The organism is Vibrio sp. HENC-03 (assembly GCF_000305755.2).
GTDB classification, from domain to species: domain Bacteria; phylum Pseudomonadota; class Gammaproteobacteria; order Enterobacterales; family Vibrionaceae; genus Vibrio; species Vibrio owensii.
On sequence record NZ_JH976049.1, the window covers coordinates 147,875 to 205,545 of the forward strand.

The window sequence follows — 57,671 nt, forward strand, 5'->3', positions numbered from 1 at the left end:
CGTGCACATCGGGTAGGATGCGAACTAAATCTCCTCGCGCTAATTCTTCCTTCATCATAAAGCTTGGCATGATGGCAAACCCAAGATGATTCAAAACGAATTCTTTGACCGTGGCCGCGGTTCTTACTTGCACTTTAGGGCTATGAACCAAGCGCGTGACATGACCTTGGCTGTTGGTCATCGTGAGTTGCTTATCACCGTGAACGATATGGTGGCTAATCCAATCTAGCGAGAGAAGATCTTCCGGTGTCGATACCGTTTCTACCTTGCTGAGATAGATTGGCGTGGCGCAAATCATGTCGCGAAAATAGCCCAGTCTAACCGCATATAAACTCGAATCTTCTAAAGCGGAAGAGGCGCGCAATGCAATATCACAACGAGATTCAATCAGATTGCTGTAACTGTCGCTCTCAATAATGTCGAGTTTGATTTCCGGATAGAGGTGTAAGAACTCACTCAATATATCGACCAAAGCTGAGCTAGGCGTGGAGATACGAATCGTCCCACTTGGAATTTGATTGGCATCTTGTGTTTCTGCATTAGCTTCAGACGCAATATCACCAATCAGTTTGCACTTTTCGTAGTAGCGTAAACCTGCATCAGTCAACGAAAGGGAGCGTGTCGTGCGATGCAATAGACGAGTATTCAACGCTTGCTCTAGTTTAGAGACGATTTGTGAGACGCGTGCTTTGCCAATATCAAGATCGTCAGCTGCTTGAGTAAAGGATTGCTTCTCTGCCACTTTGGCAAAGACCATCATGTCATCGAGTGATATCATACCGATTACTTCCCAAAAGCTATTTAGTATTGTTTAGTCAGAATGAACAATTAGTTTAATCAAAGGCTAATTATCTATCAATCATCAAACGATATAGTGTCTCCATCGACAGCGGGAAGCCAAAACAGCTTGGTCATTTCCGCCTTGTTCAGAAAGAAATAATGTAAGAATTGAATGGAGAAACCATCATGTCAGATCGCAAAATCCTAGTAACAGGCGCATCAGGTAAACTCGGCTCACAAGTAGTAAAAGAATTGCTTGAAGACCTAAATGTACAACCAAGCCAATTGATTGTGACCACTCGTAATGCAGGCAAACTGCAAGCGCTAGCAAGCCAAGGTGTGGATGTTCGCGAGGCTGATTTTTCAAGCCCAGAGTCACTAGAGCAAGCCTTCCAAGGAGCAGACAGCATGCTGTTGATCAGCATCGACGCCTCTGGTCCTCGCACTCAAGCACACTTGAATGCAGTCGCGGCAGCAGAAAAAGTAGGGGTGAGCCACATTGCTTACACGTCAATGCCTTCGGCAGAAAGCTCGCCAGTGATGTTCGCTCATGAGCATGAAGCGACCGAGAATGCGATTAAACAAAGCAGTATCGCTAATGCGACCATCATGCGTAACAACTGGTACTTCGAGAACTTGGCAGAATACTTTGCGAGCATTCTACAATCGGGTCATTGGTTGACGTCGGCAGCAGAAGGGCGCTCTGCACAACTATCGCGCAAAGATCTCGCTTTTGCTGCGGCATCTGCTCTCGTAAAACCAGCGCAGGGCAAAGTGGTATTGCCAATGAACGGTGCGCAATCTCTAACACATGCAGAAATGGCGAAAGTGATAGATAAAGTTCTCGGTACGACTATCAACATGGTTAACCTGTCTGACGAAGATTACCAAGCACAGCTTGAGTCGTTTGAGTTGCCTGCTCCCATCGTAGAGTTGTGTGTGACGATGGATAAGCATAACCGCGGAAACTACTCAGATGGCACAAGTGAAGCTTTTGAACAACTGACAGGCAAGCAGCCTCAGAGCTTCGAAGCTTGGTTAGAAGAGAACAAAGCAGAGCTGCAAAAACTAACGAATGCTTAAGCTTATTTGAAACCACCAAGGGACTCGTTTGAGTCCCTTTATTTTTTACATACATTGTCACTGGAATCAGGCTATTTGACTGCCTGCATATTGCGAAGCACACTTCCAGTTTTGTTCAGAGGTAAATCGCTTATTCGTATGAATGCGTAGGAAAGGCAAAGAGTCTGGGAGCAAGGTAACGGAGTCTTTAATCCATCTTGATCTTTCGAAATTGTTATAATATAACGCTTATAACTTCTTCAGACGCACAAAAGATAGCAATGACTATAAGATCTAATTCATTACATCGCACGATTAGCTCTTTCATGCTGCTTGTTATTACTATTTGTATGACGTCTTCTGCTGTTGGTGAGTTTCGCTCACACACCCTCCCAACTAATTATTCTTCAGACTCACATTCACATGATCATCATCATGAGTTTCATGCTGTTGATAGTGAGCATCAGTTTCAACATGATATGAGTAGCCATCACCATAGCTATGATGCAGCCACATTACGTGCCGTGCAGCCAATGGTTTCACTCAATTGGCTAGTGTTGATTGCTGCTAACCTACTAGACGGTAAACCACTCTACCGTCCCTTTAAGCTCGAACGTCCTCCAAGAAGTTTGTTTGTTGAATAAAACTCGCCGCTAACTGCGGTTACTAGACAATAAACAAAACAACGGAAATTACATGAATTTATTCTTTTCATGCGAGAAGTCGTGTCTAACCCTCCCGACACAACTTTGTAAGAGGTCGCTTTACCTCATCTTTATCTTTGTCTCTTTGATCAGCACAGAGGCACTTGCTCACGCTGTCGCTCAGGGTGATAAGGGATATATCCAAGAAATCTCAGGTACAAATATAATCTCGTTTATGTACTTAGGTGCGAAACATATGGTGACAGGGTATGACCATATTCTCTTCTTGCTCGGCGTGATCTTTTTTCTCTATAAGATGAAAGATATCGCTTTGTATGTCAGTTTGTTCGCACTTGGCCATTCGTCAACAATGTTGCTTGGTGTGTACTTTAATATTGGTATTAACAGCTACATTATTGATGCGATCATCGGCTTATCGGTGGTCTACAAGGCAATGGATAACATTGGTGCGTTTAAGCGTTGGTTCGGCGTTCAGCCTAACACTAAAGTCGCGACACTTTTGTTTGGGTTCTGTCATGGCTTTGGCTTGTCGTCAAAAATTATTGAATACGATATCTCTCCTGACGGGTTAATTCCTAACTTGTTGGCGTTCAACATAGGCGTGGAAATTGGGCAACTTATCGCCCTAGGCTGCATATTGATTGTTATGGGATTTTGGAGGAGGCACACAAGCTTCGTCCGTCAAGCATACTCAGTCAATATCGTCATGATGAGCTTGGGTTTCATGCTCATTGGTTATCAATTAACCGGCTACGTTGTTGCTCAATAAAATTAAAAGGAAATAATTATGTATAACTCTGATATGCCAACACGCGCGGAACTGCCAACAACCAAACAGCTTATTCGTTCGACACTGATTGCGCTTTCTACGGCAATGGTACTGCTCGTTACCGTTATTTTACCTGCGGAATATGCTATTGACCCAACCGGGGTTGGCAAAGTACTTGGTTTGACGGAAATGGGAGAGATCAAGGCTCAATTAGAGCAGGAAGCCGCAGAAGATGAAGCCAGAACTCGAGTTTTGGTTGCGACAAAAGTGGAAATTGAAGCACCGAAAACGGCGACCAAAGCGAATGAACTTGTTGAAGAAAATATGGGCTCTGTCGCCGAGAGTAACAAAACAGAGGAGCCAGTTTGGCGCGATCGCAAGATAATTTCTCTCGAACCAGGTCAAGGGGCAGAAGTGAAGCTTGTCATGAATAAAGGGCAGGTTGCTCAGTATGAGTGGAGATCGAAAGGTGGACCTGTGAATCACGATACTCACGGTGATGGGAACGGTCAGTCGATTAGCTACGAGAGAGGTCGTGGAGTTCCAAGCGGTGAGGGGGAGCTTGTCGCTGCTTTTGATGGGAGCCATGGTTGGTTCTTTAGAAACAGAAATAAGGGCAAAGTAATGGTCATATTGAAAACAAATGGTGATTACGCCCAAATCAAACGAGTACTATAAAAGTGATCAAAAGCCCTCTAAGTGAGGGCTTTTTAATTCCGGTATTAATCGACTTTGGTACGTAGGTGATTCACCTTTTCAATCACGACACTAGTGATGAGGTCTGATAGCCATGAAATACGGGGATGGGCACTATCAGCGCGTAAAGCAACGAGTTCTACGTCAAAGTCCGGAATATCAATAGGTGGCTCACAAAGAGTTAACGAGTCGTCAATCAGGTCTGTTCGACTCACCATTTCTGCCATTACGGCTAAGATTTTCCGACCCGTTAGCATTCTTCTGATTGTTAAAAATCGCGTGGTACCCAAAACGACGTTTCTTTTTACGCCAAGCTCACTCAGCGTTTTATCCACTCGAGTAGATAACGTTTGATTTGCGGTGACGATCATTTGGGGAGTGTCTAAGTAAGTTTGCAACGAAATCGGTAAATCACAATCTAGAACCTGATTGTCAAACGTACATAAATGCTTCTCTCGATACAGGAACGTACTCTTTAATTTGGCCGGCAGCTCAGAGAATACACCAATACACAGATCAACATTTCTCGATTCCAGTTCTTCTACGCAGTTGCTGCTGTCTACCGGTTTAAAAATCACTTTTGCATTGGGTGCTAACTTTTGTAATTGATCAAAGAGTTGGGGAGCGAAGATTTGTTCAGCATAATCACTGAATCCAACTTTGAAAGTACCGCAAAAATCCTCAGGCTGAAACCCTTCCAGATTCATTATGTCGTGACTAAAAATAGTCATGATCTGCCTTACTTTAGGCTCGATTTCATACGCTCTTGTTGTTGGGCGCATTGTATTGCCATCCCTTTCAAACAGAGGATCGGACAATAACTCACGTAACCTTTTTAAGTTATAACTAGTTGCGGGTTGGCCTAAGTGCAAAGACTCTGCGGCTTTGGAGACACTGCGATAGCGAAACAACGCATCAAAGGTAAGCAATAAGTTCAGGTCAACTCTTTGCCAATTTACTTCGGCCATAAGTATCTCTCTTTAATGATTTGGTTATTAGTCTATTCGATGCGGATTATAAAATCATTCGATTTCATTAATGAAGATTGGCTTCTTATACTCGGCTGAGCTTTGAGTTAAGGAGTTTCAGATGCCAAACCATGTAATTTCAGAACAATTAAAAATATTGGATTCGTTAGAAGTTAGTGCTTTTAGAACCAGAAGTGATGAAGTTCAATTAAATGATGTATTTGTTTGTCGGCAAGGTCTTAGCCTTGATGGGCATGACTTTGCTCAGCATGCTGTCGAGCGGGGAGCGAGTGCTGTTGTTTGTAATCAGCCGCTGAACCTTACTGTTCCTACCATAGTGACCGAAAGTTACTATCAATCTCTTGCTTTGATCAAGGCGTACTATAGACACCCACATCAGTCTATTCGTCACATCGGTATCACTGGCACCAATGGCAAAACAACGGTTTCTTACTGCTTAAATCAAATCCTCAATCAAAACCATCGAAGTGCTTACATAGGAACGCTTGGAGCAAAACTCAATGAAGACATGCTTCCTTTAAACAATACAACGCCAGATGGTGTCGCTCTATTGAACATGTTTAAGACGATGCAAAGCGATCAAACTGAGTTCAACGTGATGGAACTGAGTAGTCATGCCCTCAATCAAGACCGAGCGGGATTTGTTTCGCTTGAAGTTGGTGTGATTACGAATATTGGCGCTGACCACTTAGACTTTCATCGCACTAAAGATAACTATGTTCAGTCGAAGCTTCAAATTGTCGATCGTATACAACCAAACGGTACCTTGGTGGTTAATCTCTCCGATCCACATGCTACCTCTGCACTAGATAGAGCTTCAAAAAGAGTCAAAGTCATTACTTTTTCAATGAGCGACCTTGCCGCTGATATAACGGCGACAAATTTAAAGCCAAGCTTAAGAGGAATGCGCTTTCTATTGACGATTGGCAAAGATAGTCATGAGGTAAGCTCTCCAATGCCCTTTGAATACAATGTTGAGAATGCTCTCGCAATTGCATCCATATTGGCGTCGATGGGCTGGAATATAAAAAGAATTTCAGAAGCAATTGAAAATATAAGCATGCCTCCTGGGCGCGCGCAGTTTATTGAATTATCAAACGGCGCTTTGGGACTGGTTGATTATGCGCACAACAGTGATGGATTAAATGCACTCTTAAAAGCAGTACGGGAAGAGGCACAGCAAAGGTTGATTGTTGTCGCGGGGGTAACTGGAGACCGTATTCAGCAAGCTGGCAATATTGGAGAGGTCTGTGCCCAATACGCTGACCTTGTTATTTTTACCTCAGATGACCCAATGGGCGCATTGCAAAGTGAACTCTTTAGAATACTCAGTTCTCGGGTCGGTGATACTCCAACTTTTGAAGTAAATGATCGTACTGAAGCGATCGCGCTAGCTAAGCAATTGAGCAATAGAGGGGATCTCGTTGTTGTATGTGGAAAAGGAAACGAAAAATTCCAATATGTGAGTGATGGGAAATCTTGTAAACGCCAATACATCGGAGATCTCGATGCGCTACAACAAGAGGCGACGATATGAGTCTTATGGGCAATAAATCTTTATGGGGCAATAGAGATTACGTCAGGTTATTCGTTGCTCAGGTTATCTCTTTGTTAGGCTCTGGATTGAGTTCTGTTTGCCTTGCGTTACTTGCCTATGAGTTGGCAGATAGCGATGCAAGTGTGGTGTTAAGTATCGCTTTTGCTCTTAAGATGATCGCTTACATAGTCTTAGCGCCAATTTTTGCGGTATTAAGCCAACGATGGTCGAAAAAGAAAGCGTTGATCATTTTAGATTTGATCAGAGCAATGCTATTTGTCGCATTGCCATTCGCGAATCAGGTTTGGCATGTCTATGTGCTTATGTTTGCCATCAACGCTTGTTCTGCTGCTTTTACGCCGCTATATCAGGCAACGCTACCAAGTGTGTTACCCGTGCGAGAGCACTATACAAAGGCTTTATCTTTCAGTCGAATTGCTTATGACTTGGAGCAAATAGTGAGCCCTGTATTAAGTGCGATATTGTTAACGATATTGAGTTTTCGTCAATTGTTTTGGATTGATGCTATGACATTCGTACTGTCAGCAATACTGATTCTTGTTTCTTTTATACCGTCCGTTGAGAAGGAAATTAGTAAGACTGAAACTCTCAAGTTCCGCTCTTTGTACAATGGTCTTTCCGCTTATTTGGCTCACCCATCTCTACGCCTACTCTGGTGTGCTTACCTTGCCGTAGCATCAGCAAGTGCGATGGTTATCGTTAATACCGTTGTGTATGTTCATGATGTTTTACTAGGCGGAGATAGTGAAACAGCGCTTGCACTGTTTACTGTTGGTTTGGGTTCAATGGTTGTTGCTCTCGTGCTACCCAAGTTAGTACGAATCAACAAACCACAACGTTATCATCTTCATGGGCTTTTATTGATAAGTGCAGCATTTTATCTCGGGACTTGGTTGCCTGGTTGGATTGGTTTTGTTGTCCTTTGTATTTCTTTGGGGGTGGGAATGTCATGCATCCAGACGACATCAGGGTTAATTATTAATGATGTTTGTGAAGGGGAAGAGGCAAGCCAGTATTTCGCTGCTCATTTCTCTCTAACACACTTTTGGTGGTTGCTTACCTATCTAACTGCGGGTTTATCTGCAAGTCGGTTTGGCTTGGAAGGCGCTTATTGGGTGATGCTTACCATTTCTACAATAAGCGGGTTTATGTATTTATATCTGCTACGGAGAGGTGAAAAGAGTTGTTTATCATATTAATCTTCGGTCCTTTAACAGATATGTGACAGTTCTTTGTGATTCGCAAATTCAGCAAGCGTTAGCTTTGCACTTTAGAGAGTATTGGATATTCATCTCCTACTAAGCATACAAGCGCACCCCAAAAAGCTTTGTCGTAACGTACTTTTCCTTTTGGATCTGAGCTTTCTGTACTCACATCACCGTCCACAATTTGGTTGATTTCTTGTGCAACTTTGATTGGAACCAACCAGATGCAAGCGGCGAGGGAGCAAGCTGATGATGACGATTGGCACCCTGTTTCTGAGCTTCCTCGCGCCCACTGACTGTTTGTTTCTTTTAGCAACAATTGTGTTGCCAGATAGTCTGGATGGCCGATGTACTGGTCACCACCAATCCATGTATCGCTGTAAGGTAGGTATGGTCCTTGCCATGTAGATAAACCTGGGTTTTCTATTAAGTTATTGATGTTCAGGTAACCAAATTTGGGGTCTGTATCAGAGGTGATTGGTGGCAGGGTGCCATTTTCATGAGCATATCGTTTCGCAGAATCAAGGACAGCTTTTAGTTGTCCAATTAAAAACTTTGCCTCTTCAGAGTGTGAAACATTGGTGCTCGATTGACTATAAACCAAAGTACCTCCGACCAGCATCAGTAGGGCGAATGCAGCTCGTTTCCATTTTTTGTGCTTTTGAATAGACGTCAACATTTAGCCTTCTTTCCTCTGAGGTTTTTCTTATAAGGTCACGGTTGTGACAAAGGTTATATCAGCTTTACTCGAAGTAGAAGTCAGCACTTTAAAGTTGTGCCCAATTCATCATTTATTTACCTATCTATACTCCTACTATGGAAGCAAACAGTCTCGTTTTAGTTGCTTTTAAATAATGCCAAGTATTAATTAGTTGTTGTTTAATTATTTAAGAATAAATTAGGTAATACTTATTTAATCAAGTTTCTAATTAATTTCTTCTTCATGGTAAATTAGAGTAAATATACAACAATTAATATCTAATGATATTTACCGTACTCACAACTATTATATAGAAGAGAAAATAATGTGATTTTCCCCTTCATAATGAGCTTTTAATTAGTAATAATATCTTATTGAGCGGTTACTTCATCACCACTATTTATTCTAAGTGTCAAATTTATCATATTGTAACAAATTCTTACATTTGATAATTAGGGCCAACTTAATGCGATATCAATCTTCTCCAAGTGACCACACAGAACAAGTACAACAATCTGTTCAAGAACGCGCCACCCAACAACGTTTAGCTCGTAAGGAAGAGCTAAAAGTGACACAAGCAGACAATAAACGCTGGGCAGCAAATCGAGAAAGAGTCATTGCTGAACGCAACAACGAAAACACAGACGTAGCGCTAACACCATTAAAAGAAAATAAGAAAAAGAGTGGACTGAGTTCTTTGTTGTGCGCGAAACCGAGTTTTTCCAAACTCCCAACCAAGGCCGTTGCATATTGTTGGGTGAATACAAAAGCGGAAAGTGGTGAAGACAATATTATTCCAAGTGTTGAAAAGGAACATGGCCTACTGAACGTCATTAGTAATGCCAAAATTACCCCAAAGGTAAAACACATTATCTATGTTGATAGACGTACTAAAGGGCGAACTTGTTACGACTCACGCGTTGAGCTTCCTGACAATGTTAAGTTCGTTTCAGTGGATGAATTGCTGAAGAAGAAAAACATGGAGTCGCCAGCCATTGCCGAGAAGATGACAGAATTGTATGAGGCAAGCATCAATCACGGTAGCCCGGCTTTTGTAAAGAACATGGTCTCTTTACTGGCTTTAAATGCCGGAGATTACTTCTTCGATATCGGTGTTAGCATCACGCCCGATGGTAATTTAGCTAAGCACCTTAATGGCCAGAGCAAGTTTTCCGGCGGTGCGGTAGGTAACGGAAGTTATCTGATGGGGGGACACAATAAAGAGGATATTGAGACGGTTGTCGAGTACCTCTACGAAATGTATACCTGTGAAAGACCACCAACGGTACATCCTAAAAAAGCAGTAGAGGTCTTAGAAAGTCTCGATAAATCGTTGTCACCCGCGGATGTAATCAGCGCAGTAACAAGCAACTCGAAATTAGACGAAAAAATCACGCCAGCGGACTTCGTTACTTACTCTCGTAAGATGGAGCAGGGATTTGCTGAGCGAGGCGTTAAGACTACAGAATGCGAATATGCTCGTCACACGGACGTTGTCTTTGGTAACAACATTGCAGTACTCACTACTAAAGTGAAAACGGGCTTTAGGAGCGGAACAGACTTCGTTAATACCCATAAGATGAGCCACATTCACAAAACCAAAGTGGAAGCGCATCACGTGCCGGTTTTGTAGGGTGGGCAGCTCTTAAACACAGAAGGGACTCATTTGAGTCCCTTTATATTGAAATTAGATTGCGGGCTTTGGGCTAGAGGTTAAAGCTATTTTTGCTTCGTATCTCAGTAGAACTTCATTGTCCAATACAACGTTTGTTGACCAAATGAAACTTGCCCAAGCCCCACTGAATTGCTCGATGAAGTTCATATAAGATTTTTGGTTGTTGTAAGACCTTGGGTAATGCTAGTTGAACCTCTGTAATCATCGAGGCTTCAAAGGTGTCTAGGAGGCAAACTCATACGCAATTCAATCTTTCATTTTTGAATGAATAAGAATCAAACCTGTCTATTTTTGAACTCTATTGTGTTTCGTAGAATAGCGCCATCAACTTGCTAACACATAATGAAGGTTTCCTATGAGCACATCACAACTAATTCTTGAGCTATCTCTTATCGGCACAATGCTACTCGTTACGGGTGTCTTTTTGGTTTGTAGCTATGACAAAACCGATAGCGTAGGGACGAAAGTTCAAAAGATCTTAACGGGTCTTCTTGGTGCCTTTATGGTGATGGCGGGAACAGTAAAATTCTTCGACCCGTTTACGACCATGTTTGCAAAACAAATCGCACTGAGTGAACTGCCTTTCCCGACGCTGTCTCGATGGATGGGTCAATTAGGTGAGATTTTTGCAGGCTTACTGCTACTGGCGGTGATGATTGGTAATAAGGCACTCGCGGCACCGATTAAAGATAAAGCGATGCAATTATCAACGCTATTAACGACCGCAATTATGATTGTCGCGGTGTATGTTCACCTATTGCCGAGTGTGCCGGCAGAAGTGCTACCGCTTCAGTCTAAACCACCTGTAATGACACTGATTATTCTTGGATTAGCTTGGTTAAATGCGTTCCTATATTTTCGTAAAAAGTAATCGCTAAAGTCACAAAATAAACGCCAGATTAGTTCGTCTAGTCTGGCGCATTTCATTTATAAATAGGCATTTCATAAATACAATAACTACGAATTTCGCTCTGAGTGAATCGAAGCCAGAAACTCCGCCGATTGCCCAAACCGCTCAAAAATCATATCTCTAAAGGCAACCACTCTGGTCGCTATCAGCTTTCTGTCTGCCCACACCAAGAATGCTTTACCCGTTGGGTATTCAACGTCTGGCAATATCTCTACTAACTCTTTTCTTGCTGCATGCTTTTCAAAGGCTGCTCTAGGCATCATACAGATCCCAGCTCCTTCTATTGTCGCATCAATATTTAAACGCAGACTGCTGATTGAGTAACGAGGCTGATAGGGAATGCGGATCGCCTTGCCATCTTCTTTTAGCTCCCAATATGGCAAGTTATTCCCTGAGAGTAGCTGATGGTTCATCAACTCTTCTGCTCGTTCTGGCAGACCATGTTTTTCAATATAGCTAGGTGATGCCGCTAGCATTAATGGTGATTCAAACAACTGACGCTGTATTAAATGATTGGCGTGAGGTGGGGTCGTCACAATGGCAAGGTCAATCTGCTCATCAAAGAAACGTTCTGTGCCTGCGCTAAATTGAATGGTGACGGATACCTCTGGGTGAAGCTGCATAAACTCAATCGCCATCTTTTGCAGGAAATTATCAGCAAACGGCTCAGGGCAAGAGACTCGGATTTCACCCGTTAATACGGGCTGACTATTCGAGAGCTGTGTCCATTCATCATTCAGCTGCATAAATAGGGCAGCGAAGCGCTGGTAATATTCGTCGCCAGCTGTCGTGAGTTGGAACTGTTTTGCATTCCGGTGTACCAGTTTTTCCCCAAGTTTATCCTCAAGACTTGCCACCGCCCTTGATAACGTTGGGGCTGAAACGTGTGTTTTAAGGCTCGCTGCTGCAAAGCCACCGCACTCGACAGATTGGCAAAACAGATAGAGATTGGAGATGTCTTTTGCTTTCATAATTGATCGCTCTTGAGGATTGCACTCTGAGTTAATCATTCAAATATGAAAGATTCAAGTTCAATGTTGTCTATTTTTGATTGTGATGAGCGGGGCTAATATAACCCCATCAGTTAGCCAATCGAAGTCAGGCATAAGAGAGTCAATCATGAAAAAGTTTTCACGTAAGTTCCAATACCCACTAATGGTTTCTATGGTTTTACCTACTATGCTTCTTAGCATGCCAGCCATCATGGTAGCTAAAACACAGCCAGAGAGCGGCGCATTCTTTGATGCATGGTTAAACGCGGTTTCACAAATGGTGCCATCTGCACTGTTAATTTTAGCTCTTGTAGCACCAGCGGTTCGTCTGTTCGTAACCAAAGTGCTGCTAGAGCCAGAGATAAAATAAGTAAACGTTAATAAGTCAGTAAAGTTAATAAGTTAGAGAATAGGAAAGAGATAATGAGCGATTTTAAACTACACACTGTTGAGTCAGCACCAGAAAAAAGTAAAGCAATCCTTGAAGGTGCACAAAAGCAAATGGGGATGATTCCTGGTCTTTACGCAGTAATGGCTGAGTCTCCTCAAATCCTAACAGCGTATACGCAACTGCATCAGCAATTCACGAACACATCATTCGACGCTGAAGAGCTAACAGTTGTGTGGCAAACCATCAATGTTGAACACGAGTGTCACTACTGCGTCCCTGCACACACTGGGATCGCGCACTCAATGAAGGTTGATCCTGCATTGACTGAAGCACTGCGTAACGATGAAGCAATGCCAACTGAAAAGCTTCAAGCACTAAAAGACTTCACTCTTGCTGTGGTTCGTGAGCGTGGCAATGTATCAGAAGCAGACCTAGCGGCATTCTTCGAGGCAGGTTACGGTCAGCAACAGGTTCTAGAAGTGATCCTTGGCTTATCGCAAAAAGTGATCAGCAACTACGTAAACCACGTAGCTCACACGCCAGTAGACAAAGTATTTGAAAAGTTTGCTTGGTCTAAAAATTAATCTAACAATCTAAAGAATATTGAGCGGGCTATAAGCTCGCTCTTTTTTTGCCAAATCGTCCGTTTTCATAGTGTTTGTCACGCAAGTACTGGCATCTATTTATATAGACTTTTTTTGAGTCAACAGACTCAAATGCATCCCATAATAACGACAATAGCCGATAATATTGCTGCCAATAAACAACAATTCCATCAGTACAGCGGTAGGAGAGCCTGCGAGGTAGTTGTGTATTAGCCAGAGCAAAGTTCCTACAATCATTAATTGACGTAAGCGTTGATCACTTTTGCAAAATGCAGCTGTGGTCTGAAATAGCGTTCCGCCAAAACTAAGCAAATTGATTAGGTCAACAAAGGTCACCACAGTGATCATTAAGGCAGAGGCTAAATAAAGAAACATCCACCTTTTCGATGTAGTAAAGATACTAGTGAAGTAGCGGATGCTCGCAAGTAACATTAAGCTTGCGGCGGTCCATTGCTCTAGTAGAACAAAGTGGGTGCTAATCAAGATGCCGGATGCACATAAGCAACAAACAATTTTTTGTCTTTTTTTAAATTGAAATGATATCAGATCGAATACGATGGCGATTGCTATCAATACTTGGGACCAAAGAAATGCCGACATGCTTCCCTCCTACAAAATTTAGAATAAATATGGAGGTGGGATTATGCGTAGATGTTCCGAAGTAGGAATTAACTAAAGTTAATTTCTACCTTTTATATTTCGCTTTTTATTCTGGCTTTCAATCTCGATAGGCTGACAGGGCTAATACCGATATAGCTGGCTATCTGAATGTTATTAAGTTTGGCTAACCAATGTGGCCAATACTGCAGTAAGTGCTGATACCTTTGCTCAGGCGTGTGGAGTAACAGCAGGGCTTCTTTCTGCTCCTTAAAAATTAACTGTTGTTGTAACAGTGTGACTTTGGCTTGTGGGAACGAAGGCAATGCCAGTAAATTCAGGGGTATCCTTATTACTTCTACAGCTGTAATAGCTTCAATTTGATATTGGGCAGGCATTCCCTGCAACCAACTTGAATAGAGGAAGCATAGCTCATCTTTAAAATAAAACTCTTTGCATCGCTCAAGACCGTTCTCACCGTAATGACAAGCTCTAAGTATTCCGGACATGATAAAAAAACCATAGTCCTGCTGGGAGCTCTGTGCGAGCAAGATATCTGATGGGTTTAGTGAGAGCAATTTAAACTGAGTTGACAGGGGTTCAACCGTTTGAGGTGGAACACCCATATCAGAGAAATAGTCAATCACCTTAGTGAACTTACCCAACATAAAAACAGGTTCCATATTTGCTTTATTTCACCAAGACTAACACATTTAATCACTAGAAATATCCCAGATATTATTGATTATCGGTGTATTTCAGTGGTGAAGCGAAGATGACCACTTGCTACGATGTTTTCAATACAAAGCCTTATCTAGACAGATACAAACTGAACTAGCTTTCTAAATCGCTTTGCCCTAAAACAGCCAGAATGAAGAGAAGCTAAGCGTTTATCTTTCTAATCCAAAATTCGTTATTACTTCACTGCTTCCACTTCCAACATCGACGCTTGAGTCGCAGACAAGTTTTGTTTTACATAGCTCGTTAACTGTAACCATGCAAACAAGCCCGCTAGAACGTTAGCAATTGTCGCCGCGATGACGATTGTAAAAATGTCACCCTGTAACGAACCAATAGCAATCGCTGGGATGTACAGAACCACCAATCTTACAAAGCAAACGAATAGGGCAGTCTTTGGTTTACCTAATGCGTTGAAGATAGAAGTAACAACCATACACAAACCTAAAGGGCCGTAGCTAAACGGAATCACCCAAAGCGCTAGCTTTAACCAGTCTTGCATTGTGTTATCCGCCGATAGTAGAGGAACAACGATTGGTAAACTCACCACCAACAAAGTTGCGATGGCCAAGTGGAACAAAATCACAAAGCGAGAAGCCGATTGAACGAGCGCTTGGATTGAATCAAAACGTTCGGCACCGAGTTCACGGCCGATCATCGGTGGCAAAGACATGGTGAGTGCCAGCGTGAAGATCAGCAAGAAGCTTTCCACCCGGTTTAATAAGCTCCAAAATGCGATTTCATTAGTACCAAGATGAGCGATGAACATAACCGTCACGAAAGCACTAACGGACGGTAATATCTGATTCATCATGGTTGGAATCGTGGTTTTGATCAGCAGAGCGACATCGTCTTTGCTAGCTAAAGCCGAAGAGAAAGGCGCGAACCATTGTCGACCTTTGGCTTTGTGCATCATGTAACCCGCGCTGATGGCAAAGCCAAGCATCGAGGCTAATGCAGCACCTGCAATCCCCATGTTTAGAACGAACATAAAGATCGGGTCGAGCACGAGGTTGATAAGGCTTGCGATAACAAAGACCGAACCAGTGACTTTAGTATCGCCGTTCGCACGGTAAACACAGGTCATCAAATACAGCACGGCACTTGATAGTGCGCTTAACAACCATAAGCCCCAGAACTGACTAAATAACGCTGCGAGCTGTTGATATTGTGCACCGCTGTCTTTCACAGAGACAAACGCAGAAAACACACTTTGCTCCACCAACCATAACGCAAATCCAATCAGTGCGATAAAAGCGCTGCCGACCAGTAACGCAAGTGAAGCGGTATTTGTCGCTCGTTGCGTATTATTTGCACCAAAAGCATGTGAAATGATCGACGTTGCTGCGACCCCAATGCCGACTTGAATGCCAATAAAGCCAGCTTGGAACGGCATTGTGATACCTTGCACAGTAAGCTCGTTCACGCCAAGCATACCTATAAACACCGCATCGATAAGTTGTACTGACATGATCGCAAAAAGGCCGACAGTCAGCGGCAGTGTTTTTTCGAGAACGGATTTTAAGGTCGAGGAAATCGCTATCATCACAAGGCTCTTGATTCGAAAGTTCGGGAACCGTGCCAGTATAGAGCTGCGATTATTAATGATAAGAGGGCTAATCCCTAAATCAGTTTTTAGATTTGGTTAATAATCCAAATCAGTCGGTGTGTTTGTGTTGTGTGTTCGACTGGTTATACTCAACGTATCTTTCTGAAAATAAGCGTATTCGTTAGCTAATCTGATATGAAAAATAGCCTCAGTATTCGAGCTTATACCAAGCAATTACAGAGCCATTCACACGGGGATTATCATCAATTGGTGTTGCCAATCCACGGCAATATTGCGATTGAGATGACAAACTTTGTCGGTAAAGTCACCGTTGGTGAGTGTGTCGTGATTCCTGCTGGCACTGAGCATGGATTTAAAGCTGATGAAGTGGCGCGTTTTATTGTCGCGGACTTGGACGTTTTGCCAGAGCACTTTCTTACGGAACAATTGGCTGTGTTTTCTGTTACTCCGCCACTGTTAAGCTATCTTCATTTTGTAGAGAAACAATTACAGCACCGAGTTGATAGTGGGCTAGAGAGCTCGATTTTGAATGTGTTCTCGATGCTTTTAGAGCAGCAGACTCACGTAAAGCCTGTTGACCCAAGGATTCGAGCAGTACAAAGCCATATTGCTGAAAACATAGATACGGCTTTGTCTATCCATGAGCTGGCTAAGATCGCTTTTTTGAGTCCGACTCAATTTAAGAAGCGATTTAAAGAAAGTCTTGGCGTCAGCACGTTGCAGTACATTACTGAGTTACGAATGGAAAAAGCCAAAGCTTTGCTAACACATACCGACTTGCCAGTCCAACTGATTGCCGAGCGAGTCGGGTACACCGATTTATCTGCGTTCAGTCGTCGCTTTTCAATCCACTTTGGTTTATCGCCACGCGAGTTAGCCCGTCAATAACGTCTCATTAAACGATTGTTGCGTCCTTTCTGCAAAGTTATGCCTTGTTAATCAACGTATCCTTTTCTCTATTGAAAATCAGTATAGAGAAATAAAGCATGTCATCTGTGGCGATTCAATCGACGAGCCAATATCAAGCGGGCGCACTGGCGATCTTGTTCGCTTCTTTGCTGTGGGGAACGACAGGCACAGCCGCGAGTTTTGCTCATCAAGTCAGTCCGTTAGCCATTGGCGCTTTTGCTATGGGTGTTGGTGGCGTGATTCAAGCAATGTTATCTTGGCGTAGCATCCGTCATCAATTCCATCAGATTTTACTGTTTAAGTTGGCGTTAGCAATAAGCAGCGTTGCATTAGCTGTATATCCTTTAGCGTTTTACACGTCGATGAAGCTTTCTGGTGTTGCCGTTGGTACCGTTATCTCGATTGCCAGCGCGCCTTTCTTTACTGTTTTAATAGAGTGTCTTTTTAGCAAAGGTAAGCACGTTTCTGTTCAATGGTGGGTGAGCTTCGCATTTGGTCTGGTGGGCATCATGATGTTAGTCATGGCGAAATCGGGTGGGGCGGTTGAATCAGACCAAGCCTCTTATCTTTTGGGCATCGTTTTGGGGCTCATCGCGGGGTTAAGTTACGCCATTTATTCGTGGGTCGCTAAGCGAATGATTGATAGCGGAATCAAATCGCAAGCGGCGTTAGGTAGTATCTTTGCTGGTGGTGCTCTGTTGTTATTACCTAGCTTAGTGTTTACCGGAGAGAACCTATTCACCGGTATCACGAACGCTTCTGTTTCAGTCTATATGGCGATCGTTCCAATGTGTTTGGGTTATCTCGCGTATGGTTATGGATTAAGGTACGTTGATGTTAGCAGTGCCAACCTTCTCACGTTGTTTGAACCGGTTGTTGCGGCGGTGCTGGCGGTTTGGGTTGTTGGGGAGAAGATTGCTATCTCTGGTTGGATTGGCGTTGGATTGATTGGTGTATGCCTGATTCTTCAAACCTTAGATAAAGATGCGAACAAACCAAAACAGGTGACATGATTTCCTAGCGAATAAGGTTTCCTTACTAACGAACATAGCCTCCTAGCAGACATCGATGAAAAGCGTTAACTCGCATGCATATCGGTTTTTCGTTTTCTATGAAATAGAACTGCCATTGCTACGGTCTGTCTTAATCAACGTATTACCAGTTCGCTATTTACTAAAGTATGAACACATTCGGGGAAGATTATGTGGATTAAGAAGAATCATCGCTGGGCTTTATCTGAAAACGAAGCGACGCCAGAGTCCGTCTATAAAGAGCGTCGAGAGATATTGAAAAAGCTTGGCATTGCGGTTGTCGGTATGCCACTCGCTGCGAATGCACAAGCGGGTATTTTGGACATCTTCTCGTCAAAGGAAAAGCCAGTCTCAGATAATCGAATTGACCTTAGTGTGACTAAGCCACAGCAGTATCAAGCGGATCTTTCCCTTACCCCTGAAAGTAAGGTTCTGAAATACAATAACTTCTATGAGTTTGGTACCGATAAGTCTGATCCTGCGAAAAACTCTTCTGAATTTGTGTCTGACCCATGGACGGTTGAGGTCGACGGCTTGGTGAATAACCCAATTAAGCTCGACTACGATGACATCTTTAACAAGTTCACGCTAGAAGAGCGAATCTATCGCTTACGTTGTGTGGAAGCGTGGTCTATGAACATTCCTTGGATTGGTTTTCCTTTAGCGGACATCATCAAAATGGCGGATCCCAAAAGTAGCGCGAAATACGTTGCTTTTGAAACCCTCTACGATCCGAAACAGTTCCCGGCCCAAGGCTCCTTTAGCAGTATTGAATATCCGTACGTCGAAGGGCTTCGTCTTGATGAGGCAATGAATCCGCTCGCGCTGATTTCTGTGGGGTTATACGGTAAGACGCTGGCACCACAAAACGGTGCGCCACTTCGCTTAGTTGTGCCGTGGAAGTACGGCTTCAAAAGCATCAAGTCTATTGTTCGAATTCGTTTAACCGACCGAGAGCCGCCAACAACGTGGAATCGTTTAGCGCCGAATGAGTACGGCTTTTACGCGAATGTGAACCCAAACGTCGACCACCCACGCTGGAGCCAAGCAAGCGAGCGTTTCATCGGTGAGGGCAGCGTGCTTAGTACTCGCAGGCAGCCAACATTGATGTTCAACGGCTACGAGGAAGAGGTGGCACATCTCTATAAGAATATGGACCTGAGGAAGTTCTATTGAGAAAGCTGACGCCAAAACACATCATTGCGCTTAAGATCCTTATCCATCTTGTCTCTTTAGGCTTTTTAGGTCTGCTGGTTATTGCGATTAATACCGACAACTTAGGTGGCGATCCTGTTCAAGGGATTATCCATTACACGGGCATTAGCGCGCTGAATACGCTGTTTATTACCTTGTTGGTTTCTCCGCTTGCGCGTTGGACCAAGCAGGGGTTGTTAGTTCGAGTTAGGAGACTACTCGGGCTTTACAGTTTTTTCTGGGCGGTGCTTCATTTGGTTGCGTTTGCGGTGCTTGATTTAGGGTTGGATTGGAGTTTACTTGCCTCTGAAATCGTCAAACGCCCTTATTTGACCGTTGGTGCGGCAGTATGGGTCATCTTATTACTTCTGACGGTGACTTCGACTCAATCCATTCAACGCAAGATGGGGCCTAAATGGCAAAAGCTGCATAACTGGGTTTACTTGGCCGCGATACTGGCGCCGATTCATTTCTATTGGTCGGTGAAGTCTGAGGTGGCAGAGCCAGCCATCTATATCCTAATCGCCATTGGTTTGTTGCTGGTGCGCTGGAAGACATTGAAGCAGCGAGTGTTTCGAAAAATGTTATCCAGTTGATGCGCTGTTAGACTAATTGCGATAAATGAATCAACAGACTAAAAGGGGCTACGTGAGCCCCTTTCTTTATTGGATAAAAAGCCGCTAACCCAAGCTTTCTGTTGCTGTTGGCTCACCACGCTTCCACACCTTTCGTTCGCTCTCGCCAAAGCCCTTAGGCTAGTTCTATCAAATCCCACCACAACGCTCATACCATTAGCCCGAACCCTACGACTAATGTCTAACTACCTGAGACTATTTGTATTTTTTCGTTTGGTATAAGGTACTAGCAACTGAATTCTAAGAGTTCATAAAGATCAGTCATCGAGTTCTCGTAGCAGAGAATTTATAGACAGCGACTCGCTTAATCTTCGTTTAGTGAGTAAACAACGTTGGTTGGAAAAACACACCTTAGAGTGTGAACGAAAGGAATCACAATGAGCAGCACTTTAGAGTCCGTACATATTGGAACAGATAAGCCTAAAGCCAGTGAGGATGAACTCACTTATGAACAACAGCATAAACCTAGCTCGGAATTTGAGTCCCGAGAACAATATTTAGAGCACGAGTTGCAAATCATGGCGCCTAAACGTTGGCGTCCCAATTTGCCGTTTAAAGACTATCGATTCGAGGTAGAAGACACCATTCCAGCGATGGCCGCGACCATTGGTAAAGTCGTTATGGTGGGAGCCATCGCAGCAACCTTTGCCGGTGCTCTAGGGTTGAACGAAGGCTTTATTTTAGAAAATGTTCGTTATGAACTACTTATCGCCTCTGTTTTCATAATTCTTTTTTCAGGCTTTCTACTGCCGACCGCAAACCTAGCGGGTACACACGGCCCACTCATTCCATTAATTCCTATCGTCGTTGCAGCAGGCGGGCACCCAATGGCCTTTGGTCTGCTGATTGGCGCTTTTGGCATACTGTTAGCCATCAGTAAAGGTGGTAGCATGCTGGCAAATCTCACCAGTAAAGGCGTGTGTGGCGGCTTATTACTCTACCTTGGCTTTGTTGGAACCGTCTCCCAAGTGAAAAAACTGTTCGCTTGGGCAGAGGGAATAGGGATGAGCCACATCGCTTTTGTCGTGATCTTTTGCACCATTATTTTATACGCATTACTGGAACACTTTCGCAAGCGTTGGCTAGCAGTCCCTCTTAGTTGCTTGCTAGGCGGTACCTTAGCTTTTGCTATGGGCGCTCCGTTTTCTTTTCAAACCGAGCCCGGCTTACCCAATATGAACCCTATGTATTGGTGGGGGGAAGACACAGGTTGGATGCTAGGTTTACCGACGATTGAACACTTCATGGTCGTACTGCCTTTTGCTATTTTAGCAGTGGCTATGTGGTCACCAGACTTCTTAGGACATCAGGTCTTTCAAAAAATCAGCTATCCAGAACGTACAGAAAAAGTGCATATGAACATCGACGATACCATGACTACCGCTTCCATTCGTCAGACGTTCGGTTCTCTGCTCGGTGGTACTAACTTTACGTCTTCGTGGGGGACTTACATCGTTCCGGCGGCTATCGCTAAACGTCCAATTCCTGCTGGTGCTTTGTTAACAGCACTGTTCTGTATTATCGCCGCTGTTTGGGGTTACCCAATGGATTTAGCGATCTGGCAACCAGTACTTTGTGTTGCGCTCATTGTTGGGGTATTTGTTCCTTTACTCGAAGCAGGAATGGAAATGACGCGTGAAGGGAAGACCACACAATCGGCGGCGATTGTTGTATTTTCTTCAGCGCTTGTTAACCCTGCGTTTGGTTGGTCGCTCACTATGCTGCTAGATAACTTAGGCTTAGTCGGCTGTAAAGAACGTAGTGGGGAACTCAGTAAAATGAGCCGTTGGGTGTTGCCTGGCATCATGTTTGTTGTGTTAACAAGCGTAATGGCATTGGTTGGTCTATTACCGGGAATTCCAGCGATTATTCCAAGCTTTCGTTAGATAGGATCATCGTACGATTTATGGTTTGAAGACTCTTTTTAAACCTGATAGAAACGGTTTAGTTCTGTTGATCTAAACCGTTCTTGCCCCATTATGTGTTTCAACGCCTTAATTAACCGACTTTCTATACTCAATTGGGGTCAATCCTGTTTTCGCTTTAAACAGTTTCGATAGGTGCTGCGGGTATTCGAAGCCTAGCCCATAAGCAATCTGACTCACTTGCTCATTAGTGCTCAGCAGAGCATTTTTTATCCTATCGATCAGCTGATCTTGAATATATTGTTGAGCGTTGCGACCCGTTGCATTTTTCATCATATCGCTAAGGTAACTACTAGACATACACATCGCTTCACTAAGGTATTTCACCGTTGGTAAGCCATTTTCAAGCGGGCTTTCTGATTCAAAATATTGCTTCAGTATGCTGTCGACACGTTCCATCAAATCGAGGTTATGATTTTGGCGCACAAGGAACTGGCGCTCATAGTAACGAGTGCAGTAATTTAGAATCAGTTCAATATTGGAAACGATTAGGCGTTGCGTATGTTTATCTATGTTCTGGCTATACTCTTCTTCAATCTGATTGACTAGGTCACTCAAGATAGCCTTTTCTCGCTCTGATACGTGCAATGCTTCATTGGTATCGTAAGAAAAAAACGAGTAGCTCTCCATCTGACTTGCCAGCCCTGAGCGGCGGATTAAGTCTGGGTGAAACAGCAATACCCAACCTTGCTCGTTATCAGTTTCACCAGTGTTGCTATAGTGCTGAGCTTGCCCTGGTTTGGTAAATACCATACTGCCTTGGTCATAATCATAATGATTTCGACCGTAGGTGATGTCACCAGTAATCCCAGACTTAAACGCTATTTGATAGAAGTCATAAACGTAAGTTGCGTCACCATAGTCATACTTAGTGATCCGCTCATCAATTTGAATTAAGGAGATAAGTGGATGCATAGGTGCTGCTAGACCAAGTGCTTTGTGGATTTGGGCGATAGTATTTATATTGATGATGTTTGACATAAATGACCTGCAACTTTACTCATTAGGGTATAAATCTAACACGCGACTCTGTAGCACATCCGCCATATTTTGATACTGCTTCTGGGTGTGTGACTCATCCCAAAAATTCACGTACACCCCAGTATAATCCTCGTGAATAATAAACTTAGTCCCAAGCTCGTGCGGCTCTAGATAGTAGTGCTGGTCAAAAGTGATGATACCCCAAATCCCACCTTTGTGGTTAAGATGGCGATGAGGGGAAATCTCAATGACTTCTGAAGAGATATTCGCGGCTTTGGTATCGGTTTCTTGAAAGCGATAGGTTACTTTATTACCTTCTTTAAGCTCACCTTCCACTAGGGTAATCGCAGGATTCCACTCGCTATAGCGCTCAATATCTGTGAGTACTTGCCATACCTTTTCCGGTGTACTAGGGATGATGACTTCGGTATGAACCGATTTTGAACCAAGCAACGCACTGACTGACATACTAGCAGCAAGTAACGCTTGAGAACTAAAGATAGGCATGGCAGCCTCCAATCGTGAGTGGTAAAAAGTTAAAGTTAGCGAACCATAAAATCGATGATTCGATCAAACGCTCTATCGCTAAGGAAGCGTCTCATCAACAAGGTTGTGGTGGAGAACTTGCCCGCTGCGTAACGTGTTTTAGGTTTTGGGTTGTTGATGATCTCTTGAATCACCTTTGAAATCACCGAAGTCGGGGAGCCAGCCCCATCTTTACCTGATTCTTTCAGGCTTAAGTTAGCCACTCGCTTTGCTAAATCTTGGTATGGGCCGTTACCAGAATTTCCTAATACCTGTTTTGACATTACCTCAGGGAACTCAGTCTTAATTGCTCCTGGTTCCAAGACCACAACATTAATACCTTTAGGTTCTAATTCTAGTCTTAAACAGTCACTAAAGCCCTCAATGGCGTGTTTACTTGCGTGATACCAAGCCCCCATAGGCGCATAGATTTTCCCGCCAATCGAAGAGGTATTGATGATGGTGCCTGATTTCGCCTCTCGCATATAAGGAGTCACCAATTGAGTTAGACGAGCAAGCCCAAAAACATTCACCTCGAACTGATACCTTGCATCATCTAGGCTCGTCTCTTCGACTGAGCCATATAAACCGTAGCCGGCATTGTTCCATAACACGTCAATGCGACCTTGTTCTTCAATGACCTGATTTACACAGCGTGTGATGTCTTGTTCGTTTGATATATCCAGTTGAAGAACGTGACCACCTGCTTGCTTGAGGTCATCCATCTCTTCAACACGACGAGCCGCGCAATAGACAATGTAGCCTTGCTTAATTAGGTCCATCGCGGTGTCTTTGCCCATACCAGAGGATGCACCGGTAATGAAAATCACTTTCGAATTATTCATATCTCTTTCCACTTTGAGTCTATAAAAATTAGGTTCAGTTGCTGAGGCTTACATGTATTTGTTGAAGAATGCGCTTAGTGACTCTGGTGACTCCCCTAACCAGTCATAAGCAGCCGCTCTATTTTTTGCTAAATCCAACATCAACAACTCTTTTTTGCCCCCAAGCAGTTGGTAGTATTCGTCCACTTGCTCAAGTTTCGTCCAAGGATCATTCTTGTTTTGGATAACTAGGGTTGGCACCTTGATCTTCGAAACGTGTTCGAAAAAAGACCCAGAAAGGTCAGCACCACCACGCTTGATGTTGTATTGATTTAAGCGCTTAGCTAAGAAGTTGGGAACGCCCATTGCGCTCATGTAATCAACATAACGAAGCGGCTGAACGGAAATGAGCGCTTTGATGTTTGGGTAGTTTTGTAAGCCATTGTCTAAACCATAAGCAAAGGAAGTCGAACTGGTGCCCATGCAGATGCTAAGTAGCCCAATCTGACTCTCTTTGTACTGAGGGTGAGTGGAGATAAAATTCACCGCAGCGAGAACGTCTTTCGCTTCCTCAGATCCCCATGCAATGTATGGATTGGTTCCTTGACCGCTGTTGCCATGATTCCGCAGATCGTACATTAGAACGCTGTAACCTTGTTCTACGAGGTGCTTTGCTTGGCGCAAAAATGAAATATTCTGCTTATAGAGTTTGATGAGCCCTTTACCTTCAGGAGTGAAACCAGCACGGCTACATTGAACCCCAAAATGTGACTGTATGATGACCTTGTCTGATGAACCTTCGATCAACCAGCCAGACAATGTCACACCATCTTCCGCCTGAAAGGTCACATCTTTATAGTTCAAACCATACTGCGCAGGCGTTTCAAATACTGGTGATTGACCGCCTTTTGTCATCATATCTGCAAGGTATTTTGTAAGCATGACCATCTCTCCACATCAAAGAACGTTAGAACGAAAACAAGTATATCGAGGATGGTTTTTGAGGACGTATACATATCCTAGAAGCATGTATACATCTTCAATTAAGTATGGAAAAACTGGTTAGTTGTGGATGGGTTGATTTGGCTGAGCGGTACGAGGTGTTGCAATACCACAAATTATCCGTCAAATGCTAATTTAGCAAAGTCACTGACACGTCTATGTCCAAAAGCTTCACTGGCTGAATTGCCACTCGTGGCGCTTTATACCTCGAAAGTGACCCAAAGTGAGCCAGAGCAACTTCGAACGTGATCTTAAATATCTCTATTTTGGTGACCTTTACCGCATGTTTAGAGCTAAATCTGTGTGGTTAGATTTTCGATATCATTTAAACATCTCTGTCGAGGCGAATGTTGTCATGATGAAGCTAGTAAGTAGTTACCCCTGTAACGTTCAATGCAAAATCACATAAGGTGAATATTTATGACAAAAAAGGTTCATATAATCTAAGGTAAGTAAGCTAGGTAATAATAAATAGGGATAGTGCTCAGTGAAGACATTTATGTTAGGCGAAGAGACACTCTTAGATTCTGAGAGTGCTGAATATTTTTGGATAAGGTGGATGGTTGGAGAGAGATATTCTGCGAATAAGGTTTGTGGTGCCATCACAAAAGCTTTTGGCGGAGATCAAGAAACATCCGCAGCGATGCTAAATGTCGCGCTGGGAAAACAAACAAAATACTCACTGGAGAAACTAGTTAAAAGCAAACAAAGCCCTGTGCACATGTAAGAAAAAAGCGCCAATTAAGGCGCGAAAGCAATATTGCTAAGAACTGACATGGAGTACAAGAAGTTTGTACAATCCAATGATGAAGCGACATTGTTGCATCCCCCTGACTGCTTGATGAAATTACTGTTTCATTTGAGCACGATGACATTACGCAACCACAACGTGAGCATATCAGGACGTTATTTTTTGCTTTGGGATAAACCTAATTTCGAACGCTCTTCATAAGAAAGTAATACTGCTCAACAGAGCTTTACGTCGCCTCCTAATCATCCAGTTAAAAGTTGCGTATGCGAGATGAGATCCAACGTGGCTTTTCTCTTCTGGTTTATGAATTTTTGGTTACCATCTTTGGCAACATCAATCTCCCAAGACTATTTTAGTAGCAGAACGCTCAATAAGGAGATTGACATGCGTATGTTTAAGTTAGGTTCACTACTTGCGGCAGGGTTAGTGCTTGCATCACATCATACCCACGCTCGAGATCAAATCAGCATTGTAGGCTCATCGACGGTTTACCCGTTTGCTACCGTTGTGGCTGAACGATTCGGGAAATCCACTGACTTTGCAGTACCGAAAATTGAGTCAACGGGCTCCGGTGGTGGTCTAAAGTTGTTCTGTGCTGGTGTTGGTGAAAACTCACCAGATATCACCAACGCATCTCGAAAGATAAAGTCCTCGGAAATAGAACTGTGTGCAAAGAACGGTGTTAAAGATATTGTCGAAGTAAAGATTGGCTACGACGGTATCGCGTTTGCCAACTCGGTCAAATCTTCTCAGTTGAATGTTTCCATCAAAGACATATACATGGCTCTAGCAAAAGTTCTGCCCGATGAAAACGGTGAGTTAAAGCCGAACCCTTACTCAACTTGGAAGCAAGTTAACATCAGCTTACCCGATGTTAAAATCGAAGTTTTGGGACCTCCGCCAACATCAGGTACTCGAGACGCGTTTGTCGAATTAGTCATGGAAGCGGGGTGTGATACCAACCCTGTCATGAAGGCGATGAGCAAATCAAACAAGGCTCAATATAAAGCCGCGTGTCACGGTATTAGGGAAGACGGCGTTTTTGTTGAAGCGGGTGAAAATGACAACCTAATCGTGCAAAAACTATCTAGCAATCCAGCCGCTTTTGGTATCTTTGGCTTTAGCTTTTTAGACCAAAATCAAGATAAAGTGCAAGGTGCAAAGATTAATGGCGTTGCTCCCACGTTTGAAGCCATTGGCGACGGTTCGTATCCAGTATCCCGCTCACTATTCTTTTATGTGAAAAAAGCACATGTGGGAGTTATCCCTGGCATTGCAGAATATGTGAATGCATTTACGCAAGAAGATGCAATTGGTGAAGACGGTTATTTAGCTGACCGAGGGCTGATTTCTTTGCCTCTCAAGGAGTGGGAACAAGTCCGTAATGATGCCAAAAATCTAACGCCAAATTTGTAGAGCTATGTACATTTTCTTTGTCGTTCTGCTGTGTGCAGCTTTGAGCTTTCTGTTTGCGAGATGGAAAGCACTCAAAGTTGCACAGAATTTAGGAGGAGCACGTTACCTACATTCATTGCCAAATTACTACGGTTGGTACGCAATGTGGATGACAGTGCTCCCTGTGTTCGTCTTCATGCTATTCTGGCAAATCAGTGAGCCTTGGCTTGTTCGTCATCTTACTCTTGAACATTTTACTTCGCTCATTCCAATCTCGGAGACCGGGACGACGAGGGACCTGCTTTACGCCAAAATTCAAGCTCTCGACACACAAACAAGCGCCGATGCGAACTATCAAACTCAGTTAACTGAAACCCATGCTTACTATCGAGCGCTGAATGAACTCAGTACGACGATTAAAATTTGGAGCGCAATACTGCTCATCGTGTCCACATCGATAATAGCGCTTTACAAAATAAAAGCAGGATTCAGAGCGCGGCCTCATGTCGAGAAAACAATTCGGTTCCTTCTTGCAGCAAGTTCCACTATCGCAATATTAACGACGATTGGTATTGTGTTGTCCGTTTTGTATGAGTCCATTCTTTTCTTTTCTCAAGTCCCTATCAATGAGTTTCTTTTCGGCACACATTGGTCACCACAAATAGCCATTCGAGAAGACCAGCAAGGCGCTAGTGGGTCTTTTGGGGCAATACCTCTATTTATGGGGACGTTACTCATCACGGTTATTGCAATGTCTGTTGCTGCCCCTGTGGGGCTATTTAGTGCTATTTATCTCGCAGAATATGCACCAGAAAAAGCGAGAAACATAATTAAGCCCATGATGGAAATTCTTGCGGGCATACCAACCGTTGTTTACGGCTTCTTTGCTGCACTCTTTTTAGCGCCCGCTATCCGCAATATGGCTGAATCACTTGGTAGTCAATCCGCCTCGTCTGAGAGCGCTTTGGCCGCAGGGGTTGTAATGGGAGTAATGATAATTCCCTTCGTGTCCTCCCTGTCTGATGACGTGATAAGAGCCGTTCCCCAAAGCCTTCGAGACGCATCATTAGCAATGGGAGCGACCCATTCCGAAACGATTAAAAAAGTTGTTTTACCCGCCGCTTTACCTGGGATTGTTGGTGGGCTACTTCTCGCAGTGTCAAGGGCGATTGGGGAGACTATGATTGTAGTGATGGCTGCTGGTTTGGCTGCCAACCTCACTGCTAATCCTCTGGAGTCCGTCACGACAATCACGGTTCAGATTGTCACCTTATTGGTGGGCGATCAAGAATTCGATAGCGTTAAAACACTCGCCGCGTTCGCACTAGGTTTAACGTTATTCTTAGTCACTTTATGTTTGAACGTTGCAGCTTTACGCATTGTGAAGAAGTATCGAGAGCAATATGAATGATCCTTTATTAAAGTTGTCTCAGGACAAAACCAGGCGAGTCCGTCACTCGTTAAAACAACGGCGAAAATCGGAAAGGCGGTTTAGACTTTATGGCGTTATTTCGATTTTCTCTGCACTGTCATTCCTAATTATCTTGTTCATTGCCATTTTCTCAACGGGTATCGGTGCTTTGAAAACAACCGAGATAAAAATGACCTTTCAAATTAATGAGGAAGCAAGGTTAGACTCGCCAAGACAGCTACTTAGGGATGCACTCCGCAGTGAATTCAGATCTGCACAAACACGCTCTGAGCGGAGAAAACTCTACCAATTTCTTTCACCTGAGTCCGAGTATCTTCTAAAGGAAGCAATAAACAAAGCTCAGGCGAGAACTACGCAGCTAACTTTGTGGCTGCCAGCGGGAGATGCTGTTAATCAATATACTAAGCGCAAAACCACCATGAACGACAGTCTCTTTTCTGACCGTGAGAAAAGTTGGTATGCACAACTGGAAGCTCAAGACCGTATTCGAACAAGTTTCAATTGGTACTTCTTCAACAATGGGGATAGTAGGAACCCTGAAGTCGCGGGTATTGCTGGCGCATTCATGGGTTCAACATTCACCATCATTACTGCATTAACTCTGAGCTTTCCGATAGGCGTTGGGGCAGCCATCTACTTAGAAGAATTTGCGCCGAAAAACAAACTGACTGACATTATTGAAATTAACATCAATAACCTAGCAGCTGTTCCCTCTATTGTTTTTGGATTACTGGGGCTTGCTATTTTCCTCAATGTTTTAGGCCTCCCTCGATCTACACCATTAGTCGGGGGCTTAGTACTTACATTGATGACGCTGCCTACCATTATTATCTCGAGCCGAGCTTCTCTGAAATCTGTACCTCCATCAATCCGCGATGGCGCATTGGCGATGGGGGCTTCCAAAACTCAAGTTGTGTTTCATCATGTTGTACCTCTTGCCCTTCCTGGAATGTTTACCGGCTCCATTATTGGCATGGCACAAGCTCTTGGTGAAACTGCGCCACTGCTAATGATTGGTATGGTTGCCTTTATCGTAGACATTCCGCAAGGTTTTCTTGATGCGGCAACCGCTTTACCCGTTCAAATTTTTCTTTGGTCAGAGAACCCAGAAAGAGGCTTCGCTGAACTTACGTCCGCAGCCATCATAGTTTTGTTGTTTTTTTTATTTTTGATGAATGGCGTAGCGCTTTATTTACGTAAAAAGCTAGAAAGGAGGTGGTGATGATGGAAGGGAATACATTTGAGCCTCTAAACTTATCGAATTCAAAAAGTATTAAGGATGCTTTTGATACGTACCAAACCATTGGCGCTTATCAATCTGCCAATCCGAGTATGACCGCCAGCAACCTCAATGTGTACTATTCAGGTACCCAAGCGCTTTTCGATGTAAGTTTAGATTTGGGACAGCAAGAAGTGCTCGCGATGGTCGGTCCCTCTGGCTGCGGTAAATCCACTTTCTTACGTTGCCTCAACCGTATGAACGACACCATACCCACGTGCCAAGTGACCGGTAATATGACGCTAGATGGCAACGATATTTTCTTTCTAGAGCCAGAAGAACTTAGAGCCAGAGTGGGAATGGTTTTTCAGAAACCGAACCCTTTCCCAAAATCAATTTATGACAACATTGCTTATGGTCCTAAACTGCACGGCTTGGTGGATACAAAATCTGAGCTCGATGATGTGGTAAAGGCGTCATTGCAAAAGGCTGGGCTTTGGAATGAGGTGTCCTCAAGGTTAGATTCGCCTGCGACTGGCTTATCCGGCGGGCAACAACAGCGCCTTTGTATTGCTCGCGCGATATCTATCAGCCCGGAAGTGATATTAATGGATGAACCATGCTCAGCACTGGATCCGATTGCTACCTCTATTATCGAGAAATTAATCCTAGAGCTGAGAGAAAATTACGCTATTGGCATTGTGACGCACTCAATGCAGCAAGCGAGGCGTGTATCCCAGAGAACGGCTTACTTTCATTTAGGTAAATTAATTGAAGTTAACCCGACAGAACACATTTTTAAACATCCGGAACATGAGCTAACCAAAGGCTACTTGCAAGGGCATTTTGGATAGCGCGCGGATGATGAATATTGGTGAGGGAATGAATATGGATAAAGTTCTTTTTATTTGTAAACACAATGCTGGACGAAGCGTGATTGCTGAATCCATTGCGACCCAACTGTGGTCACCAGCAATAAAAGTAGCGAGTGGTGGATCTCATCCGGTTGGCTCTATCGATCCTGTGGTCAAGCAGTTTTTAGAAGACCATTCGATGCCCGTACCTCACAATTACTCGCACTCTTGGGAAGAGCGAACAGCTTTTCAACCTGACATCGTTTTTATTCTTTGCGACACGTTGCACCAAGAGCGAGCTCCGATGTGGCTGTCTGGCGGGATCAGGATAAATTGGCAGGTCGATGCCTTTGATAACAAGATCTCAGACCGTGATAAATATGCTCATTGTCAACGACTTCGAGACTCACTTCATCGCCGTTTATCTATTGTTGGTGAACTATTACAAAGTGATATAGCCAAAGAAGAGCTGGAGATAAAATTAGTCGAGCTGAAGGGGATGTAGGTATCCTAACTCTTTCTAAAGTGCGTTGTAGCTCTTGCTCATTCTGTGACAGCTCATGAGCAAATCTCTAAAACTAAAGATTTAAAAAATCAGAATAGCACATGGAGCGTTTAAGACGAAGGTGTATCCAAAATGTCCGTAGTAGCTGAATGGAGTTAGCCACTACGGTGGAGGTTCTAAAGACCTAAAGTAATTTTTTAGACGCTCATGTAGTAAAGCCACTGAAATGTTTTGTCCATGGATGAGGCGAAGGAACATGTAACACAAATCTGCCCCTTTCCTTGTTTCGACCGATTCAACACATACATCACCAAGGCTTCATTTGACTTATTTTTTCTAATCTAACTATGTGATCAAATTTACCAACTCACTACAACCTTATCTAGGACAATGTACGAAGTGCACGTGCAATATGAACCTTATGAAAAGTTCGTTACCATTCAACTCGAACATGCTGATTTTGTTTTAAATTAGACCTCAACAATATAAAATCATTTGAGTATAAAATGATTATTGAGGCCATATGCACATTACCAAACTATCCTTAGTCAACTATAGAAACTTTAATAATGTTAAGCTTCTGTTTAATAAGGGAATAAACACAATAATTGGTGAGAACGGGTCTGGTAAGACTAACTTATTCCGAGCGATGAGATTGCTGCTTGATAGCTCAATGCCTCGCTTCGCGACGAAATTAGCAGAAGGTGATTTTTGTAGAGCACTTGGCGACTGGCGTGGTCATTGGATTATCATTAGTCTTGAGTTTGATGATATTGCTGGTGATGAAGCCAGTCAGTCTTTATTCCTCCATGGTGTTGGAAATGCGGAAGATGAAGTTGTCTCTAGAGCAACGTACAATCTTATTTTTAGGCCTAAGGCGTACGTTAGACAGGCTTTAGCACAACTCCCAATAGGGGAGCTAGCCGCATTAGAAAGCTACTTGGGTACTATAACTATCGATGACTATGAAACCGTCCTAACAGGCAAAAGTGTCGCTAATTTTAATGATCCCAGTGTCTACAAGAGCATAGTTGGTGACTTTGAAAGGGTAGATTTTCCTACTGCGTTAAATAATCCAGCTGTTGGTATACGCTTACCAAATATCCTTAATATGCCCAATGAAGTTTCGTTTACCTTCATCAAGGCACTAAGAGATGTAGTATCGGACTTTAATAGTAATAGAACCAATCCTCTGCTCACTCTACTAAAAAGTAAATCGGGTGATATTACTCAGTCTGATTTCCAACCTATTGCAGATCTAATTGGAACACTGAACAATGAAATTGAAGGGCTACCTGACATCTGTGCAATTCGTGATGATATTGTAACTACGGTAGGAGATACGGTCGGCGATACATATTCTCCCAATTCAATCTCTATTCGATCAAGTTTGACTGATGAGTCAGACCAACTTTTCCAGTCATTAAAGCTTTTTGTCTCTGAGTCTAGTGATGGTTATGAAGGTGCTATCCATGAAATGAGCTTAGGCGGTGCAAACTTGCTGTATCTCACATTGAAGCTACTAGAGTTCAAGTACCAAAAGGCTAACCAATCAATTGCAAATTTCTTGTTGATTGAAGAACCTGAAGCACACATACATACTCATATTCAAAAGTCGCTTTTCGACAACATTAACTACGAAAACACTCAGATTATCTATTCAACCCACTCTTCACATATTTCAGAAGTAAGTAATATCAACAACATGAACATCATTGGTCTTGTCAATGGTGTTTGTGAGGTATTTCAGCCGTCATCGGGGCTTTGTGATGAACAAATTGGCTTTGTACAACGATATCTAGATGCGATACGAAGCAACTTACTATTCGCACGAAGTGTCGTGCTAGTCGAGGGTGATGCTGAAGAGATTCTTATTCCTATTCTACTGAAAAAGGTACTAGGTTTAAGTTTAGACGAAATTGGTATCAGTTTAGTTAATATTCGGAGCACTGGCTTCGAGAATATTGCAATGTTATTTGACAATGAAAGAATCAAAAAACGTTGCAGCATTATCACAGATCTAGATGACACCTTCTTTGATACTACTATTTATCCTACAGATAGTGACGCAGATAAAAAGAAGAAAGAAAAAGCCCTCGGCTCTAAAGAAACTGGCTTTGCTCGTAAAGGAAGACTTGATGATTTCTGTCAAAATAACCCTTGGATTTCGATTTTTTATGCAAAACATACTTTTGAGGTTGATTTCATACAATCATCCAACAGCGATTACCTCGAGAGAATTGTCAGAGATGTGTACACCAAGCCGGCTACTGTGAATGCTGCTACAACAGAGCTATCTTCTACTGATATTGCTATCTCAGGCTCAAGAGCATTAAAAATGGCGAACTATCAAGGTAAAGGTTGGTTTGCCCTTACGCTTAGTAAAGTGATTGACTTTAAAGTAGCTATTCCTGAGTACATTTTCGATGCTATCAAGTTTGCGCATGGTGACTTCAATGCAGAACTCACTTTCAAAATACTCAAACACCGTTACGAATCAGTTATTGAACATGTCAAATATGGTCTAGACATAATTGAGCGTTTAGATGAAGAAGGCGACGTTAGCCTAAAACAAGAGTGGGAAGCATACTTGGCCCCATATGAAAGTGGCTTAGCAACATTTACTCCTAAATGGGAAGCTTTTAACCCATTAGATGGCAATATAAATGTTCTAAAGGCTCAACTGATTAACGACCTGCCTACTGAAAACAATGACATTTTAGAAAGGATCTGATCATGTTTGTGTGGGATGAGGAAGACCTAAACGATGAGCAAGTAGCGGCGATTAGTGAGCCGAATAATGTGTTTTTGGTAGCATGTCCGGGAAGTGGTAAAACTCGAACTCTTACCTACAAAATTGCTCTTGAGCTTTCGAGGTTAGACACTATCAACAAATGGGTCATTGCTATTACTTATACGCATAGAGCTGCTGATGAGATACGTGAGCGCATTGAAACTCTTGGGGTAGATACATCACAACTGTGGATAGGTACAATTCACGCATTTTGTTTAGAGTGGATATTGAAGCCATACAGTCTATACCATGACAAGCTGAAGCACGGATTTAAAATAATCAACTCTTATGACTCTGAAGAAATAATTTCCCGAATATGTTCTAACATACGTACCGAACGTATTCATTATGGAGAGTGTAGTCATTACTACACACCAAGGGGCTTAGAGCTGACTTGCGCAGGAAATAAGACTTCACTAGTTAGGCAGGTATTAGGTGACTATCACCTTCATCTTGAAGAAAATAGTCAGATCGATTTTGAGCAGATTCTATATTTCTCTTATGAGATACTGTCTAATAATTCAGCGATCGCTAAGATAGTAGCTAATCTATTCTCGAATGTTCTTATTGATGAGTACCAAGACACCAAAGAGATACAGTATTCAATTGTTGCTAGCGTTATAAAAGCTAGCCGAGGTGGTGTAAAAACGTTCATTGTTGGAGACCCAAATCAAGCTATTTACGGCTCACTCGGGGGGTACGCAATAACACAACAGGAACTTGAGCAAATAACCGAAGTATCATTTACATCAATGGCTTTAGATAAGAATTATAGAAGCTCAAGCAGGATTATTGATTACTACAGCAATTATAATGTGATTCCTAGCGCAACTGTTGCTGAAGGTAAGCATAAAGACCATCTGAGTATTATTACTTATGATCAGGTTACTCATAAGGATTATTTAGTTGAGCAAGTTAGTAGGCATATTGAGCATAGTGTTGAGAATTTGGGTATCTTGGAAAAAGAGATTTGTGTTATAGCACCTTGGTGGATGCACTTGGCTGCGCTAACCCGTAACTTAGTAAACCGATTACCGCAATATAGCTTTGATGGTCCGGGTCTAGTTCCATTCTCAAGAGATATTGATAACTTTTGGTTTAAGCTGACTCAAATCATTCTAACAGAGCCATCACCGAACATGTATGTTAAGCGTCTTCGGTGGGCATCTGATATCTTATTTGACATGGAACTTGCACAGGTAGATGTCAACTCGATAACCTCAAAACAGCTACTTAAAACCATCAACTCTATTTCAATAGATGAAGATGATGGTTTGACTTATCTACGTTCATTTTTTGATGAATTACTACATGCTCTGGGAATAGACTTTGCACTATATCCAATGTTAAAGGAACATCATGATTCATTCTTTAATAGTTCACAAAATCGAATTGAACGGCTGAGGAACGAAAGTGCACTATTTGCTACAGATATAGAGGCATTTCGCAGAGCATTTAAACCTAGAACTGGTATTAAAGTGTCAACGATACATGGGGTAAAAGGTGGTGAATATGATGTCGTCATCTCTTTTGGTCTGTTACAAGGTTTAGTGCCAAATTTCAATGATTCTTCCGTAGAAAGTTCAAAGAAACTGCTATACGTGATAGGTTCTAGAGCTAGAAAAAATCTGCACCTTATTTCTGAAAAAGGAAGAATGTTTGGCTTTGGTCGACATAGAAGCGAGCGTCAGCCTACAGAAGTCTTGTGCAACTTAGCCTACACATACGATTAATTTATCGCCTTACAATTAGATATTGCCCTAGCTCTAGATAGATAGGGCAATATCTAACTCGCAATCTATTTATTGGGGTATTCAATACCTGAGCTAATTCAGTAATTGCTAAATTAAGTGATTGCTCTAAGTTATTTTTGTCCAAAAACGAGCTAGCGACTCTTCAGCTCAACTAAGCCACGAGAACCCCTTTCTTAATTGGATAAACAGCCGTTAACCTAAGCTTTCTGTTACTACTGGTTTGGTATTGCGTTTGGCAATCCAGTAGGCAACGCCGCCCCAAAGTACCGTCAGTACCCAAAGAGCGGTCCAGTGTTTAGCGACTTGTTGCCACGTTGCGCCCATTTGGTTGAGTGCTAAAAAGCCTTTGATTGCCCACGTGCTTGGGCTTAAGTCTGCAAACCAAAGTAGTGGGGCAGGGATCGACTCAACTGGCCAAATAAAGCCTGCTAAGAAGATTAATGGCATTGAGCTAACCAGCACGACCAATGTCACCAGCTCGCGCCTTGGTAGCAAGTAACCGAGCCACAAACCTAAACCACAACAGCCAAGCAAGAACGGTAATAACAAGGTGAGTAGTTCACCTGCGTTGGCAACGTGGTTGACGTTCAAGCGTTCAAAACTGAAGCCAAAGTAGTAGGCACTAAGTAGGTAGTAGATAGCAACGAAGACCAAGGTTCTGGCAAGTAGCAGAGCGCCCGTTGGCACCTGTGACCAATAACCGCGACCATGACGTTGTGTACCCGTTTGCAAGCCGACTGCCATGATCAATGTTTGTTGAAGGATCAGAACAAACACCGCTGGCACCACGTATTCGATGTAGCCCATGGTTGGGTTGAAGGTTGGCTTCATGTTCAGCTTAATCGCGGAGTAATCATGACTCGCCATACTTAGTGGCACGCCATCGATCACCATCTTGCTTATTTTAACTTGAGCACCAAGCGTACCGCCTGCTGTTGCCAAGCCTTCTACCACGGTGCCGTAAACCAAGAAGTAAGAAGCGTCAGCGGCATAAGCCAGAGTAGGGCTGCTGCCAAGCATCAAGTCTTTGTAGAAGTGTTCTGGAATTACCAAGAAGCCAGTGATTTCACGATTTAAGAATGCTTGTTTTGCATCGGCAATCGTGTGTAAACGCGTCACGACTTTAACCTGAGGCGTCGCGTCGACCATGCGCTCAAGCTTCAAGCTGGTTTGGCTTCCATCGAGATTCACAATCGCAATCGGCTGTTCTCTCGGTGTTTGTTGCGCGTAAGGAAGCGGGTACAAGAAGGAGTAAAACACCACGCCACCAAAGACAGTCAGTACCACGACAGGATTGGTCATCACTGAGCGAAGTTCTGTTTTAATCAGTTGCCACAGTGTCATACAGCCTCCTGTTTGCTATCTGTTGAGGACGCGCTATTTAGCAAAGCAGTGTTGCGATGTTTTGCCAATAAAGCCGCCGTCATCAGTAGCGGGATAATGTACCCAACCATCGGCCAGAGTGAGCCAATAGATTGTGCCGCACTTGCACCATAGCTTGCTTGATCCACTTGAACTTCGATGTAATGCGTAATCGGCAATAATCCTCGCCATGCTTGCGCTAACGCGTTCATGTCAGAAACCGGGAAGGTTATCCCCATAAATGCAAAGCTTGGCGCGGTAAATGCGCCAGCAAAGCTCATCGCGCGAGCTGGGTCCATCGATAGGAAGAAGAACAATGCCCCCATGATGATGCATGCGATAGTCGTTACGAACTGCGCTAATAGCATCACCAGATAACTGCCTTCCATCGGCCAATCAAGCACCATGTAGAACCAGACTAAGAACAGCGCGCCTTGTGCCATAAAGACAGGAATGTACTGGCTTAGAATTTTGCTTAGTCGAGTGAAAGGGCGATCGCCTAAGAACGCGAAGCTGTTGTTGCCATTTCCATAAAGACGAAAATGCGCTGCGAGGATCAAAATGGTGCTGACCACGACACAGATCTGCCAGATCGCCGGAACAATCGCTGTTACCAAAAACTGAGCGTAGTTGGTGTTGCGGTTAAACAAGGCTGTAATCTGGGTGGAAATCGGCACGGCTTGACCAATAGCTGCAAGTGTTGTGGTGTTGCCTTTTGCTAGGTTACCCATGGTTTCTAGCTGCGCATCAAAATACCCTTGAGACTGCGCGACCGCTGAGTTAATCAACTTGGCAACCAAAATGTATTGGCTGTTAAAGAAGACCGATAACTGCGGTTGTCGATGCAAAAGAATGTCTTGGTCGAATTGAGGGGGAATCACAGCATAAGCGTAGATATCACCCTCGATCATCGCGTTCTTCGCTTCTGTCGAACTGGTGTAGTGATAATCAACAGAAAGAGTGGAAGAGGCATCAAGAGATTGAATCATCTTGCGTGACAATTGTGAGTGCTGCAAATCAACCACACCAATCGGGAGATCTCTTGCAATACCTGCAGAGAAAACACCCCAAATAGTGACGGCCAATAAGATCGGCACCCATGTCAGGCAAGATAATAACCATTTATCGCGCCGTAGGATTTGTCGTTGTGAGATTTGAATCGTCATAGTCTTAAGCCAACGCGATTACAGCTCAACCACAACACTCATGCCCATGCGCAACTCAGGCTCTGGTTGGGTAGGGCGAGCTTCCACTTCGAATGTACGAAGATCAAAACCTTTTGATGCATCTGTTGCGCGCCATGTAGCAAAATCACCCATTACAGCAACGTGAGTCACTTTAAATTCAATGTCTTTATCCAGCGCTGGTAGGTAAGCTTTAAAGGTCGTGCCTTTGGTGAAGTGTTTGAGCAAATCTTCGCGTACGTTCAGTGTTGCCCAAGAATCTTGAGTATCAATAACCGTCACAACCGGGAAGCCTTGTGGTGCGAGTTCGCCGCTTTGCAGTAGAACTTGAGAGACTTCACCATCAAACCAGCTAAAGATTTGCGTGTCTTTTGCGTACGCTTCTACTTCCGCTACTGCGCCGGCCGCCATGCGGGCTTTCTCTGCTGCAGCGACTTTGGTTTCGCTACGCGCACCTTCTTTCGCCATGTTGTACATTTGGAATGCTGCGCTTTCGGTGTATTTCGAAGCTTGCCACTGCGTCATCGCTTCATCGCGTTTTTGCTCTGCGACTACGCCATCTTTATAAAGGTTGTTGACACGTTGGTAGGTTTTTTCCATCAAATCTGCCGCCGCTTTCGCTTTCAACCATTGGTCTTTTGCGGCTTGAATTTGTTGCTCACGTGCGCCTTTTTCTGCTTCTAATGCCAGTGCGCCTGCGGCTTTTTCACCCGCCTTGGCTTGTTCCAATTTTGCTTCGATTTCTGGGCTGTGAAGGGTAAAGATCAACTGACCCTTTTCGACATCATCACCTTTGCGAACCATGACTTCATCAATACGCCCTGGGACTTTAGAAGAGATGCTGTATTGCTGCGCTTCAATCAATCCTTGTAAACGTGCTGGTTCTGGTTGATACGCTTGGTAGAACTGGTAACCAACCCAAGAAGCGACACCCAAAGCGCAAAGTGATAGTAGAGCGGGTTTTAGAGATTTTGCTGCCATGACTTATTTTGCCTCTTTGGATGCTGATGCTGGAACGTAAGCAGTATGTTGGTATTGAGCGAAGCTGTTCATTTCGCTGCTCAGTGCTAATAGTTTGGTTAAAGAAATCAGATAACGGAAACGTGCTGCTGATTGCTGTGTTTCTACGCTGGCGACATACAGTTGTGCGTCGACCACATCCAAAGATGACGATAAGCCCTGAGTGAAGGCTTTTTCGCGCAAGCGTAGGTTCTCGTCCGCAAGGGCGATACTCGATTCTAGACCTTGCACTTCATCAATGGCTTGTTGCGCTTCTAGATACGTCTTTTGAACCAGAAGTGACAAGTCTTGCTTCGCTTGTGATTTTAGCGCATCGACTTGCGTGACCATGCTTTGCGCCGCTTTTACTTTTTCGCTGCGACCAGTGGATTCGATCAGCGGGATGTTTACACCGACGCCAACTAACCAATCTGGCTTCATTTGGCTGGCCAGAGAGTCATCTTCATACAGGCTGTAATCACCGTATAGGTAAACTTCTGGGTAGTATTTGCCTTTTTCAGCTTTGATTAAGCTTGATGCTTGTTTGTGTTTGGCATCCAACAAATCTAAGCCCGGGTAGGTCAGCAGTGTTTGATCAACAAACGCGTTCAACGGCGGCAGGTTATTGTTGATAAACAGCGTTTCTGAAGGTTCTACAGAATCGTTCTGCGCTAAGATCTTGCCCAAAGCCGCTTGGGCAATACTCAGGTCACTGGCGGCTTTGCGTGTTTCGACTTTGGCTTTGTCTAATGAGGCTTCGGCTTGAAGGCGTTCAACACGGGCGATTTGGCCTTGTTCTTCCATCTTAATCGCAAAGTCGCGGTGTTTGGTTAAGCCTTTTTCTACCGCTTGTCGTGTTGCTAATACTTCTTTTGCTAGGACAACGGAGAAGTAGTACTTGGACAGGTCTTCGAAGCGAGCTTGTTGCTCCATCGCGAGCTGGCTTTTTGCTTCGTCCGTTTTACCTTCTGCTGCTGATTGAGCGGCATTGATTCGACCACCAGTAAAGATTGGCCAAATAGCACGAATGGAAGAGGAGAAGATGTCACGTTCAGTGATCGTCGATGTGGTATTCGCAAGCGCACTAAAAATAGGTTGGAAAACAGGTGGCACGCTAATGTGTTGCCCAGTGCTATCGAGAATTTGCTGTCCAGACAAGGTGACGTCCGTATCTAAACGCGTGTAGTTTGCGCCGATGCTTACTTGCGGTAAGTTGAGGTTATCTGTCGCGCTTTGTTGGTATTCATAACTTTCTACGTTGGCACGTTGCGCTTTAAGGGAATAGTTGTTTTCTAACAACACTTTCCATGCATCATCGAATGTGATGGGAGCCGAGTGGCAGGCAAGAGAAATCGAGCTGCTGAGAAGGCCCAAAATCCAGAACTTTCCGGTTTGTTTCATAGTGGCTACTTTGCTTTAGAGTATTAGCTCTAATATAAAGTATTCATTAGAAAGTGTTAAGTGATTGGATGAAAGAATTGTTGGAGAAATGTTGCGCCCAATTAAGTGGGGCTTAGTTGGGCGCAGCGTTATTACGTATTTTCTACTGTTTCACTTCATGGAAGGGCAGTGAAATTCTGCTCTCCACTCAAGCTGACGAGAACCTCGCATCGTATTCAGCAAGTCTTTACCACTCATCTGTGGGAATGACAGCAGCACCTTAAGATCGGCGGAGCTAGTATCACTCTTTTCATAAGCCCTGACGTGTGTAAACGTTGAATACATATTCTCTGACAGCATGGCCTTATTCAGGCAAATTCCAAATGTATCGCGTTCCATGTTTTGGTGTTCCTTCTAACTATAAAAGCACCTCTGTTTATAGTTATTGCAGTGCAGATGGTGTCTAAGTGTTTGTCCTACAGTCAGTATTTGTATTTTTATCAATGTGTCTTCAAACTTTCTGACGCAAGTGCTGAGCGTTAAATAGACTTCCAGTTGGCTGCTTTCTTTGTTCGAAGCTCTAGGAGGCTTCTTGACTAAAAATTATACGACGGAAAGTCTAAAAACGCCTCAAAAACCGCTAAATTTGGTGTGATCACGTTCAAGATTTGGATGGCAATTTATGTATGATGTTGAATAAATAACAACATTATTTTGCTAGCGATATGATTTGTTTTTGATATTTCACGGCGGCTATAAATTGAGCGTTGAGGCTGCGGTTAAACGCTCCGTGATTCAAAGTGACAAAGATACCGAGTTGGGCAGTTTCACCAACTTGAAAACGTTGCTGTTTTTTGCGGAGAGTCAGAGTTTTAATCAACGATGGCCGCTAGATTAGACTCAAGTTATCCCATTGCATTTCTTCGCTTCTCTCATTTTTAAGCGCTAAAGGTACCAACTTCATGACCACGAATTCTTATAATTTCACCACAACGTTAGATCGAAAAAACAGCTTTGCTGCCAAGACAAACCACCAGATAGTTAAAGATTTTTTAGGGGTAAATTATTACGATGACACCATTTCCCTTTGGGTAGCGGATATGGATTTTGAGTGCGCACCAGCAATTACTCGCGCACTGACTAACCGAGCGATGCAAGGCACTTTGGGTTATACGCAACAGACTGAACCTTATTATGACAGCGTCATCAATTGGTATGGCCGACGTCATAATATGTCGATTGAGCAGGATTGGATTGTGTACAGTGCCGGAACCGTTTCTGCGGTTCGTAATGTGATTCGAGCCTTCAGTAAAGAAGGGGAAGGCGTCATTATTCAGCCTCCGGTGTACTATCCGTTCCAATTACAGATTCAAGAGACCAACCGAGAAGTCGTGCGAAACCATCTGATTAAAGATCAGAACAATCAATACAGCATCGATTTGGTGGACTTTGAAGAAAAGTGCAAAGACCCGAACAACAAGATCTTTATTTACTGCAACCCGCATAACCCGACGGGCAATATTTGGTCTGAGGAAGTCACGCAGTCTCTTCTCAAGATTTGTGCAGACAACGATGTGCTGTTTTTCTCGGACGAAATACACGCGGATTTGATTCGCAAAGACAGCTCGTTTACCTCTGCCCTTAACCTGGAACACAGTGAAAATACCATCATCGCAACGGCGGTAAACAAAACGTTTAACGTCGCCGGACTGCATATTACGAACTTGGTTATCAAGAACGCATCGCATAGGGAGACATTGAACAACTACACAGGAAAGGTAGGCATGTCTCCGTTTGCGTTGGACGCGACAATTGCTGCATTCAACGAAGAAGAGCAGTGGGTGGAAGAGGTCAATAACGTCATCGACACGAATTTGGCTTTAATGGCGTCTTTCATCAAGCAACGCATTCCAAAAATCCAATTCTATGTCCCTGAAGCGACTTATCTGGCGTGGTTAGATTTCTCTGAGTTTGGGTTAGAAGAAGCCGACTTGCTTAATCTACTGGCTGATGAAGCGCACTTGGTTCTAGAAGGTGGCAGCATGTTTGGCGAAATGGGACGAGGCTTTATTCGTATGAATGTGGCTTGTCCGACTGCAGTGATTGAGGAAGCACTGGATCGTTTAGAGCGCGTTTTTGCTTCTCGATAAAACCAACAAGGTCAGGTGAGATACATGAGCGCCTGACCGCTTATCTTTCTGTTTCTGCGTCCTATTTCGTCAACTTTTTCTCTCACTTTTGAAGTGCTTGTGCTTCTGCTCGCTTAGTTATTAATCGGAAACACACGAGATCATTTCGTTCGTTCACAGATTTGTCATTTAGTAAAAGCCTCATTGTTAACTCAGTGTTAATTTAGAACGAGTCTCCACAGTGACGTGGAATGTTCGCAACGGTAAGGGATGTATCAATGAGTTGGAGTTCGATCAGCTTTCGTAAGCGCATGCTCATTATTATGACGTTATCGGGTTTGATTGAACTTCTTATCCTTGTGGCTGCGGGCTTTACTTACCTTAAATTCGATCAAGAACAAGAGATGGGAGAGAAAGCGCTAGGTGTCGCACGTTTCTTATCGACATCCCACATCGTCATCGAGATGATCGAATCTCAAAAACCTGACCCATACCAACAGCGATTTCGTGAAATGACCGATGCGTTAGGTGCTGCGTTTATTGTTATCGGCGATAAAAATGGCGTACGTCTGATTCACCCCGTCGACGAACGTATTGGTAAGCCGATGAAAGGCGGTGATAACCAAAGAGCGCTGGTGGAAGGTAAGTCATACATCTCGACAGCTCAAGGATCGTTGGGTTATTCCGTTCGTGGTAAAGCGGCGGTTTTTGACCAGCAAGGCAACATTATTGGGGTGGTTTCTGTCGGTTATCTCTTGGAGCGCCTGCAAGACCGCATCGAGCCGTTTCTTGCTTTTCTAATTGTAATGGCATTGGTTGTGGTTGCAGCCAATGCTGTGGTCTCTAACTATGCGTCACGTAAGTTCCAACGAGCGATCATGGGCTTTGAGCCGGAAGAGATTGGTCGCTTATACGGTGAATTGGATGTGACTATGAGCACCATTAAAGAAGGGGTGCTCAGTGTTGATGCACAAGGTGTATTACGCTCAATCAACCGTAGCGCATGCCAAATTCTGGGTATTGAACGAGAAACCGCGCTCAACAAACCGTTGACCGATACGCTGCGAGATAGCGATTTGTATACGGTGTTAGAAACAGGACAAGAAGATCACGACATCGAGATCTTCCTCAATCACAAACGCTTAATTGCAAACCGTTCACCGATCTTTGTGGATGGTAAAATCGTCGGTGCCGTATCGAGCTTCCGTTTGCGTGATGAAATCAACGAACTCACTGAGCAACTTTCGCAAACCAAAGAGTACGCGGATTTGCTTCGCTCACAAACGCATGAGCACAGAAACAAACTCAACACCATTAGCGGCTTGGTTCAAATGGGTGAGCTAGAAGCGGTGCAGCAGCTTATTGGACAAGAGACTGCGCATTACCAAGCGATGATTGAGTTCTTGCGAGACACCATTAAAGATCCGCTTATCGCTGGCATGCTTTTAGGCAAAACAGAACGTGCACGGGAGCTTGGTTTGCAGCTGGTGGTCGAAGAAGGCAGTCGCTTAGAGCCGCTACCAGAATGGCTCAACGCCGAAGATTTGGTGACCATTCTCGGCAACCTTGTCGATAACGCATTTGACGCAACTTTGTCTGCTATTCGTGTTGAATCTGCGTTTGCGTTAGAGCGTCGCAGCATTGATGTTTCGATCAGTGATTACGGAAACGAAGTGATTTTAGAGGTGGTCGACCAAGGTTGTGGGCTACCGGAAAACATTGAGCCACAAGAGCTCTTGAAAAAGGGCATTTCAACCAAGTCTCGCCAGAATCGAGGGGTAGGATTACACCTTGTGAATCAACTGGCGACGCGTTATCACGGTTATGTTGAGATGCTACCAAATACAGAACATGGAACGAGAATTACCGTGTATTTGCCTAAGGAAGAACAAGTATGAATACGGCAACGCGAGTCATGATCATCGAGGATGATATTGCCATTGCAGAGCTTCACCACAAGTATCTGAGCCAACTCTCCGGTTTGGAAGTGGTGGGCATTGCAACGACACGGATGGAAGCAGAAATGCAGCTAGAGATCCTTAAACCAGACCTGTTACTAATGGATGTTTATCTGCCAGACGGGACGGGCTTGGAGATCCTCAATACGCTGCGCTCGAACAATCAAACTTGTGACGTGATTTTAATTACCGCGGCGAGGGATGTGGACACGCTTCAACAAGCGATGCGAGGCGGGGTCGTTGATTATTTACTCAAGCCCGTCATGTTCCCTCGACTAGAGGCGGCATTGCAAAAGTACATCTCTCAACGACAACAGTTGAACGTGGCAGAAAGCTTAGACCAGAACTTGGTTGATAAGATGCTGCAATCAAACACAGGATCAGACAACACGCCACAACGCTTACCAAAAGGAATCGATGGCGTAACTTTAGACAAGATTCGTGCTTTGTTTGTTGGAGAAGGCATGTATACGGCGGACGAAGCAGGCGAGCAGATAGGTGCCAGCCGAACAACGGCCAGACGTTATCTTGAATACCTGATCAGTTCGGGTGAACTGGAAGCCGACTTAAACTACGGCACAGTAGGGCGACCAGAGCGCAGTTATAAAAAAGTGATAAGGTAATCATTGTCGTTTTAACTCATAAAGTGGTGGCTTTTATCTAGCCATCCTTTCATTTCTAAGTATTAACTACTACCTCTCTACCTGCTTCCCGATAGAACGCTCGGTTATAATTCATTAAGTATCATTCTCAACGAGTTGCGAATTGAGGAGTAAACTCCACCTGAATCGCATTACTTATGTAATGGATTGCAAATTTGAACATTTATTCTTCAATTTAGAGTTTTTGCTTAAATTTTATAACTCTCGAAAGGTTATTGATTACTTCTTATTATTCAATGCTTTGGTGTATATCGTGTAAATTATTTAAACGTTTGCACCACCAAGTGTTGATGTAAATCAAATAGTCGTAGACAATACGCCCCCGTGTCGGAAATCTCCTCCGCAGAGTGCAAGGTTGTACTCGAGAGACATAAGCGTTCTAAACGACCTACAAATGTTGAAATCCAGACTATGTTTAAGGAGCTCAGCAGTTGCAGTGATTTGGGACTATAGGCTTTACCTATCAACGTAATAGGTAAGACCAATTTTCTATTTTGGGGTGCCATTGATAGGGTTGGCTCAATCCTTTTAGCCGTATCCGGGCACACAATAAGTACCTCGTTTTTAAGGGAAAGATGATGGTAATACCAGAAAACAGCAGCATCGTTATTTTTGGTGCTTCAGGCGACCTTACATACCGTAAGTTAATTCCTGCTCTATACCACCTCTATGCGAACAAACAGCTTCCAGAGAATTTTGCTATTCTTGGCGTAAGTCGTACTGAATACAGCGACGATTCTTACCGCGAAAAGCTGAAAAAATCGCTTCAGGAAATGGAGAAAACTGAGCCAGAAACGCTTAATGCATTTATCAACCACCTGCATTACCAAGCAATCAATACTTCTGACACACAAGATTACAGCAAGTTGGCGACTCGTTTAGACCAACTAGCAGACGAATACCAATTCGAACAACGTAATACGCTTTTCTATCTTGCGACGCCACCAAGCCTCTACAGCGTGATCCCTGCAAGCCTTGCAGCACACGGTCTGAACAACGAGGACGATGGTTGGAAACGCCTGATCATCGAGAAACCTTTTGGTTACGATCTTGAATCAGCGCGTACGTTGGACAAAGAAATCCACGAGCACTTCCAAGAGCATCAAATCTACCGTATCGACCACTACCTAGGTAAAGAAACGGTTCAAAACCTTCTTGTACTTCGTTTCTCTAACGCTATGTTTGAGCCATTGTGGAACCGTAACTTCATTGATTACGTGGAAATCACAGGCGCAGAATTCTTAGGCGTAGAAGAGCGTGGCGGTTACTACGATGGTTCAGGTGCGGTTCGCGACATGTTCCAAAACCACTTGCTACAAGTATTGGCAATGGTTGGTATGGAGCCACCTGCACAAATCAATGCTGACGCGATGCGTGATGAAGTCGTGAAAGTGCTTCAGTGTCTTAAGCCACTGGATGAAGATGCACTTCGCAACGACCTTGTATTGGGTCAGTACACGGCGTCTGAAGTTCGTGGTCAACAACTTCCTGGTTACCGTGAAGAGAACGGCGTAGCAGACGATTCTCGTACTGAGACATACATCGGCCTGAAAGCTTACATCAACAACTGGCGTTGGAATGGCGTGCCTTTCTACGTGCGTACAGGTAAGCGTTTACCGACTCGCGTTACTGAGGTGGTTATCCACTTTAAACAGACACCACACCCAGTGTTTGGTCAAAACGCACCAGAGAACAAGCTGATTATTCGTATTCAGCCAGACGAAGGCATCCAAATGAGCTTTGGTCTGAAAGAGCCGGGCGCAGGCTTTAAAGCGAAGGAAGTGAAAATGAACTTCCACTACGCTGACCTGCAAGAAACCCAAATGCTGACTGCTTATGAGCGTCTACTTCTTGATGCCCTAAACGGTGATGCAACGCTATTTGCTCGTAGCGATGCGGTTGAAGCGTGTTGGAAATACGTGCAACCAATTCTAGATTTCAAGCAAGACCCACAAGCGCTATTCGGATACGCATGTGGTACATGGGGACCAAAAGAAGCGGACGACTTGCTACAGCGAGCTAACCGCGCATGGCGCTTCCCTTGTAAAAACCTAACAGATACGGACTACTGCGAACTATGATCAACCATAAGATCTACCAAACAGCAGAGCAGGTAGTAGAAAGCCTTGCTAACGACATGAAAGCGTTTAGCGAAATGGGCCGACCTGTTCACATCTCTCTTTCTGGCGGCAGCACACCTAAAATGCTGTTTAAGCTATTGGCAACAGAAGCTTACGCGGCGTCAATTCAGTGGCAAAACCTGCACTTCTGGTGGGGTGATGAGCGCTGTGTTGCTCCTGATGATGCAGAAAGCAACTACGGTGAAGCAAATACGCTACTATTTAGCCAAGTAAGCATTCCTGCTGAGAATATCCACCGCATTCGTGGTGAAGACGAGCCAGAAGTTGAAGCACAACGCTTTGCGAAAGAGATGGCAGAAGTGATTCCAACTGAAAATGGCACTCCTGTGTTTGATTGGATCTTGCTTGGTGTTGGCGCAGACGGTCATACCGCATCGCTGTTCCCAGGTCAGACAAACTACGATGATGAGAACCTATCAGTATTGGCGTCTCATCCTGAGTCTGGTCAGATTCGTGTATCGAAAACGGCACGTGTACTAGAAGCAGCGAAGCGCATCAGTTACTTGGTACTTGGCGCTGGTAAAGCAGACATTATCGAAGAGATTAACAGCTCACCAGCACGCGTACTTCCATATCCGGCAGCGAAGATCCAAGCGAAAGCGGGTCTGACGGAATGGTATTTAGATTTAGACGCAGCGGCAAAAATCGCTTAATGCGGCCGCTGGTCGAATAAAAGACAATTGGAGAGAAACAATGAAAGGTGATATCGGTGTAATCGGCCTTGCTGTAATGGGTCAAAACCTTATCCTAAACATGAACGACCACGGCTTTAAAGTTGTGGCTCACAACCGTACTGCTGCGAAAGTAGACGAGTTCCTGGAAGGTCCAGCGAAAGGCACAAACATCATCGGTGCATACTCTCTAGAAGAACTAGTAGAGAAGCTAGAAACACCACGTAAAGTGATGCTTATGGTTCGTGCAGGTGACGTTGTTGACACGTTCATTGACAACCTAATTCCGCTTCTAGACGAAGGCGACATCATTATCGACGGTGGTAACACTAACTACCCAGATACAAACCGTCGCGTAGCACATTGCCGTGAGAAAGGCATTCACTTCATCGGTACTGGTGTATCTGGTGGTGAAGAAGGTGCACGTTTTGGTCCTTCAATCATGCCTGGCGGCGCGGCTGAAGCTTGGGAAGCGGTTAAGCCAATCTTCCAAGGTATCTCTGCAAAAACTGACGCTGGCGAGCCATGTTGTGACTGGGTTGGTAACGACGGTGCTGGTCACTTCGTTAAGATGGTACACAACGGTATCGAATACGGCGACATGCAGCTTATCACTGAAGCTTACCAGTTCATGAAAGACGGTCTTGGTATGTCTGCAGACGAGATGCAAGCAGTATTCGCTGATTGGAACAAGACTGAGCTAGACAGCTACCTTGTTGAAATCACTGCTGACATCCTTGGCTACAAAGATGAAGACGGCGAGCCTCTAGTTGAGAAGATCCTAGACACAGCAGGCCAAAAAGGTACTGGTAAATGGACTGGTATCAACGCACTAGACCTAGGCATTCCACTAACGCTTATCTCTGAGTCTGTATTCTCTCGTTGTCTATCTGCACTGAAAGACCAACGTGTTGAAGCTGAATCTCTATTCGGTAAGACAATCACTCCAGTTGAAGGCGACAAGCAAGAGTGGGTTGATGCACTACGTCAAGCGCTACTAGCTTCTAAGATCATCTCTTACGCTCAAGGCTTCATGCTAATGCGCGAAGCGTCTAACGAAAACGGTTGGGACCTAAACTACGGTAACGTAGCTCTAATGTGGCGTGGTGGTTGTATCATCCGTTCTGCATTCCTAGGCAACATCCGTGATGCGTACGAAGCGAACCCAGACATCGCATTCCTTGGTTCTGACGAGTACTTCAAAAACATCCTACAAGGCAGCCTAGCAGCATGGCGTAAAGTAGCAGCGAAATCTCTAGAGTCTGGTATCCCAATGCCATGTACGATTTCTGCGCTATCTTTCCTAGACGGTTACACAACAGCTCGTCTACCAGCGAACCTGCTTCAAGCTCAACGTGACTACTTCGGTGCTCACACTTACGAGCGTATTGACCGTCCACGTGGTGAATTCTTCCACACTAACTGGACTGGTACAGGCGGCGACACAGCGTCTACAACGTACGACGTTTAATCCGCAGTCAGTAAACGGATAAAAGCAAAAGGATGCCCAAGTGGCATCCTTTTTTATTACCTGCAATTCATGAGAGAGATACTACTAAAACTAACAGTTTCACAATGATTTGAAGTCAAACGCAGTTCTTACAAATGGGAGAGCATGCTTTCGCGATAAGTTTAATATTCCTTTCCGAAGAGTGAAGCTAAGCCGCTCTCTGGCGCCCCCTCAACTACAAGGTCACGATAATAGATATGACACAACAGAAGCATCCATTTCATCCAGTTCTTGCGTCGCTTATGTTCATATTGTTGATCATCTATGCCATTTATCGCCTTTATCATCATTTCGCTTTCGAATCTCTAACGCTTCAGTTCAGTAGTGATTTTCAAGTGGTCTACATTGATGCGTCATATGTTTTAAGTATCGCAAGCTTACTCTTATGTCCCATATTATTGGTTTATCTTTTATTTGATCGAATGACACTGTTAGTCAAAGTGCCGATTCAATTGATAACCATAGCAGTTGTCTTGTCCCTTATCGTTGCTATTCCAATTCAAGTTTTTGAATTTTGGCGATTGAAGTATATTGCAGAAAATAATGGTTACTCAGCGTGCCCACCTTTCACAATCGCGTCCAGCGGAATGACGATAGAAGCAATGGTAAAAAATGAGAGGCTTTGCTCGGATGCCGAGATCAATCGCATTGCTATGTATGGCTATTTTCACGAATTAGAAAGGGTTGATAAGTTATTAAAGACACGTGAAAGAGCATCAGGCTCTAATAGGGAATAGTAGGGCAATGGATGATATGCCAAGCATAAAAAAAGTTAGCCTGGTCGCTCTTGTTATCAGCTTGATTACATGTGGCATTGCTTTTACGTTGCTCAGTGATCATTTCGAATCTCTAAGCTTACAGGTTCAATTAGCTAAGCAATATCAAATAATCTACATTAATACGCGCTATGTAATCGTTATTGGCGCTAGTATCACTATTCTTGTAAGTTGTGTTTATGCCATATACAAAGCAAAGATAGGCAAAGCCGTGTCGACGGCATTAAGTCGTTCGCTTGAAGTTATGTTGTTGTCAGCAATAGCTCTAGCGTGGCCCGCTTCTCTTATAGAGCAAGAAAGATTAATTTCACTCGCGACAGGTCAAGGCTACTATGAATGCCCGTTATTTTCTTTAGCATCGAGTAAGCCGAGCATTGAGGTAATGGTCAGAGAGCCTGAGCTATGTCGAGATGAGACGATGTTGACTATGACAGAAGACGGCAACTTATATCAGCTGGATGAAATAAATGCTTATCTAAAGTCTAGAAGCATTGTTCATTAGCACTCAAAGAGCGCCTAAGCGCTCTTTTCTTTTACATTGCCTTTTGGGTGATGGCCGAATCTGTCATTCAAGTAGAGAAGAGCACTGACGAAGAGAGCCACAACGGAAACCGTAAAGAGGGCATACATACTTAATACCCAAGCGAATGTGGCTGTCAGAAAGGCAATGAAGGAAAACATTCTGCTGAATGACATCACATGACCTAATTTTTTACTTTTCATAACGCCTCCCAGAGCTGAGTGGGTAGAGCCAGAGTGCTTTCACTCCGCATTTGTATTGTCTCTTTTTTGCTCAGAAGATACCCAAAAAGTAGGCTAAATATTTCTCAAAAAAGATTAAATATTGACCTGATAGACAGTTTTTAATCGCCAATTGTTGTGAGTTTCATTGCATAGCGTTTTGGACAGCATTTTTGATTCTGTTGAGCGTCAAAAATGATTTTTATCTTTGACTAAAGTAAATGCATCCCAACTGAAAACGCAGGAAACTCTTATGTTAAAGACTCAACTTAAACGTGTCGCATTGATTACTAGCCTATTGGTTTCATCATCAGTGATGGCAAGCACAGGCGCTTACAACACTGACATTCCATCAAGCATCATGACACCTGATAAGGTTGAAACCAGCATTGGTACTCTGAATTTCAAGGATGGCGTGCCAAGCCAACAAACCATGGATACGCTGTACAACAATCTCGATACCATGCGTGCGACAGAAGTGTTTATGAACGCGATTCCTATGGCCTCTATGGAAGCGTTGAGAGTCGGGCATGAGAAGATGGGGCTAACCAGTTCAAATCAGGTGATGCTGTTTGATGATCTGATGGATTCAAACCCTCTATTTTTAACGGGTAACACAGACACGGTTTACGCATCGGCGTTTCTTGATTTAGAACGTGATGGTCCAACGGTTGTGGAAATCCCGCCGGGCATGGGGCCAACTACAGTCAACGATGCCTTCTTCCGTTTTGTGACTGATATGGGCGTTGTAGGTCCAGATAAAGGTCAGGGTGGTAAATACCTTATCTTGCCACCAAACTACGACGGTCCAGTGCCTGAGGGGTACCATGTTTCGCAATCGACAAGTTACACCAACTGGTTTATTGCGCGTGGCTTCCTGAAAGATGGTAAGACGGATGCAGCGGTCAACTCATACCACACCGGTTTGAAGATTTACCCACTGGCGAAGAAGGGTGAACAACCTAAGATGGAATTCATCTCAGGTAGTGGTAAGTCTTTCAATACTATCCATGCGAACGACGACCATTTCTATGATGAAATCAAAACGGTGATCGACAAAGAGCCGATTGAATTCATCGACCCAGAAATGCGTGGTTTGATTGCGACTATCGGTATTCAGAAGGGCCAGCCATTTGCACCGGATGCTCGCATGCAAAAGATCCTTGAAGATGGTGCTGCGATTGGTAATGCAACGGCGCGTGCACTGATGTTCAACCCACGCACCGAGAATGCATATATTTGGAACGACCGTAACTGGAAGACCGCATTCATTGGCAATGATTACCAGTGGCTAATTGAAGAAGGGAACGGTGGGCGAAACCTAGATGCACGTACCTATTTCTTCTACATGGCAACGGTTAACACGCCTGCAATGGCATTGAAGATGGTCGGTAAAGGGTCTAAGTACGCGATTGTCGATAAGTCTGCACAAGGCGAGTACTTTGATGGCGGCAAGAATTACAAACTGACGATTCCTGCCAATGTGCCGGCGAAGAACTTCTGGTCTGTGGTGGCTTACGATACGCAAACACGTTCGGAGCTACAAACGAGTCAACCGTTCCCAAGTAAGAACGACAAACGTGATGAGATGATTGAGAACTCAGATGGCTCGATTGATTTGTACTTTGGCCCGAAAGCTCCAAAAGGCAAAGAAGCAAACTGGATTCAAACCGTACCTAACAAAGGCTGGTTCACCATCTTGCGTGTATATGGTCCACTAGAACCTTGGTACGACGGTACTTGGAAGCCAAGTGATATCACCGAGGTCAAATAAGATAAGAGCTTAAGTCCTAGAAGCTGAAGAAGTAAGCCGACCTGTTTATTGGTCGGCTTTTTTGTATTCGTTGACGATGTGGCAATTGAATTTAGTGGTTTATCTAAGCGCTCTTTTAATAAAGGCTTCTACTTGAGCAATGATTGGATGTTGGTAGAAGGCACGATGGTACTGGATACCAACGTCAAACATCATAGGTTTGCCTTCTAACTTCAAAGGCAATCGACGAATACCTGCAGGCAGCTCTTGGTCATCGATATACATGCCAACAAATACATACGGGCTGACTTTGACGCAATCTAGCGCAGCACTCATAGAGGAGACAGTCAGTTTTTGTTCTAGATTCACGCCAGTTAACTTACGCATTCGCTCGTAATAAGCGCTCACATCGAGCGATCCCATTGAGACGCGCACCGTATCTAGGTTCTCCATATCGCTTAGCTCAATTTCTTGCTGTTGACTGAGTGGGTGTTGATCATTGACGTAAGCGAAAATGGGCACTGAGCTGACTTTGCGTTCGACCATCCTTTCATTGAGTTCATTCGGAAAACCACCAATACCAATCGCGACAGCACCACGTTTGGGGTTTTCTATGCTTTCAATCGACCAATCAATAAAGGCGATCTTAGGCTTTTGCTCTTCTGTTGTGAGGGCGGTGACCAAAGGAATCGTCAACATGGCAGAAAGAGGATTGATAATGCTGAATAGGTATTCGTTAGCATGCTGATTCGCATTGTAGCTTTGTGCCAGTTGCGGTATCTGCTCAAGCTGTTCTAACGGCTCGCTTATTGCTTCACATAGCTGCTGGCAAAGGAGAGTGGGGGTGTAGAAGCCTTTCTCTGCATTGAACAGTTCGTTATCAAATCGCTGGCGACATTCGGCGAGCTGTCGAGTAAAAGTCGCTTTGCTGATGTCGAGGGTGTGACACACTTTCGCTTGCGTTTTTTGCTGGCTGAGCAGATAAAGAAAGCGATACAAATTTAAATCAATGGTATTTTTCACGAAGTAAGCGCCTCAAAACATTGAGCTTTAAGTATCAACGCCTCTCATCCTCTGTTCCAATAAAATCTGCATCATTTTTTTCTTTTGTGACATAGAGTTAGCTCGTAAGGGTATGGTGTATTAATACTGATATCGAAACTAAGATTACGTAAAAGATGAAAAACAGTGTTAGGTAAGCCCTTGATCTCCTCCTATAATTAGCATGCATATGGAGGATGTTTAGTAGACAAACATCCTCTATTTTTTGAAACCTACAACAAGGAACCGGCATAAGTCGTTTTTGCTGGTGTTGTTTACATTTACCAAGAAGGTGATTTAACACTATTAATTGAGGTTCTTACGATGACTCTTAACAAGTACTTTGTTTTCATTCCGGCAGATATGGATCAGGAAACGCACAAGGAACAGAAAGTGAATTCTGAAACGGAAACTCAACGTCAGGCATTAGTAAAACAGGCGCAGCAAGAAGGCGGACTGTAAGGCTAGGTTTCAAAATAAGAAGAGCACCCCAAGAGGTGCTCTTTTTTTATCTCTCACATTTCATTATTTCAGCATTCCAAGGCTCTTGAGTTTGCGATAAATGGTATTGCGGCTCAGACCCAGCATGCGTGAGGTTTTGCTGATGTTGCCTTGGTTTGCTTGGTAGGTTTTCAGCAGTTTATCTTCCACAGTCGTACGCATGTCTCTGGTTTTTGACGTACCCACCTCTCCGATAACGCTTGCTTGGCTCAGCTTTTTGGCAAGATGGTTCGGTACGTGGCTAAGCTCGAGTTGCACTTCTCCTTGCGCCATCAAGGCTGACACTTTGATTAAGCTGTCGAGCTCACGCAGATTCCCCGGCCAACTATAGTCCAACATTAATGACAGCAGGTGAGAGCAAATGCTTTGTTCAGACTCGGCGTGACGACGATGAATGTTCTCAATCAGCGCTTGTTTGTCGCTACGCTCTTGGAAACGAGGCAATTCGACGATGAGTCCGTTTAGGCGGTAATAAAGATCCTGACGAAATTCCCCTTGCTCAACCAATCGTTCTAAGTCTTTGTGTGTTGCGGCAATGATCTGTGTATCCACTTGGATGGTCTGGTTAGAGCCGACAGGCAACACGGTTTTGTCTTGGAGAACATGCAGCAGTCGGCTCTGTGCTTCTAATGGTAAATCTGCAATTTCATCTAAGAACAAGATGCCTTTGTGGGCTTGACGGATCTTACCTTGATAGCCTTTGTTGTTTGCTCCGGTGAATGCACCTGCGACATAACCAAACAGTTCGGATTCGACCAAGTCTTTTGGCAGCGCGCCGCAGTTCACGGAAACCAAGGGGCCGTTTTTTCTCTGGCTGTTTTTGTGCAGAGCTTTAACAAACTCGTTTTTACCTACGCCTGTTTCGCCAAGGATCAACAAGCTAATGTCTTTGTCGATAACGCGATTGGCTTGCTGCCAACAGTGCTCGACGGTGGTATCGCCGTAATGCAGGTCATTCGAGGCAGAAATGGCACGGGATGATGCTTTTCGCTCCGATAGTGGCTGAGTTTTGAAGACTAAAGATTGGTTACTGGCAGAATCGTCAAGTATGGAGGCGAGTTGTTGTCCAACAACATTGGTTTGATCCAGCAGTTGTGAGGCAACTTGGTTATGAGCCAGAATCTGACCCTCCTCATTGGCAATGATGATGCCTTGCCAACCGCTATTCAGTAGACCTTGCTCACAAGCTAAATCCACTCGAATATGCCCTTGAGGAATTTGGTTGAGCAGTTGATTCTCCACTTGTTGAACCATGTTTTGCACTAATACCTGCGTTGAAAAGTCATGCTTCTTTTGTTCACTGGTGATGTCCAGAACCCCAATCAAGTGACCCAAATGATCAAAGATAGGGCTTGCCGAGCAACTGATGAAACGATGATGTTGTATGAAGTGTTGGTCACCAATCACAGAGACCGGTTTTGCTTCTACTAATGCTGTACCAATGGCATTCGTTCCTTTGAGCTTTTCTTGCCAGCATGCACCAGAACTGAGAGCAATCTCGGTCAACTTTTCGCGGAATTTAGGTTGTCCCCAGCTACCGATGATCACGCCATCTGCATCGGTCAATATTAGGCGACTGTCGCTGTGCGCAAACAATTGGTTAAACAGGGGCAGAGCGAATTGTTTGACCGCATCGATCAAGAAATTGAGCTGGTGGCGTCTGTCTTCAAGAAACGCGGAAGTCACGCGAATATCGTCTGGTCGACGTCGCTGTTTTAAACCAGCTTGCTCACTTCTGTCCCATGATGTGGAAAGCCAATTGCTGTTGGTAATGTGTTGAAGTTCCATGACTGTACCATTTTGTCACAGTGAGGGTGTGCCATTTTGGAACACTTGAACACTGGTGTTCACACCATACATCCGCTCAAACGTCACTCACTTGGTTTGTTATCGCTTGGCAATCATAGTTTTACATTTAATTAACAACAAGACGTGCGTTGTTGGCATGTGACTTGAGTAATGAAGTGAACAACACAACAGAATTGAACACTCGGTTGTTTAAAACAAAAAACTGAACGAGAACAAAAGGAAGAGTTATGATTTATGCACAGCCAGGTACTGAAAATGCCATCGTTAATTTCAAATCGCATTACGACAACTACATCGGTGGCGAATGGGTAAAACCAACGGGTGGTGAATACTTTGACAATACATCGCCAATCAATGGTCAAGCGTATTGTAAGGTGGCTCGTTCCGGAGAAGCAGACATCAACCTTGCACTGGATGCTGCACATGGCGTAAGAGCGCAATGGGCGAAAACCAGTGTGACTGAACGTTCGAACATCCTACTTAAGATTGCAGATCGCATTGAGCAACACCTTGAAGAGTTGGCTGTGGCAGAAACATGGGAAAACGGCAAACCCGTCCGTGAAACGCTAGCAGCAGACTTGCCTTTGGTCGTCGACCATTTCCGCTACTTTGCAGGTTGTATCCGCGCTCAAGAAGGCAGTGCGGCTGAGTTAGATGAGCATACCGCAAGTTATCACTTCCCTGAGCCGATTGGGGTAGTTGGGCAGATCATCCCTTGGAACTTCCCAATGTTGATGGCGGCTTGGAAGTTGGCTCCAGCATTGGCTGCGGGCTGTTGTGTCGTGCTAAAACCTGCCGAACAAACGCCAACTTCGATTCTCGTTCTGATGGAAAAAATTGGTGATCTTCTGCCAGCCGGCGTGGTGAATGTAGTCAATGGCTTTGGCTCAGAAGCAGGGCAAGCACTGGCGACGAGTAACCGAATCGCTAAGTTGGCATTTACGGGTTCAACAGAAGTCGGTAACCATATTCTGAAATGTGCCGCAGAGAACCTTATTCCATCAACGGTTGAGCTTGGTGGCAAATCTCCAAATATCTACTTCCCAGATGTGTTTGATCATGAAGACGAATACCTAGATAAGTGTATTGAAGGCACTTTGCTTGCGTTCTTCAACCAAGGCGAGGTGTGTACCTGTCCATCACGTGTGTTAGTGCATGAGTCTGTGTACGACAAGTTTATCGCTAAAGTCGCAGAGCGCGCGCAGACAATCAAGCAGGGTAACCCACTCGATACCGATACTCAGGTTGGCGCTCAAGCTTCGCAAGAGCAGTTCGATAAGATCCTGAGCTACCTAGAAATCGGTCGTCAAGAAGGCGCGAAAGTCGTGTTTGGTGGCGATGTAGCGAAACAAGAAAACGACTTGGAGCAGGGCTACTACATTCAACCGACTTTGTTACAAGGTCACAACAAGATGCGCGTAT

General features: G+C 44.0%; 53 protein-coding genes (2 of these 53 running past the window's edge). 34 read left to right on the forward strand and 19 right to left on the reverse strand.

The annotated features are described in order from the left end of the window. Positions 1-778 carry the 5' portion of a LysR family transcriptional regulator gene (locus VCHENC03_RS23670; RefSeq protein WP_009704327.1) on the reverse strand. It extends 107 nt beyond the left edge of the window, so the window shows 778 of its 885 coding nt (coding positions 1-778); its start codon is at positions 776-778; the stop codon falls past the left edge of the window. Positions 779-966: 188 nt separating this feature from the next. Between VCHENC03_RS23670 and VCHENC03_RS23665 the strand changes: the two genes are divergently transcribed. The 4 genes from VCHENC03_RS23665 to VCHENC03_RS23655 all read left to right on the forward strand — a co-directional run bounded on the left by VCHENC03_RS23665 (position 967) and on the right by VCHENC03_RS23655 (position 3,954). Further along, positions 967-1,863: an SDR family oxidoreductase gene (locus VCHENC03_RS23665; protein ID WP_009704328.1), complete on the forward strand. Its 897-nt coding sequence runs from the start codon at positions 967-969 to the stop codon at positions 1,861-1,863. A gap of 260 nt (positions 1,864-2,123) precedes the next feature. Beyond that, a complete protein-coding gene (locus VCHENC03_RS0125260; protein WP_157620996.1) occupies positions 2,124-2,486 on the forward strand; it encodes a hypothetical protein in 363 nt (120 codons plus the stop codon). A 52-nt stretch (positions 2,487-2,538) separates the two neighbouring features. Then, entirely contained in the window at positions 2,539-3,276 is a 738-nt protein-coding gene (locus VCHENC03_RS23660; RefSeq protein ID WP_083481792.1) for a HupE/UreJ family protein, read from the forward strand. Positions 3,277-3,294: 18 nt separating this feature from the next. Then, the gene (locus tag VCHENC03_RS23655) at positions 3,295-3,954 is read left to right on the forward strand and encodes a hypothetical protein (RefSeq protein ID WP_009704332.1); all 660 of its coding nucleotides are present in this window, start codon (positions 3,295-3,297) and stop codon (positions 3,952-3,954) included. Between the two features lie 44 nt (positions 3,955-3,998). Here VCHENC03_RS23655 and VCHENC03_RS23650 read toward each other — a convergent pair whose 3' ends face one another. Beyond that, a complete protein-coding gene (locus tag VCHENC03_RS23650; RefSeq protein ID WP_009704333.1) occupies positions 3,999-4,940 on the reverse strand; it encodes a LysR substrate-binding domain-containing protein in 942 nt (313 codons plus the stop codon). Positions 4,941-5,061: 121 nt separating this feature from the next. Between VCHENC03_RS23650 and VCHENC03_RS23645 the strand changes: the two genes are divergently transcribed. Together VCHENC03_RS23645 and VCHENC03_RS23640 are read left to right on the forward strand one after the other, a co-directional pair. Further along, positions 5,062-6,498 carry a Mur ligase family protein gene (locus VCHENC03_RS23645; protein ID WP_009704334.1) on the forward strand — a complete coding sequence of 479 codons (1,437 nt, stop codon included), beginning with the start codon at positions 5,062-5,064 and terminating at the stop codon, positions 6,496-6,498. Then, the gene (locus tag VCHENC03_RS23640; RefSeq protein ID WP_009704335.1) at positions 6,495-7,718 is read left to right on the forward strand and encodes an MFS transporter; all 1,224 of its coding nucleotides are present in this window, start codon (positions 6,495-6,497) and stop codon (positions 7,716-7,718) included. Before VCHENC03_RS23645 ends, VCHENC03_RS23640 begins: the two co-directional genes overlap by 4 nt. 58 nt (positions 7,719-7,776) lie before the next feature. On the opposite strand, the gene VCHENC03_RS23635 is transcribed toward VCHENC03_RS23640, so the two are convergent. After that, positions 7,777-8,403, reverse strand: coding sequence for a hypothetical protein (locus VCHENC03_RS23635; protein ID WP_009704336.1), 627 nt, complete (start codon positions 8,401-8,403; stop codon positions 7,777-7,779). 487 nt (positions 8,404-8,890) lie between these two features. Here VCHENC03_RS23635 and VCHENC03_RS23630 point away from each other — a divergent pair, with 487 nt between their 5' ends. Then, positions 8,891-10,057 carry a hypothetical protein gene (locus VCHENC03_RS23630; protein ID WP_009704337.1) on the forward strand — a complete coding sequence of 389 codons (1,167 nt, stop codon included), beginning with the start codon at positions 8,891-8,893 and terminating at the stop codon, positions 10,055-10,057. 397 nt (positions 10,058-10,454) lie between these two features. Next, positions 10,455-10,970 carry a hypothetical protein gene (locus VCHENC03_RS23625; protein WP_009704339.1) on the forward strand — a complete coding sequence of 172 codons (516 nt, stop codon included), beginning with the start codon at positions 10,455-10,457 and terminating at the stop codon, positions 10,968-10,970. An 86-nt stretch (positions 10,971-11,056) separates the two neighbouring features. Here VCHENC03_RS23625 and VCHENC03_RS23620 read toward each other — a convergent pair whose 3' ends face one another. Continuing rightward, complete coding sequence (locus VCHENC03_RS23620; protein WP_009704340.1) at positions 11,057-11,980, reverse strand: LysR family transcriptional regulator; 924 nt, start codon at positions 11,978-11,980, stop codon at positions 11,057-11,059. A gap of 148 nt (positions 11,981-12,128) precedes the next feature. Here VCHENC03_RS23620 and VCHENC03_RS23615 point away from each other — a divergent pair, with 148 nt between their 5' ends. Beyond that, positions 12,129-12,371 carry a hypothetical protein gene (locus VCHENC03_RS23615; protein ID WP_009704341.1) on the forward strand — a complete coding sequence of 81 codons (243 nt, stop codon included), beginning with the start codon at positions 12,129-12,131 and terminating at the stop codon, positions 12,369-12,371. A gap of 53 nt (positions 12,372-12,424) precedes the next feature. Next, complete coding sequence (locus VCHENC03_RS23610; protein WP_009704342.1) at positions 12,425-12,976, forward strand: carboxymuconolactone decarboxylase family protein; 552 nt, start codon at positions 12,425-12,427, stop codon at positions 12,974-12,976. 99 nt (positions 12,977-13,075) lie between these two features. On the opposite strand, the gene VCHENC03_RS0125265 is transcribed toward VCHENC03_RS23610, so the two are convergent. The 3 genes from VCHENC03_RS0125265 to VCHENC03_RS23600 form a co-directional block, all read right to left on the reverse strand. Further along, positions 13,076-13,597, reverse strand: a complete 522-nt coding sequence (locus VCHENC03_RS0125265; protein WP_032801976.1) for a YgjV family protein — start codon at positions 13,595-13,597, stop codon at positions 13,076-13,078. 92 nt (positions 13,598-13,689) lie between these two features. Next, positions 13,690-14,262 carry a Crp/Fnr family transcriptional regulator gene (locus tag VCHENC03_RS23605; protein WP_009704343.1) on the reverse strand — a complete coding sequence of 191 codons (573 nt, stop codon included), beginning with the start codon at positions 14,260-14,262 and terminating at the stop codon, positions 13,690-13,692. Between the two features lie 248 nt (positions 14,263-14,510). Further along, on the reverse strand, positions 14,511-15,878 hold the full coding sequence (locus VCHENC03_RS23600) for an MATE family efflux transporter (RefSeq protein WP_009704344.1): 1,368 nt from the start codon (positions 15,876-15,878) through the stop codon (positions 14,511-14,513). Positions 15,879-16,076: 198 nt separating this feature from the next. On the opposite strand from VCHENC03_RS23600, the gene VCHENC03_RS23595 reads away from it, so the two are divergent. The 5 genes from VCHENC03_RS23595 (at position 16,077) to VCHENC03_RS23575 (ending at position 21,557) form a co-directional block, all read left to right on the forward strand. Then, positions 16,077-16,790, forward strand: a complete 714-nt coding sequence (locus VCHENC03_RS23595) for a helix-turn-helix domain-containing protein (RefSeq protein ID WP_032801977.1) — start codon at positions 16,077-16,079, stop codon at positions 16,788-16,790. Positions 16,791-16,888: 98 nt separating this feature from the next. Then, positions 16,889-17,824, forward strand: coding sequence for a DMT family transporter (locus VCHENC03_RS23590; RefSeq protein WP_009704346.1), 936 nt, complete (start codon positions 16,889-16,891; stop codon positions 17,822-17,824). A gap of 189 nt (positions 17,825-18,013) precedes the next feature. Continuing rightward, the gene (gene msrP, locus VCHENC03_RS23585) at positions 18,014-19,018 is read left to right on the forward strand and encodes a protein-methionine-sulfoxide reductase catalytic subunit MsrP (RefSeq protein WP_009704347.1); all 1,005 of its coding nucleotides are present in this window, start codon (positions 18,014-18,016) and stop codon (positions 19,016-19,018) included. Further along, positions 19,015-19,632 (forward strand): protein-methionine-sulfoxide reductase heme-binding subunit MsrQ, encoded by a 618-nt coding sequence (gene msrQ, locus VCHENC03_RS23580; RefSeq protein ID WP_009704348.1) that lies wholly within the window; start codon positions 19,015-19,017, stop codon positions 19,630-19,632. The genes msrP and msrQ overlap by 4 nt, the downstream gene beginning before the upstream one ends. 416 nt (positions 19,633-20,048) lie before the next feature. After that, positions 20,049-21,557 carry a DUF3360 domain-containing protein gene (locus tag VCHENC03_RS23575; RefSeq protein WP_009704349.1) on the forward strand — a complete coding sequence of 503 codons (1,509 nt, stop codon included), beginning with the start codon at positions 20,049-20,051 and terminating at the stop codon, positions 21,555-21,557. Positions 21,558-21,665: 108 nt separating this feature from the next. Here the strand turns inward: VCHENC03_RS23575 and VCHENC03_RS23570 are convergent, their stop codons facing one another. Genes VCHENC03_RS23570 through VCHENC03_RS23555 form a run of 4 tightly spaced genes read right to left on the reverse strand, consistent with a single transcriptional unit; the run spans position 21,666 to position 24,868 of the window. After that, a complete protein-coding gene (locus VCHENC03_RS23570) occupies positions 21,666-22,577 on the reverse strand; it encodes a helix-turn-helix domain-containing protein (RefSeq protein ID WP_005442845.1) in 912 nt (303 codons plus the stop codon). A 15-nt stretch (positions 22,578-22,592) separates the two neighbouring features. Beyond that, the gene (locus VCHENC03_RS23565) at positions 22,593-23,084 is read right to left on the reverse strand and encodes an SRPBCC domain-containing protein (protein ID WP_009704350.1); all 492 of its coding nucleotides are present in this window, start codon (positions 23,082-23,084) and stop codon (positions 22,593-22,595) included. Between the two features lie 35 nt (positions 23,085-23,119). Continuing rightward, positions 23,120-23,947 (reverse strand): oxidoreductase, encoded by an 828-nt coding sequence (locus VCHENC03_RS23560; RefSeq protein ID WP_005442842.1) that lies wholly within the window; start codon positions 23,945-23,947, stop codon positions 23,120-23,122. A 48-nt stretch (positions 23,948-23,995) separates the two neighbouring features. Beyond that, positions 23,996-24,868: an alpha/beta hydrolase gene (locus VCHENC03_RS23555; RefSeq protein WP_009704351.1), complete on the reverse strand. Its 873-nt coding sequence runs from the start codon at positions 24,866-24,868 to the stop codon at positions 23,996-23,998. Positions 24,869-25,415: 547 nt separating this feature from the next. On the opposite strand from VCHENC03_RS23555, the gene VCHENC03_RS0125270 reads away from it, so the two are divergent. The 8 genes from VCHENC03_RS0125270 (at position 25,416) to VCHENC03_RS23520 (ending at position 35,611) form a co-directional block, all read left to right on the forward strand. Continuing rightward, positions 25,416-25,655, forward strand: coding sequence for a hypothetical protein (locus tag VCHENC03_RS0125270; RefSeq protein WP_157620998.1), 240 nt, complete (start codon positions 25,416-25,418; stop codon positions 25,653-25,655). Between the two features lie 408 nt (positions 25,656-26,063). Then, entirely contained in the window at positions 26,064-27,095 is a 1,032-nt protein-coding gene (locus tag VCHENC03_RS23550; RefSeq protein ID WP_009704353.1) for a PstS family phosphate ABC transporter substrate-binding protein, read from the forward strand. 4 nt (positions 27,096-27,099) lie between these two features. After that, positions 27,100-28,485, forward strand: a complete 1,386-nt coding sequence (gene pstC, locus VCHENC03_RS23545; RefSeq protein ID WP_009704354.1) for a phosphate ABC transporter permease subunit PstC — start codon at positions 27,100-27,102, stop codon at positions 28,483-28,485. Next, on the forward strand, positions 28,478-29,728 hold the full coding sequence (pstA, locus tag VCHENC03_RS23540; RefSeq protein ID WP_009704355.1) for a phosphate ABC transporter permease PstA: 1,251 nt from the start codon (positions 28,478-28,480) through the stop codon (positions 29,726-29,728). The genes pstC and pstA overlap by 8 nt, the downstream gene beginning before the upstream one ends. A 110-nt stretch (positions 29,729-29,838) precedes the next feature. Beyond that, complete coding sequence (gene pstB, locus VCHENC03_RS23535) at positions 29,839-30,579, forward strand: phosphate ABC transporter ATP-binding protein PstB (protein ID WP_009704356.1); 741 nt, start codon at positions 29,839-29,841, stop codon at positions 30,577-30,579. 34 nt (positions 30,580-30,613) lie between these two features. Continuing rightward, positions 30,614-31,084, forward strand: coding sequence for an arsenate reductase/protein-tyrosine-phosphatase family protein (locus VCHENC03_RS23530; RefSeq protein WP_032802007.1), 471 nt, complete (start codon positions 30,614-30,616; stop codon positions 31,082-31,084). Between the two features lie 523 nt (positions 31,085-31,607). Beyond that, a complete protein-coding gene (locus VCHENC03_RS23525) occupies positions 31,608-33,818 on the forward strand; it encodes an AAA family ATPase (RefSeq protein WP_009704358.1) in 2,211 nt (736 codons plus the stop codon). 2 nt (positions 33,819-33,820) lie between these two features. Beyond that, positions 33,821-35,611 carry a UvrD-helicase domain-containing protein gene (locus tag VCHENC03_RS23520; RefSeq protein WP_009704359.1) on the forward strand — a complete coding sequence of 597 codons (1,791 nt, stop codon included), beginning with the start codon at positions 33,821-33,823 and terminating at the stop codon, positions 35,609-35,611. A gap of 213 nt (positions 35,612-35,824) precedes the next feature. Here the strand turns inward: VCHENC03_RS23520 and VCHENC03_RS23515 are convergent, their stop codons facing one another. The 5 genes from VCHENC03_RS23515 to VCHENC03_RS0125275 form a co-directional block, all read right to left on the reverse strand. Beyond that, the gene (locus tag VCHENC03_RS23515) at positions 35,825-36,976 is read right to left on the reverse strand and encodes an ABC transporter permease (RefSeq protein ID WP_009704360.1); all 1,152 of its coding nucleotides are present in this window, start codon (positions 36,974-36,976) and stop codon (positions 35,825-35,827) included. Beyond that, entirely contained in the window at positions 36,973-38,160 is a 1,188-nt protein-coding gene (locus tag VCHENC03_RS23510; protein WP_032801982.1) for an ABC transporter permease, read from the reverse strand. Before VCHENC03_RS23510 ends, VCHENC03_RS23515 begins: the two co-directional genes overlap by 4 nt. A gap of 18 nt (positions 38,161-38,178) precedes the next feature. Next, positions 38,179-39,159 carry an HlyD family secretion protein gene (locus VCHENC03_RS23505; RefSeq protein WP_009704362.1) on the reverse strand — a complete coding sequence of 327 codons (981 nt, stop codon included), beginning with the start codon at positions 39,157-39,159 and terminating at the stop codon, positions 38,179-38,181. 3 nt (positions 39,160-39,162) lie between these two features. Then, a complete protein-coding gene (locus VCHENC03_RS23500; RefSeq protein ID WP_009704363.1) occupies positions 39,163-40,578 on the reverse strand; it encodes a TolC family protein in 1,416 nt (471 codons plus the stop codon). A 150-nt stretch (positions 40,579-40,728) separates the two neighbouring features. Next, positions 40,729-40,956: a hypothetical protein gene (locus tag VCHENC03_RS0125275; RefSeq protein WP_012128083.1), complete on the reverse strand. Its 228-nt coding sequence runs from the start codon at positions 40,954-40,956 to the stop codon at positions 40,729-40,731. A gap of 563 nt (positions 40,957-41,519) precedes the next feature. Between VCHENC03_RS0125275 and VCHENC03_RS23495 the strand changes: the two genes are divergently transcribed. The 8 genes from VCHENC03_RS23495 (at position 41,520) to VCHENC03_RS23465 (ending at position 50,906) form a co-directional block, all read left to right on the forward strand. After that, entirely contained in the window at positions 41,520-42,707 is a 1,188-nt protein-coding gene (locus tag VCHENC03_RS23495; RefSeq protein WP_009704366.1) for a MalY/PatB family protein, read from the forward strand. A 257-nt stretch (positions 42,708-42,964) separates the two neighbouring features. Continuing rightward, positions 42,965-44,584 (forward strand): ATP-binding protein, encoded by a 1,620-nt coding sequence (locus tag VCHENC03_RS23490; RefSeq protein WP_009704367.1) that lies wholly within the window; start codon positions 42,965-42,967, stop codon positions 44,582-44,584. Beyond that, positions 44,581-45,267, forward strand: a complete 687-nt coding sequence (locus tag VCHENC03_RS23485; RefSeq protein ID WP_009704368.1) for a response regulator — start codon at positions 44,581-44,583, stop codon at positions 45,265-45,267. Before VCHENC03_RS23490 ends, VCHENC03_RS23485 begins: the two co-directional genes overlap by 4 nt. Positions 45,268-45,884: 617 nt before the next feature. After that, the gene (gene zwf / locus VCHENC03_RS23480) at positions 45,885-47,387 is read left to right on the forward strand and encodes a glucose-6-phosphate dehydrogenase (RefSeq protein ID WP_009704369.1); all 1,503 of its coding nucleotides are present in this window, start codon (positions 45,885-45,887) and stop codon (positions 47,385-47,387) included. After that, the gene (pgl, locus tag VCHENC03_RS23475) at positions 47,384-48,100 is read left to right on the forward strand and encodes a 6-phosphogluconolactonase (RefSeq protein ID WP_009704370.1); all 717 of its coding nucleotides are present in this window, start codon (positions 47,384-47,386) and stop codon (positions 48,098-48,100) included. The genes zwf and pgl overlap by 4 nt, the downstream gene beginning before the upstream one ends. A gap of 40 nt (positions 48,101-48,140) precedes the next feature. Continuing rightward, a complete protein-coding gene (gnd, locus tag VCHENC03_RS23470; RefSeq protein WP_005442184.1) occupies positions 48,141-49,589 on the forward strand; it encodes a decarboxylating NADP(+)-dependent phosphogluconate dehydrogenase in 1,449 nt (482 codons plus the stop codon). 236 nt (positions 49,590-49,825) lie between these two features. After that, positions 49,826-50,365 carry a hypothetical protein gene (locus VCHENC03_RS27915; RefSeq protein WP_032801985.1) on the forward strand — a complete coding sequence of 180 codons (540 nt, stop codon included), beginning with the start codon at positions 49,826-49,828 and terminating at the stop codon, positions 50,363-50,365. 7 nt (positions 50,366-50,372) lie between these two features. Continuing rightward, on the forward strand, positions 50,373-50,906 hold the full coding sequence (locus VCHENC03_RS23465) for a hypothetical protein (protein ID WP_009704371.1): 534 nt from the start codon (positions 50,373-50,375) through the stop codon (positions 50,904-50,906). Between the two features lie 14 nt (positions 50,907-50,920). On the opposite strand, the gene VCHENC03_RS0125285 is transcribed toward VCHENC03_RS23465, so the two are convergent. Beyond that, positions 50,921-51,127: a hypothetical protein gene (locus VCHENC03_RS0125285; RefSeq protein WP_032801987.1), complete on the reverse strand. Its 207-nt coding sequence runs from the start codon at positions 51,125-51,127 to the stop codon at positions 50,921-50,923. A 271-nt stretch (positions 51,128-51,398) separates the two neighbouring features. Between VCHENC03_RS0125285 and VCHENC03_RS23460 the strand changes: the two genes are divergently transcribed. Next, complete coding sequence (locus VCHENC03_RS23460) at positions 51,399-52,919, forward strand: DUF1254 domain-containing protein (protein WP_009704372.1); 1,521 nt, start codon at positions 51,399-51,401, stop codon at positions 52,917-52,919. A 99-nt stretch (positions 52,920-53,018) separates the two neighbouring features. Here the strand turns inward: VCHENC03_RS23460 and VCHENC03_RS23455 are convergent, their stop codons facing one another. Then, on the reverse strand, positions 53,019-53,921 hold the full coding sequence (locus VCHENC03_RS23455) for a LysR family transcriptional regulator (protein WP_009704373.1): 903 nt from the start codon (positions 53,919-53,921) through the stop codon (positions 53,019-53,021). Positions 53,922-54,263: 342 nt separating this feature from the next. Here VCHENC03_RS23455 and VCHENC03_RS27680 point away from each other — a divergent pair, with 342 nt between their 5' ends. Continuing rightward, complete coding sequence (locus VCHENC03_RS27680) at positions 54,264-54,401, forward strand: hypothetical protein (RefSeq protein WP_009704374.1); 138 nt, start codon at positions 54,264-54,266, stop codon at positions 54,399-54,401. 63 nt (positions 54,402-54,464) lie between these two features. Here VCHENC03_RS27680 and VCHENC03_RS23450 read toward each other — a convergent pair whose 3' ends face one another. Further along, positions 54,465-56,228, reverse strand: a complete 1,764-nt coding sequence (locus VCHENC03_RS23450) for a sigma-54-dependent Fis family transcriptional regulator (protein ID WP_009704375.1) — start codon at positions 56,226-56,228, stop codon at positions 54,465-54,467. A 248-nt stretch (positions 56,229-56,476) separates the two neighbouring features. On the opposite strand from VCHENC03_RS23450, the gene exaC reads away from it, so the two are divergent. Beyond that, positions 56,477-57,671: the 5' portion of an acetaldehyde dehydrogenase ExaC gene (exaC, locus tag VCHENC03_RS23445; RefSeq protein WP_009704376.1), read on the forward strand. The gene runs 326 nt beyond the window's last position; 1,195 of the gene's 1,521 nt are visible here — the first part of the coding sequence; its start codon is at positions 56,477-56,479; its stop codon lies beyond the right edge, outside the window.

Coding starts and splice junctions, on each gene's coding strand:
- VCHENC03_RS23620 (WP_009704340.1), bottom strand. CDS start 11,980: ATGAAAGCAAAAGACATCTCCAATCTCTATCTGTTTTGCCAATCTGTC.
- pstC (WP_009704354.1), top strand. CDS start 27,100: ATGTACATTTTCTTTGTCGTTCTGCTGTGTGCAGCTTTGAGCTTTCTG.
- VCHENC03_RS23630 (WP_009704337.1), top strand. CDS start 8,891: ATGCGATATCAATCTTCTCCAAGTGACCACACAGAACAAGTACAACAA.
- VCHENC03_RS27915 (WP_032801985.1), top strand. CDS start 49,826: ATGACACAACAGAAGCATCCATTTCATCCAGTTCTTGCGTCGCTTATG.
- VCHENC03_RS23505 (WP_009704362.1), bottom strand. CDS start 39,159: ATGGCAGCAAAATCTCTAAAACCCGCTCTACTATCACTTTGCGCTTTG.
- msrP (WP_009704347.1), top strand. CDS start 18,014: ATGTGGATTAAGAAGAATCATCGCTGGGCTTTATCTGAAAACGAAGCG.
- VCHENC03_RS23460 (WP_009704372.1), top strand. CDS start 51,399: ATGTTAAAGACTCAACTTAAACGTGTCGCATTGATTACTAGCCTATTG.
- VCHENC03_RS23565 (WP_009704350.1), bottom strand. CDS start 23,084: ATGCCTATCTTTAGTTCTCAAGCGTTACTTGCTGCTAGTATGTCAGTC.
- VCHENC03_RS23570 (WP_005442845.1), bottom strand. CDS start 22,577: ATGTCAAACATCATCAATATAAATACTATCGCCCAAATCCACAAAGCA.
- VCHENC03_RS23550 (WP_009704353.1), top strand. CDS start 26,064: ATGCGTATGTTTAAGTTAGGTTCACTACTTGCGGCAGGGTTAGTGCTT.
- VCHENC03_RS23555 (WP_009704351.1), bottom strand. CDS start 24,868: ATGCTTACAAAATACCTTGCAGATATGATGACAAAAGGCGGTCAATCA.
- VCHENC03_RS23485 (WP_009704368.1), top strand. CDS start 44,581: ATGAATACGGCAACGCGAGTCATGATCATCGAGGATGATATTGCCATT.
- VCHENC03_RS23610 (WP_009704342.1), top strand. CDS start 12,425: ATGAGCGATTTTAAACTACACACTGTTGAGTCAGCACCAGAAAAAAGT.
- VCHENC03_RS23655 (WP_009704332.1), top strand. CDS start 3,295: ATGTATAACTCTGATATGCCAACACGCGCGGAACTGCCAACAACCAAA.
- VCHENC03_RS23530 (WP_032802007.1), top strand. CDS start 30,614: ATGGATAAAGTTCTTTTTATTTGTAAACACAATGCTGGACGAAGCGTG.
- VCHENC03_RS23650 (WP_009704333.1), bottom strand. CDS start 4,940: ATGGCCGAAGTAAATTGGCAAAGAGTTGACCTGAACTTATTGCTTACC.
- VCHENC03_RS27680 (WP_009704374.1), top strand. CDS start 54,264: ATGACTCTTAACAAGTACTTTGTTTTCATTCCGGCAGATATGGATCAG.
- pstB (WP_009704356.1), top strand. CDS start 29,839: ATGACCGCCAGCAACCTCAATGTGTACTATTCAGGTACCCAAGCGCTT.
- VCHENC03_RS23495 (WP_009704366.1), top strand. CDS start 41,520: ATGACCACGAATTCTTATAATTTCACCACAACGTTAGATCGAAAAAAC.
- VCHENC03_RS23590 (WP_009704346.1), top strand. CDS start 16,889: ATGTCATCTGTGGCGATTCAATCGACGAGCCAATATCAAGCGGGCGCA.
- VCHENC03_RS23500 (WP_009704363.1), bottom strand. CDS start 40,578: ATGAAACAAACCGGAAAGTTCTGGATTTTGGGCCTTCTCAGCAGCTCG.
- pstA (WP_009704355.1), top strand. CDS start 28,478: ATGAATGATCCTTTATTAAAGTTGTCTCAGGACAAAACCAGGCGAGTC.
- VCHENC03_RS23515 (WP_009704360.1), bottom strand. CDS start 36,976: ATGACACTGTGGCAACTGATTAAAACAGAACTTCGCTCAGTGATGACC.
- VCHENC03_RS0125275 (WP_012128083.1), bottom strand. CDS start 40,956: ATGGAACGCGATACATTTGGAATTTGCCTGAATAAGGCCATGCTGTCA.
- VCHENC03_RS23525 (WP_009704358.1), top strand. CDS start 31,608: ATGCACATTACCAAACTATCCTTAGTCAACTATAGAAACTTTAATAAT.
- VCHENC03_RS23520 (WP_009704359.1), top strand. CDS start 33,821: ATGTTTGTGTGGGATGAGGAAGACCTAAACGATGAGCAAGTAGCGGCG.
- pgl (WP_009704370.1), top strand. CDS start 47,384: ATGATCAACCATAAGATCTACCAAACAGCAGAGCAGGTAGTAGAAAGC.
- VCHENC03_RS23635 (WP_009704336.1), bottom strand. CDS start 8,403: ATGTTGACGTCTATTCAAAAGCACAAAAAATGGAAACGAGCTGCATTC.
- VCHENC03_RS23600 (WP_009704344.1), bottom strand. CDS start 15,878: ATGATAGCGATTTCCTCGACCTTAAAATCCGTTCTCGAAAAAACACTG.
- VCHENC03_RS23645 (WP_009704334.1), top strand. CDS start 5,062: ATGCCAAACCATGTAATTTCAGAACAATTAAAAATATTGGATTCGTTA.
- VCHENC03_RS23510 (WP_032801982.1), bottom strand. CDS start 38,160: ATGACGATTCAAATCTCACAACGACAAATCCTACGGCGCGATAAATGG.
- VCHENC03_RS0125260 (WP_157620996.1), top strand. CDS start 2,124: ATGACTATAAGATCTAATTCATTACATCGCACGATTAGCTCTTTCATG.
- VCHENC03_RS23640 (WP_009704335.1), top strand. CDS start 6,495: ATGAGTCTTATGGGCAATAAATCTTTATGGGGCAATAGAGATTACGTC.
- VCHENC03_RS23595 (WP_032801977.1), top strand. CDS start 16,077: ATGAAAAATAGCCTCAGTATTCGAGCTTATACCAAGCAATTACAGAGC.
- VCHENC03_RS0125285 (WP_032801987.1), bottom strand. CDS start 51,127: ATGAAAAGTAAAAAATTAGGTCATGTGATGTCATTCAGCAGAATGTTT.
- VCHENC03_RS23490 (WP_009704367.1), top strand. CDS start 42,965: ATGAGTTGGAGTTCGATCAGCTTTCGTAAGCGCATGCTCATTATTATG.
- VCHENC03_RS23665 (WP_009704328.1), top strand. CDS start 967: ATGTCAGATCGCAAAATCCTAGTAACAGGCGCATCAGGTAAACTCGGC.
- VCHENC03_RS0125265 (WP_032801976.1), bottom strand. CDS start 13,597: ATGTCGGCATTTCTTTGGTCCCAAGTATTGATAGCAATCGCCATCGTA.
- VCHENC03_RS23450 (WP_009704375.1), bottom strand. CDS start 56,228: ATGGAACTTCAACACATTACCAACAGCAATTGGCTTTCCACATCATGG.
- VCHENC03_RS23575 (WP_009704349.1), top strand. CDS start 20,049: ATGAGCAGCACTTTAGAGTCCGTACATATTGGAACAGATAAGCCTAAA.
- VCHENC03_RS23660 (WP_083481792.1), top strand. CDS start 2,539: ATGAATTTATTCTTTTCATGCGAGAAGTCGTGTCTAACCCTCCCGACA.
- VCHENC03_RS23605 (WP_009704343.1), bottom strand. CDS start 14,262: ATGTTGGGTAAGTTCACTAAGGTGATTGACTATTTCTCTGATATGGGT.
- zwf (WP_009704369.1), top strand. CDS start 45,885: ATGGTAATACCAGAAAACAGCAGCATCGTTATTTTTGGTGCTTCAGGC.
- VCHENC03_RS23465 (WP_009704371.1), top strand. CDS start 50,373: ATGGATGATATGCCAAGCATAAAAAAAGTTAGCCTGGTCGCTCTTGTT.
- VCHENC03_RS23625 (WP_009704339.1), top strand. CDS start 10,455: ATGAGCACATCACAACTAATTCTTGAGCTATCTCTTATCGGCACAATG.
- VCHENC03_RS23615 (WP_009704341.1), top strand. CDS start 12,129: ATGAAAAAGTTTTCACGTAAGTTCCAATACCCACTAATGGTTTCTATG.
- VCHENC03_RS23560 (WP_005442842.1), bottom strand. CDS start 23,947: ATGAATAATTCGAAAGTGATTTTCATTACCGGTGCATCCTCTGGTATG.
- gnd (WP_005442184.1), top strand. CDS start 48,141: ATGAAAGGTGATATCGGTGTAATCGGCCTTGCTGTAATGGGTCAAAAC.